This window comes from Porphyrobacter sp. AAP60 (genome assembly GCF_001296025.1).
Taxonomy (GTDB): Bacteria; Pseudomonadota; Alphaproteobacteria; order Sphingomonadales; family Sphingomonadaceae; genus Erythrobacter.
In genome coordinates this window covers 1-56,574 of sequence record NZ_LJHV01000012.1, presented here as the reverse complement: position 1 = coordinate 56,574, position 56,574 = coordinate 1, and the positions used below count along the sequence as shown (strand labels likewise).

The 56,574-nt window shown below is 62.8% G+C and carries 52 protein-coding genes, 2 tRNA genes and 1 other RNA gene (1 of these 55 only partly in view); 28 read left to right on the top strand and 27 right to left on the bottom strand.

Features of this window, described 5'->3' with window-relative positions; genetic code table 11:
* Positions 1-116 carry the end of a DUF1761 domain-containing protein gene (locus tag IP79_RS11635; protein WP_054119481.1) on the top strand. 286 nt of this gene lie to the left of the window's left edge, so the window shows 116 of its 402 coding nt (coding positions 287-402); the start codon falls outside the window, past its left edge; its stop codon occupies positions 114-116.
* A 9-nt stretch (positions 117-125) separates the two neighbouring features.
* Here IP79_RS11635 and IP79_RS11630 read toward each other — a convergent pair whose 3' ends face one another.
* From IP79_RS11630 to IP79_RS11615, 4 genes are all read right to left on the bottom strand, one after another.
* Positions 126-1,199 carry a potassium channel family protein gene (locus IP79_RS11630; RefSeq protein ID WP_054119480.1) on the bottom strand — a complete coding sequence of 358 codons (1,074 nt, stop codon included), beginning with the start codon at positions 1,197-1,199 and terminating at the stop codon, positions 126-128.
* A gap of 9 nt (positions 1,200-1,208) precedes the next feature.
* Positions 1,209-1,973 (bottom strand): 5'/3'-nucleotidase SurE, encoded by a 765-nt coding sequence (gene surE / locus IP79_RS11625; protein WP_054119479.1) that lies wholly within the window; start codon positions 1,971-1,973, stop codon positions 1,209-1,211.
* The gene (gene serS, locus IP79_RS11620) at positions 1,973-3,256 is read right to left on the bottom strand and encodes a serine--tRNA ligase (protein ID WP_054119478.1); all 1,284 of its coding nucleotides are present in this window, start codon (positions 3,254-3,256) and stop codon (positions 1,973-1,975) included. Before serS ends, surE begins: the two co-directional genes overlap by 1 nt.
* A gap of 97 nt (positions 3,257-3,353) precedes the next feature.
* The gene (locus tag IP79_RS11615; protein ID WP_054119477.1) at positions 3,354-5,678 is read right to left on the bottom strand and encodes a TonB-dependent receptor; all 2,325 of its coding nucleotides are present in this window, start codon (positions 5,676-5,678) and stop codon (positions 3,354-3,356) included.
* A 179-nt stretch (positions 5,679-5,857) separates the two neighbouring features.
* Between IP79_RS11615 and IP79_RS11610 the strand changes: the two genes are divergently transcribed.
* Together IP79_RS11610 and IP79_RS11605 are read left to right on the top strand one after the other, a co-directional pair.
* Positions 5,858-6,457: a TetR/AcrR family transcriptional regulator gene (locus IP79_RS11610; RefSeq protein ID WP_233994185.1), complete on the top strand. Its 600-nt coding sequence runs from the start codon at positions 5,858-5,860 to the stop codon at positions 6,455-6,457.
* Positions 6,458-6,604: 147 nt separating this feature from the next.
* Positions 6,605-7,282 carry a Fe2+-dependent dioxygenase gene (locus tag IP79_RS11605; RefSeq protein ID WP_054119476.1) on the top strand — a complete coding sequence of 226 codons (678 nt, stop codon included), beginning with the start codon at positions 6,605-6,607 and terminating at the stop codon, positions 7,280-7,282.
* Here IP79_RS11605 and IP79_RS11600 read toward each other — a convergent pair.
* The 4 genes from IP79_RS11600 to sppA all read right to left on the bottom strand — a co-directional run bounded on the left by IP79_RS11600 (position 7,256) and on the right by sppA (position 12,951).
* On the bottom strand, positions 7,256-7,990 hold the full coding sequence (locus IP79_RS11600) for a SemiSWEET family transporter (protein ID WP_054119475.1): 735 nt from the start codon (positions 7,988-7,990) through the stop codon (positions 7,256-7,258). The genes IP79_RS11605 and IP79_RS11600 overlap by 27 nt on opposite strands.
* A gap of 43 nt (positions 7,991-8,033) precedes the next feature.
* Positions 8,034-10,646 carry a M14 family metallopeptidase gene (locus IP79_RS11595; RefSeq protein WP_082337186.1) on the bottom strand — a complete coding sequence of 871 codons (2,613 nt, stop codon included), beginning with the start codon at positions 10,644-10,646 and terminating at the stop codon, positions 8,034-8,036.
* A gap of 231 nt (positions 10,647-10,877) precedes the next feature.
* Positions 10,878-10,952, bottom strand: a tRNA-Val gene (locus IP79_RS11590).
* Between the two features lie 100 nt (positions 10,953-11,052).
* Positions 11,053-12,951 carry a signal peptide peptidase SppA gene (gene sppA, locus IP79_RS11585; RefSeq protein WP_054119473.1) on the bottom strand — a complete coding sequence of 633 codons (1,899 nt, stop codon included), beginning with the start codon at positions 12,949-12,951 and terminating at the stop codon, positions 11,053-11,055.
* A gap of 117 nt (positions 12,952-13,068) precedes the next feature.
* Between sppA and IP79_RS11580 the strand changes: the two genes are divergently transcribed.
* Both IP79_RS11580 and IP79_RS11575 read left to right on the top strand, forming a co-directional pair.
* The gene (locus IP79_RS11580; RefSeq protein WP_054119472.1) at positions 13,069-14,088 is read left to right on the top strand and encodes an aspartate carbamoyltransferase catalytic subunit; all 1,020 of its coding nucleotides are present in this window, start codon (positions 13,069-13,071) and stop codon (positions 14,086-14,088) included.
* The gene (locus IP79_RS11575; protein WP_054119471.1) at positions 14,085-15,320 is read left to right on the top strand and encodes a dihydroorotase; all 1,236 of its coding nucleotides are present in this window, start codon (positions 14,085-14,087) and stop codon (positions 15,318-15,320) included. Before IP79_RS11580 ends, IP79_RS11575 begins: the two co-directional genes overlap by 4 nt.
* Positions 15,321-15,379: 59 nt before the next feature.
* Here the strand turns inward: IP79_RS11575 and IP79_RS11570 are convergent, their stop codons facing one another.
* The 3 genes from IP79_RS11570 to IP79_RS11560 all read right to left on the bottom strand — a co-directional run bounded on the left by IP79_RS11570 (position 15,380) and on the right by IP79_RS11560 (position 18,154).
* A complete protein-coding gene (locus IP79_RS11570; RefSeq protein ID WP_054119470.1) occupies positions 15,380-16,711 on the bottom strand; it encodes a tetratricopeptide repeat protein in 1,332 nt (443 codons plus the stop codon).
* Between the two features lie 64 nt (positions 16,712-16,775).
* Entirely contained in the window at positions 16,776-17,414 is a 639-nt protein-coding gene (locus IP79_RS11565) for a hypothetical protein (protein ID WP_054119469.1), read from the bottom strand.
* Between the two features lie 17 nt (positions 17,415-17,431).
* Positions 17,432-18,154 (bottom strand): ParA family protein, encoded by a 723-nt coding sequence (locus IP79_RS11560; RefSeq protein WP_054119468.1) that lies wholly within the window; start codon positions 18,152-18,154, stop codon positions 17,432-17,434.
* 272 nt (positions 18,155-18,426) lie between these two features.
* Here IP79_RS11560 and IP79_RS11555 point away from each other — a divergent pair, with 272 nt between their 5' ends.
* The 4 genes from IP79_RS11555 (at position 18,427) to bfr (ending at position 21,820) form a co-directional block, all read left to right on the top strand.
* Positions 18,427-19,443, top strand: a complete 1,017-nt coding sequence (locus tag IP79_RS11555) for an SPOR domain-containing protein (protein WP_054119467.1) — start codon at positions 18,427-18,429, stop codon at positions 19,441-19,443.
* Between the two features lie 103 nt (positions 19,444-19,546).
* Complete coding sequence (locus IP79_RS11550; RefSeq protein WP_054119466.1) at positions 19,547-20,812, top strand: DUF418 domain-containing protein; 1,266 nt, start codon at positions 19,547-19,549, stop codon at positions 20,810-20,812.
* Positions 20,813-20,998: 186 nt separating this feature from the next.
* Positions 20,999-21,199 (top strand): (2Fe-2S)-binding protein, encoded by a 201-nt coding sequence (locus tag IP79_RS11545; RefSeq protein ID WP_054119465.1) that lies wholly within the window; start codon positions 20,999-21,001, stop codon positions 21,197-21,199.
* A 138-nt stretch (positions 21,200-21,337) separates the two neighbouring features.
* The gene (gene bfr / locus IP79_RS11540; RefSeq protein WP_054119464.1) at positions 21,338-21,820 is read left to right on the top strand and encodes a bacterioferritin; all 483 of its coding nucleotides are present in this window, start codon (positions 21,338-21,340) and stop codon (positions 21,818-21,820) included.
* 73 nt (positions 21,821-21,893) lie between these two features.
* Here bfr and IP79_RS11535 read toward each other — a convergent pair whose 3' ends face one another.
* From IP79_RS11535 to IP79_RS11525, 3 genes are read right to left on the bottom strand one after another with little or no spacing between them, the layout of a single operon-like run.
* Positions 21,894-22,385, bottom strand: a complete 492-nt coding sequence (locus IP79_RS11535) for a DUF2721 domain-containing protein (RefSeq protein ID WP_054119463.1) — start codon at positions 22,383-22,385, stop codon at positions 21,894-21,896.
* A gap of 5 nt (positions 22,386-22,390) precedes the next feature.
* Positions 22,391-23,803, bottom strand: coding sequence for a ribosome biogenesis GTPase Der (der, locus tag IP79_RS11530; protein WP_054119462.1), 1,413 nt, complete (start codon positions 23,801-23,803; stop codon positions 22,391-22,393).
* A 52-nt stretch (positions 23,804-23,855) separates the two neighbouring features.
* Positions 23,856-24,167 (bottom strand): DUF3297 family protein, encoded by a 312-nt coding sequence (locus IP79_RS11525; RefSeq protein WP_054119461.1) that lies wholly within the window; start codon positions 24,165-24,167, stop codon positions 23,856-23,858.
* Positions 24,168-24,302: 135 nt separating this feature from the next.
* Here IP79_RS11525 and IP79_RS11520 point away from each other — a divergent pair.
* Positions 24,303-24,387, top strand: a tRNA-Leu gene (locus IP79_RS11520).
* A 61-nt stretch (positions 24,388-24,448) separates the two neighbouring features.
* Positions 24,449-26,032, top strand: a complete 1,584-nt coding sequence (tig, locus tag IP79_RS11515; RefSeq protein ID WP_054119460.1) for a trigger factor — start codon at positions 24,449-24,451, stop codon at positions 26,030-26,032.
* 18 nt (positions 26,033-26,050) lie between these two features.
* Here the strand turns inward: tig and IP79_RS11510 are convergent, their stop codons facing one another.
* Positions 26,051-27,598: an amidase gene (locus IP79_RS11510; protein WP_054119459.1), complete on the bottom strand. Its 1,548-nt coding sequence runs from the start codon at positions 27,596-27,598 to the stop codon at positions 26,051-26,053.
* Positions 27,599-27,772: 174 nt separating this feature from the next.
* Here IP79_RS11510 and IP79_RS11505 point away from each other — a divergent pair, with 174 nt between their 5' ends.
* Complete coding sequence (locus IP79_RS11505; RefSeq protein ID WP_054119458.1) at positions 27,773-28,477, top strand: ATP-dependent Clp protease proteolytic subunit; 705 nt, start codon at positions 27,773-27,775, stop codon at positions 28,475-28,477.
* A gap of 197 nt (positions 28,478-28,674) precedes the next feature.
* On the top strand, positions 28,675-29,940 hold the full coding sequence (gene clpX, locus IP79_RS11500; RefSeq protein ID WP_054119457.1) for an ATP-dependent Clp protease ATP-binding subunit ClpX: 1,266 nt from the start codon (positions 28,675-28,677) through the stop codon (positions 29,938-29,940).
* Positions 29,941-30,149: 209 nt separating this feature from the next.
* Here the strand turns inward: clpX and IP79_RS11495 are convergent, their stop codons facing one another.
* The 7 genes from IP79_RS11495 to IP79_RS11465 form a co-directional block, all read right to left on the bottom strand.
* Positions 30,150-30,767: a fasciclin domain-containing protein gene (locus tag IP79_RS11495; RefSeq protein ID WP_082337185.1), complete on the bottom strand. Its 618-nt coding sequence runs from the start codon at positions 30,765-30,767 to the stop codon at positions 30,150-30,152.
* A gap of 113 nt (positions 30,768-30,880) precedes the next feature.
* Positions 30,881-31,660: an anti-sigma factor gene (locus IP79_RS11490; protein ID WP_054119456.1), complete on the bottom strand. Its 780-nt coding sequence runs from the start codon at positions 31,658-31,660 to the stop codon at positions 30,881-30,883.
* A complete protein-coding gene (locus IP79_RS11485; RefSeq protein WP_054119455.1) occupies positions 31,657-32,244 on the bottom strand; it encodes a sigma-70 family RNA polymerase sigma factor in 588 nt (195 codons plus the stop codon). Before IP79_RS11485 ends, IP79_RS11490 begins: the two co-directional genes overlap by 4 nt.
* Positions 32,244-33,212 (bottom strand): cation diffusion facilitator family transporter, encoded by a 969-nt coding sequence (locus IP79_RS11480; RefSeq protein WP_054119454.1) that lies wholly within the window; start codon positions 33,210-33,212, stop codon positions 32,244-32,246. The genes IP79_RS11485 and IP79_RS11480 overlap by 1 nt, the downstream gene beginning before the upstream one ends.
* A gap of 6 nt (positions 33,213-33,218) precedes the next feature.
* Positions 33,219-33,890: a monofunctional biosynthetic peptidoglycan transglycosylase gene (gene mtgA / locus IP79_RS11475; RefSeq protein WP_054119453.1), complete on the bottom strand. Its 672-nt coding sequence runs from the start codon at positions 33,888-33,890 to the stop codon at positions 33,219-33,221.
* 183 nt (positions 33,891-34,073) lie between these two features.
* On the bottom strand, positions 34,074-34,994 hold the full coding sequence (gene rpoH / locus IP79_RS11470; RefSeq protein WP_082337184.1) for an RNA polymerase sigma factor RpoH: 921 nt from the start codon (positions 34,992-34,994) through the stop codon (positions 34,074-34,076).
* Positions 34,995-35,108: 114 nt separating this feature from the next.
* The gene (locus tag IP79_RS11465; RefSeq protein WP_054119452.1) at positions 35,109-36,062 is read right to left on the bottom strand and encodes an RluA family pseudouridine synthase; all 954 of its coding nucleotides are present in this window, start codon (positions 36,060-36,062) and stop codon (positions 35,109-35,111) included.
* On the opposite strand from IP79_RS11465, the gene IP79_RS11460 reads away from it, so the two are divergent.
* From IP79_RS11460 to IP79_RS11445, 5 genes are all read left to right on the top strand, one after another.
* The gene (locus IP79_RS11460) at positions 36,043-36,489 is read left to right on the top strand and encodes a M67 family metallopeptidase (RefSeq protein ID WP_233994184.1); all 447 of its coding nucleotides are present in this window, start codon (positions 36,043-36,045) and stop codon (positions 36,487-36,489) included. The genes IP79_RS11465 and IP79_RS11460 overlap by 20 nt on opposite strands.
* A gap of 9 nt (positions 36,490-36,498) precedes the next feature.
* A complete protein-coding gene (locus tag IP79_RS11455) occupies positions 36,499-37,152 on the top strand; it encodes a histidine phosphotransferase family protein (RefSeq protein ID WP_054119450.1) in 654 nt (217 codons plus the stop codon).
* Between the two features lie 8 nt (positions 37,153-37,160).
* Complete coding sequence (locus IP79_RS11450; protein WP_054119449.1) at positions 37,161-37,883, top strand: N-acetylmuramoyl-L-alanine amidase; 723 nt, start codon at positions 37,161-37,163, stop codon at positions 37,881-37,883.
* A 36-nt stretch (positions 37,884-37,919) separates the two neighbouring features.
* Positions 37,920-38,341: RNase P RNA component class A (gene rnpB / locus IP79_RS11740), an RNA gene on the top strand.
* Positions 38,342-38,397: 56 nt separating this feature from the next.
* Positions 38,398-39,222: a hypothetical protein gene (locus IP79_RS11445; RefSeq protein ID WP_054119448.1), complete on the top strand. Its 825-nt coding sequence runs from the start codon at positions 38,398-38,400 to the stop codon at positions 39,220-39,222.
* Here IP79_RS11445 and IP79_RS11440 read toward each other — a convergent pair.
* The 3 genes from IP79_RS11440 to IP79_RS11430 all read right to left on the bottom strand — a co-directional run bounded on the left by IP79_RS11440 (position 39,198) and on the right by IP79_RS11430 (position 42,313).
* Positions 39,198-40,520 carry a UDP-glucose dehydrogenase family protein gene (locus IP79_RS11440; RefSeq protein ID WP_054119447.1) on the bottom strand — a complete coding sequence of 441 codons (1,323 nt, stop codon included), beginning with the start codon at positions 40,518-40,520 and terminating at the stop codon, positions 39,198-39,200. The two genes, IP79_RS11445 and IP79_RS11440, sit on opposite strands and share 25 nt — an antisense overlap.
* 54 nt (positions 40,521-40,574) lie before the next feature.
* Entirely contained in the window at positions 40,575-41,381 is an 807-nt protein-coding gene (locus IP79_RS11435; RefSeq protein ID WP_054119446.1) for a metallophosphoesterase, read from the bottom strand.
* Positions 41,382-41,560: 179 nt separating this feature from the next.
* Positions 41,561-42,313 carry an SIMPL domain-containing protein gene (locus IP79_RS11430; protein ID WP_082337183.1) on the bottom strand — a complete coding sequence of 251 codons (753 nt, stop codon included), beginning with the start codon at positions 42,311-42,313 and terminating at the stop codon, positions 41,561-41,563.
* A 210-nt stretch (positions 42,314-42,523) separates the two neighbouring features.
* On the opposite strand from IP79_RS11430, the gene IP79_RS11425 reads away from it, so the two are divergent.
* The 6 genes from IP79_RS11425 (at position 42,524) to IP79_RS11400 (ending at position 49,245) form a co-directional block, all read left to right on the top strand.
* The gene (locus tag IP79_RS11425) at positions 42,524-42,961 is read left to right on the top strand and encodes a VOC family protein (RefSeq protein WP_054119445.1); all 438 of its coding nucleotides are present in this window, start codon (positions 42,524-42,526) and stop codon (positions 42,959-42,961) included.
* Positions 42,962-43,082: 121 nt separating this feature from the next.
* Complete coding sequence (locus IP79_RS11420) at positions 43,083-44,504, top strand: glycosyl transferase family protein (protein ID WP_054119444.1); 1,422 nt, start codon at positions 43,083-43,085, stop codon at positions 44,502-44,504.
* A complete protein-coding gene (locus IP79_RS11415; protein ID WP_054119443.1) occupies positions 44,501-45,649 on the top strand; it encodes a hypothetical protein in 1,149 nt (382 codons plus the stop codon). Before IP79_RS11420 ends, IP79_RS11415 begins: the two co-directional genes overlap by 4 nt.
* 120 nt (positions 45,650-45,769) lie before the next feature.
* The gene (locus IP79_RS11410; protein WP_054119442.1) at positions 45,770-46,687 is read left to right on the top strand and encodes a sulfite exporter TauE/SafE family protein; all 918 of its coding nucleotides are present in this window, start codon (positions 45,770-45,772) and stop codon (positions 46,685-46,687) included.
* 10 nt (positions 46,688-46,697) lie between these two features.
* Positions 46,698-47,462: a TIGR02186 family protein gene (locus IP79_RS11405; protein WP_054119441.1), complete on the top strand. Its 765-nt coding sequence runs from the start codon at positions 46,698-46,700 to the stop codon at positions 47,460-47,462.
* Between the two features lie 88 nt (positions 47,463-47,550).
* Positions 47,551-49,245: an ATP-binding protein gene (locus IP79_RS11400; RefSeq protein ID WP_054119440.1), complete on the top strand. Its 1,695-nt coding sequence runs from the start codon at positions 47,551-47,553 to the stop codon at positions 49,243-49,245.
* Between the two features lie 112 nt (positions 49,246-49,357).
* On the opposite strand, the gene IP79_RS11395 is transcribed toward IP79_RS11400, so the two are convergent.
* Together IP79_RS11395 and IP79_RS11390 are read right to left on the bottom strand one after the other, a co-directional pair.
* Positions 49,358-50,092, bottom strand: coding sequence for a 7-carboxy-7-deazaguanine synthase QueE (locus IP79_RS11395; protein ID WP_054119439.1), 735 nt, complete (start codon positions 50,090-50,092; stop codon positions 49,358-49,360).
* A gap of 1 nt (position 50,093) precedes the next feature.
* Positions 50,094-52,904 carry a valine--tRNA ligase gene (locus IP79_RS11390; RefSeq protein ID WP_054119438.1) on the bottom strand — a complete coding sequence of 937 codons (2,811 nt, stop codon included), beginning with the start codon at positions 52,902-52,904 and terminating at the stop codon, positions 50,094-50,096.
* Between the two features lie 110 nt (positions 52,905-53,014).
* Here IP79_RS11390 and IP79_RS11385 point away from each other — a divergent pair, with 110 nt between their 5' ends.
* From IP79_RS11385 to IP79_RS11370, 4 genes are read left to right on the top strand one after another with little or no spacing between them, the layout of a single operon-like run.
* On the top strand, positions 53,015-54,139 hold the full coding sequence (locus IP79_RS11385) for an ABC transporter permease (protein WP_054119437.1): 1,125 nt from the start codon (positions 53,015-53,017) through the stop codon (positions 54,137-54,139).
* Between the two features lie 3 nt (positions 54,140-54,142).
* On the top strand, positions 54,143-54,949 hold the full coding sequence (locus IP79_RS11380; RefSeq protein WP_054119436.1) for an ABC transporter ATP-binding protein: 807 nt from the start codon (positions 54,143-54,145) through the stop codon (positions 54,947-54,949).
* Between the two features lie 50 nt (positions 54,950-54,999).
* Positions 55,000-55,950, top strand: a complete 951-nt coding sequence (locus tag IP79_RS11375) for an MlaD family protein (protein ID WP_054119435.1) — start codon at positions 55,000-55,002, stop codon at positions 55,948-55,950.
* A gap of 12 nt (positions 55,951-55,962) precedes the next feature.
* A complete protein-coding gene (locus IP79_RS11370; RefSeq protein ID WP_054119434.1) occupies positions 55,963-56,562 on the top strand; it encodes an ABC-type transport auxiliary lipoprotein family protein in 600 nt (199 codons plus the stop codon).
* Positions 56,563-56,574 lie beyond the last annotated feature (12 nt).

Genomic DNA, 56,574 nt, shown 5'->3' with positions numbered 1-56,574 from the left:
TCGGGATCAATTATCTACACCTCAGGAAGCCGCTAGCATTGTTCGTGATTGATGCCGGACATTTTGTGGTCGGCATGGCGGCCATGGGGGGTGTGTTCGTGTGGTTTCGGGGTTGATTTGCGCCCCTATTCTTCCTCGCTGCCTGATGTCGGCACGATTTCTACGACGATGTCACCGGGCTGAAGCGTCTGGCAATCGTCTTCCCAGAACCCGATCGCTCGGCCATTGCGGTAGACGCGCAGCCCCTGGCCGCCGCTTTTCAGATCGGTGATTGATTGGCCACATTCGGCCTCGGTTACGACCCGCTCCACCAATTGCACTCTGCCGCCCACGCTGGCCAGATCGGCAAGGTAATCGGCGATATGCGCGCCCTTTACGCTGCCCGCCAGCAGCAATCCGGTAAAGCGCACCGGATTGATGACATTGTCGGCGCCTGCCTGACGGGCGAGCAATTCGTTGTCGTCGGCCCGCACCACCACGCTGATTGGCACCTTGGGCGCAAGATGGCGCACGGTCAGCACAATCAGGATCGAGGTATCGTCGCGCCCGGCTGACACCAGCACGCTTTGGGCTTCGGCGATCCTTACGGATTTGAGCGTCTCGTCGCGCGTGGCATCGGCGGCCATCACGTTGACCCCCAGCTTTTCGGCATCGGCCAGCCGTTCCTCCGAAGGATCGATCACCACGATGCAGCGCGGATCGACCCCGCGCTCGATCAGCTCGCCCACGCTCTGCGAGCCGGATACGCCGTAACCCAGCACCACAACGTGATCGGTCAGCTGTTCCTGTATGCGGGCCATGCGCCATTTCTCCCAGCTGCGTTTGATAACGAAATCGTAGGCGGCGCCCACGAAGATGAACAAGACGGCGATGCGGACCGGCGTGACCAGCACGGCCTCGAATAGACGTGCCCGGTCCGTTACCGGGGCAATATCGCCGAAGCCCGTGGTGGTGACGCTGATCATCGTGAAATAGACCACGTCAAGAAAACTGATGTGGCCATCGACATTATCGACCAGCCCGTCGCGGTCCCACCAGTGGATCGCGATGACAAGACCCAACAGGCCAAACGCGATGCCGAGGCGAATGCCGATATCGCCCCATACCGGCAGCTTGACCTGACGCCTGAGCGGGCGGAACTTATCGGTTTGCCTGACCTTGCGTCTGGACGGCTTGCCAGGCCTTGTGGTCACCGCCATCCGTCCGCCTCAGTCGCTGAACCGGTCGGCAAGGATGCCGATGGTTGAATAGTGGGTGAGATCGAGCTGCAACGGGGTCACCGCGACATAGCCATCGTCAATTGCTTCCAGATCGGTGCCGTGGTCGAGCGTATGTTCGATCGGATCGAGCCCGAACCAGAAATAACGATAGCCGCGCGGGTCGCGTCCTTCGACAATGCTGCCGCGCGAATAATCGTGGAATCCCTGCCGCACGACACGGATGCCTTTGACCTGTTCGGGGGGCAGAGCGGGAAAGTTGATGTTGATCAGCGTGCGCTCTGCCATCGGCGGGTAGATCAGCTTTTCGAGCACCTTCGGGCCCCATTCCCGCGCTGCGCCGAAGGGTACATCATCGCCCATCCCCTCGCGGGCGTAGACTTGGCTGAAGGCGATCGAACGGATACCCGCCAGCGCGCCTTCGATCGCGGCGGAAACAGTGCCCGAATAGGTGATGTCATCGCCAAGGTTGGCCCCGCGATTGACGCCGGACAGGATGATGTCGGGAGCGTCGGGCATCACTGTGCGCAGCGCCATCATTACAGAGTCGGTCGGTGTTCCGGTGACCGAAAAGCGCCGCTCGTCCAGTTTGTTGAGCCGCACGGGGCGCGTCAGCGTGAGCGAATGGCCCGCGCCTGACTGTTCTTCGGAAGGCGCGCAGATCCAGATATCGTCGGAAAACTGGCGCGCGATTTCTTCCAGCACCTTGAGGCCGGGGGCGTGGATGCCGTCGTCATTGGTCAGGAGGATGCGCATTATGTGGCTGGCTCCAGTTTCGTGAGACCGCCCATGTAAGGCAGCAATGCGTCGGGCACGGTCACGGTGCCATCGGCGTTCTGGTAATTCTCGATCACCGCCACCAGCGTGCGTCCGACCGCGAGGCCGGATCCGTTGAGGGTGTGGACGAATTCGGTCTTTTTCTGCTCGCCTGCGACACGGTAGCGGGTGTTCATGCGGCGCGCCTGGAAGTCTCCGGTGTTCGAACAGGAACTGATTTCGCGGAAAGCGCCTTGGCCCGGCAGCCACACCTCAAGATCATAGGTTTTCCGTGCACCAAAACCCATGTCGCCGGTGCACAGCAGCAGCTTGCGATATGGCAGGTTCAGCCGTTCGAGGATCGTCTCTGCGGCGCGGACCATGCGCTGGTGCTCAGCCTCGGAGTCTTCGGGCAGCACGATGCTGACGAGTTCGCATTTCTCGAACTGGTGCTGCCGGATGAACCCCCGCGTATCGCGCCCCGCAGCGCCCGCTTCGGAGCGGAAGCACAGGGTCAGCGCGGTGAGGCGCATCGGCAGCGCGCTCTCGTCGAGCAATTCGCCCATCACGCTGGCGGTGAGACTGACTTCGCTGGTGGGGATGAGCCAGCGGCCATTGGTGGTGCTAAAGCTATCCTCGGCAAACTTGGGCAACTTATCCGTGCCATACATGGCGTCATCGCCAACCAGAACCGGCGGATTGCATTCCTCGTAGCCATGCTCGCGGGTCTGAACGTCGAGCATGAACTGCCCCAGCGCACGATGCAGCCGCGCCATGTCGCCGCGCAGGAAAGTGAAGCGCGCACCCGAAAGCCGCGCGCCGGTTTCGAAATCCATGCCCAGCGCCGGGGCCAGATCCGCATGTTCTTTCGCAGTGAAGTCGAACTCCCGCGGCGTTCCCCATCGCGAAACCTCGACATTCTCCTCCTCGCCCGCGCCCTGCGGCACATCGTCGGCGGGGAGGTTGGGGATGATTTCGAGCATGCCTTTCAACTTCGCCGCCAGTTCATCGGCGCGGGCTTCAAGCGCGGGCATTTCGTTTTTGAGCGCCGCAACCTCGGCCTTGATCGCCTCGGCGGTATCGCGCTCGCCCTTGGCCATCGCTGCGCCGATCAGCTTTGACGCCTCGTTGCGGCGGCTCTGTGCCACCTGCACCTGCGTGGTGACGGCGCGGCGTTCTTCGTCGAGCGCAATCAGCGCCTTGGCCAGCGGATCGAGCAAGCGGCGGGCCAGTGCGGCATCGAAGTTTTCGGGGTTTTCGCGGATCGAGCGGATATCGTGCATGGCGTGGCGCTATGCCCGCTTGGGCTTCCCAAGGGAAGAGGGAGGAAGGGGCGGCGGCGACATTCGAGAGGCCGCCGCCCGATCCGGGGAGAGTGCTTTAGAAATTGACCTGCGCGGTCACGTAGATCCGGCGCGGATCGCCGTAGAAGCCGGTCAGTGTGCCTTCGCGGCCCAGAGTCGGGATGAAGGGCGTGCCCGGAGGGTTGCCGCCCGCGACGAAGTTGTAGCCTGCAACAATGTATTCCTTGTTGAACAGGTTCTTGCCGTGGACGCCGATCGAAAACAGCCCGCTATCGACCGTGTAGACCGCGCTGGCATCGACCAGCACGAAGCCATCCTGATCGAGGAACGGGTTGGGCACTTCAAACTGGCTTGCGTCGGAACGCAGCGATGCAAGGCCGATGAAGTCCATCATCCCGCTGGCCACCGGCACGCCGAGGTTGAAGCCCATGTGCGCGGTGATATCGGGCGTGTTCTGGAATGCCCGCTCATTAGCCACGTCGCGGCCGAAATTGTCGATGAAGGTGTTGAACTTGGCATCAAGCACACCCAGAGACCAGTTGACGCTGAAGCGGCTGCCGTCGCCGGCGAAATCCCTGCCGACCAGCGCATTGCCTTCAAACTCGATCCCGTTGACATCGGCCGACGCGGCGTTGGACGTGATCCCGATGAAGCTGTCATTGGTGCCATCGCCATTGCTGTCAAACCCGACCGAACCGGGGATCTGGACATTGTCATACTGGCCGAGGAATGCGGCAAGGCTGATGTTCAGACGGTTGTCGAGCAGCGATGCCTTCCAGCCCAGTTCGAAGCTGTCGACCGTTTCCGGTTCGAAGCTCATGAAATCGAACACTTCGTCTGCCGTGCAGGCCCCGCCGGTGGCGTTGCGGCACGCGGTGGTCTGGCCGCGCGGATCGAACCCGCCGCCCTTGAAGCCCTGCGAATAGGTGAAATAGAGGTTGTGATCGCGGTTGGGCTGCCAGCTGATCGAGGCGCGCGGGTTGAAATCCTTGAACGTCGCGCTGCCGTTGAAATTGCTGGTTACCGCGATCGGCGCGCCCGCTCCGCCGAACAGGTTGGAGAACCCGCCGAGGAAGGTCGTGCGCAGCACCTGGCTGGTGCGCTCGTCATTGGTGTAACGCCCACCCACCGAAACGCTGACGGTGTCGGTGAGATCATAGGTGAAATCGCCGAAGACCGACCAGGTCTTGGTATCGACATCGCCCAGTGTCTGCGCGGTCAGGCCGTTGAGCGTGGTGAACAGCGCCACGTCGAAGGCGGTGAAGGCGTTGGCATCAAGATAGTAGAAGCCCAGCACCCCCGAAAGCCTGTCGCCTTCATAGAGAAGCTGCAGTTCCTGGCTGAACTGCTGGTTTTCGTAGATCGCGGGAACATCCAGATCGACCGCAGCAAGGCTGTCGAAATCGATCGGGGTGGTCGAAGCATCTTCGCGGTAGCCGGTGATTGACTTCAGCGTAATCGTATCGCTGACTTGCAGCGCGATGTTGAGCGCGCCGCCATAGGCTTCGACCTCCTGATCGACGATGTTGAGGCCCGCACGGGTATCGAACACGCTGTCGAGCACGGGTTGGGCGGTGACGAGGCTGGGAATCAGGCGATGGCCCTGACGGGCTTCGCTGTTATCCTTCACGTAATCGCCAGACAGGCGGACGAACAGCGGCCCGCTGTCGAATTCGATGGTGCCGCGCGCTGCCCAAACGTCCTTGTTATAGTTTTCGGTGCCGAGGGTGAGGTTGTCACCAAACCCGCCACGCGAAAGGCGTGCGCCGCTGGCGCCAATCCGCAGGCTGTCGGAAATCGGGGTGGAAGCACTGACGATAAGGTCAGCCTGATCATATGAGCCATAGGTGCCGCGCACCATCAGGCTGGTATCTTCGGGCAATCTGGCGGTCACATACTTGATCGCCCCGCCGATGGTGTTGCGGCCATACAGAGTGCCCTGCGGCCCGCGCAGCACTTCGATGCGTTCGACATCATAGACATCAAGCACGGCGGCCTGCGGCCGGTTGAGATAAACATCGTCGATGTAAAGGCCGACGCCCGCCTCGAAGCCGGCGACCGGATCCTGCTGGCCCACGCCACGGATGAATGCGGTGAGCGTGGTGTTGGTGCCGCGGCTGACTTCCAGCGTGATGTTGGGCACCTGCTGGCCGATCTGGGTGAGATCCTGAATACCCTGTTTCGCCAGCGTTTCGCCCGTCAGCGCAGTTACCGAAAGCGGCACATCGATAAGGCGTTCTTCGCGGCGGCGGGCGGTGACGATGATGCCACCTTCATCCTCGGACGCTTCGCTCACGCTCGCGTCTTCGGTCATGTCCTGCGCATAGGCGGGTGCGGCAAATGTGGCGATTCCGGCGCAACCGGCAAGCAACAGCGCGCGGCTGCAAAATGTCTTGGTCATGGGGTTTTCCTCTCCTGGCCCTCTGTGCTTCGGGTGATATTGAAAGTTGAACCATCTTTCAAGTTTGGACTTGTGCCCTTCGGCATGCCAGCGTAGCGAATGGGGCGAGGGAGTAGCCGATGCGCAACAGTCACGGGAGCACGACCAAGGTCGTAGATGCCGCTATGTCCGGTGTATCAATGGCTTCCGACGCCAAAACTCCGCGCACAGAGCGTGGGCGGCGCACGCTGCGCAAGCTGCTCGATGCAGCCGCAGAGGAGTTTGGCGAGAAGGGTTTCCACGAAGCCTCGGTCAGTTCGATCACCCGGCGCGCTGGCGTGGCGCTGGGCAGTTTTTACACCTATTTCGACAGCAAGGATGCGCTTTTCCGGGCGCTGGTGGGCGACATGAGCGAGAAAGTGCGCACTAGTGCACGGTCAGCCCTGTCCGATGGCATGGGCGCGCTCGAAATCGAGCGTGCCGCACTGGCGGCCTTCCTGCGGTTCGCGTCCGAACACAAAGAGATTTATCGCATCATCGATGAAGCTGAATTCGTCGATCCGGCAAGCTACCGTCAGCACTATGAAACCATCGCCAAGCGCATTGCCGAGCGGTTGCGGGCCGGCGGGGCTGCGGGCGAGTTCCGCGACGGGCTTGGCGAGCTGGAGGCATGGGCGGTGATGGGAATGAACGTATTCGTCGGTCTGAGATACATCGTTTGGGGCGGCGCCGAAATGGCGCCGGACGATGTGGCGGCTGGTGTCAACGATCTGCTCGCCAAGGGAATCCTTAAGCGCTGACAGGCTGCAAATCTGCAAGTCGACAAGCAGCGGGTCTCCCGTTGAACGCAGGCTACAAATCGTTGTTTTGGAGCCAGGCGGCTGCCTCCGCTGGCCTCTGTACGCACCGCCTTCCCTCAGACCGCGCGCGGCGCTAGACCTTGGTCTATGATCCTTGTCATTAATGCCCTCGACGATGCCGAACACCTGTCCGCGTTGCGCACACGCATCGATATGCTGGAATGGCGGGACGGGCGCGAAACTGCCGGTTCGGTCGCGCGGGCGGTGAAACGCAATCTGCAAGGCAGCATGAATTCGCCTGCCGGACGCCGCCTGCAGGAAGAGCTGCTGCCGATTGTTGCCGATCACGCTGTGGTGAAAGCGGCAGCCCAGCCGCGGCGTTTTTCTCCGCTGATCGTCAGCAAGACCGGCGTAGACGGAAAGTATGGCGCGCATGTCGATAATGCGCTGATGGGCAAAGGCGGCCAGCGATTGCGCACCGACCTTTCCTTCACCCTGTTCCTCAATCCGCCCGGCGAATACGACGGCGGCGAACTTGTGATCCATGCAGCCGGCATGGCACAGGAAATCAAGGGTGAGGCGGGCTATCTCGTCCTGTATCCTTCAGGAAGCATCCACGAAGTAAAGCCGGTCACCCGCGGGGAACGGATTGTGTGTGTCGGCTGGATCGAGAGCATGATCGCCGATGGCGCACAGCGGGAACTGCTTTTCGATCTGGAAAACATGCGGGTTGCACTGCGCCAGAAGATACCCGCTCAGTCGGCCGAGTTGCTGACGCTCGACAAAAGCATCGCCAACCTATTGCGGATGTGGGCGCACCCCTGACGGAGTTCGGGACGCCGTCCGTTTCCGCTTCAGCGTAAAATAAATGATAAGGCCGACCCCCACCACGCTCGGCCCGGCCCAGATTGCAGGATTGAAAACGTGTTCGGGAACTAGCCGGATCAGGCCGACCGACATGAATGCCGTGTAGGCCGAAATCCCCATCCCGATCAAAGCGCGGAAATGCTCGCCGATATGGGTACCGCGCGGCGGATCGGACTGGCGCCAGATATAGGCCTGCTGGATTGCCATTGCCACGATCCCGATGAAGGCAACCAGCACCATCAGTGGATGGCCGACTTCGAAGCCGTAGTAGCCGCACCATGCTCCCGAGATCATCACCGCCGCGATTACCGCCTGATAACGCACCGAACGCATTGCCCGGCGCTCACGCGCATGGCGCACCACGGCAAGACCATAGTCGACAAAGCCGATGGTAAGGATGCCAAGATAAAGCATCATCCAACCGAACAGCCCATCAAACAGCGCACGATCAGTAATCTCGGGGTGCCGCTGCTCTGGCCCGTAAAGAGAAAGCAGTGCCATCACGATCGCCAGGCCGCCCGCGCCAATGAAGCCGTATGCTGCCGCCTTGCCCCACTTGCGGTGATTGGCCGCGCCCTTGCGGGTCACGATGGGCCCCCAGAACGCGATCAGGCCGAGAGCGCCGGTGGCGACATGGGCTATGACAAGGGCTTCGAACAGCGCCATGCCTTTCAGAATGGCACAATCGCCGCCTGACGCCTAGAGCCCGTCACCGCACCCGGGATGGCGCCACCAGCACCGCGTTGGCGATCATCAGATCGAGCCCTTCGAGATAGGCGCGGGTCGATGGATCATGCGCGAAGCCGATCACCAGCCCGCGGCCTTGCGGCTGGGCCATCAGATAGGGCTTGTAAGCGAGTTGCCGCCGGTTTTCCTCCCACACATAGCCGCTCTGGATCAGATTGCCCGAGGCGGCGAAGCGGAACACATTGACGCCATTGGCGCGGTCCAGCGGAGTGAAGATCTGCGTGCCGGTTGCCAGCACCACCGCCCCGTTATCATATCCGGCGGAAAGAAAGTGGTTCGGCTCTGACACCACGTTTAGCAGAGCGCCGGGAAGTGTATCCGGCAGCGCTTGCTGATCTTTGGTCGCCTCGCGATATTCGGCATCACTGGCGATTTCGATCGCTTCGGCAAGGCTCGCCGTGTCGTTCTCACTATTTGCCGGTTCACGCCCCAGCGCGGCCTCGCGCTTCACTGCCAAGAGAGGGTTTTCACCATTGCTGAAGGCCCCCATGCTCTCGCCAATGGCCACAAGCACACCGCCCTTGCGCACGAAATCGCGTATCGCACGCAAGCCGGCATCACCCAGCACATTGGCCGGATCGCCTTCGGGCATGAGCACGACGTCATAATCCGACAGGTCGGCGCGGGCGAGGCGACTGGTACGGATCGGCACGACCGGAAGGCCCAGCCTTTGTTCGAGCACATAGCGCATTGCGCCTGCACTCAGCGGCGAGGTACCGTCGTCCCAGGCAACCGCGATGCGGGGCAGGGTAAGCCGCACGAAATGCTCGCTTCCAAGGTTCGGTCCGCTATCGACCCAGCCACTTTCCAGCGCAACTGTGTGAGCGCCCACTTCGGCCGCGATGGCGGCGAGCCGTGCCATATTCTCCGCACTGTTGGCACCGGCAGGAAACACCACCGTGCCGCGCGGAAAATCCGTTCCTTGGGTAGAAAATGCCTTGTCGGTTGTCCGCCCTTCTATCCCTTCGCGCAAGGCGAGCGCGACCAGCCGCGCTTGCCCGCTATCGGTCCACGGCACAGCGACAGCAAATTCACCGCTGCCATCCTGCCTGGCCCCAATCGGTGCATCGGTGTTGAGAGGCTGGCCCGGCGCGGCAGTGCTGCACAAAGCCACCTCCACGCCTGCCATCGGACCAACCGACCACGCCGTCACATCATACAATTCATGCGGCAGGTCCTGCGACCGGCGGCGTTCCTGTTCAGCCAGGAAATCGGGCGGCAGCGGCGTATCGCGGTCAAGCAGGCTGCGTACCAGCCGCGCTGCGGGCTGGGCTTGCGGCACGGCAAGATAGCCTGCGGGATAGGACTTCCCGCATACGCTCGCCGCACCTTCGCGGCGCAGGACGGTGATGCCCTGTTCCGCCAGACGTCGTCCCAGCCGTTCGGCATTCCAGCGCCGCTTGCCGAGATCGATCACATAGCTTCCGCGCCCCGCCGCACCGGTGGCATTGCCGCTGCGGTAGGCAGCGAAGTCGGATAGGAAGCGTGCCGGATTGTCGGCAACAGCCGCAGCTGTGGCAAGGCTGGCGGTAAAGTGATTGCGCACTCCATCTGCGTAAGTCAGTTCGGTTCCGTCACGCCGCGCAAACACCAGGCCGCGCGCCGATCCCTGTTCATAGGTGCTGCCGATTGCCCCCTGATGCGCGTTCCAGGTATCGCCATAGCCAGGGTAAAACAGGTCATAGACCTCGCGCGTGAAGTAGGGCTCTCCGCGGGCATCAAAAGCTGCCGCGTTATACCGGCCGATCAGATCATAAGCACGCATCTGCGCAGCGGAGAGGTTGGGGTTGAAGGGCTGGGCTGCAGGGCTGAAGAAATAGGTCTGGTCCCCGCCCATTTCGTGCAGGTCGACAACAACGACAGGGTTCCATTCCCGAATTGCGGCCACCTTGCCGCGGGTCTCGGGCTGCGACAGTGTAAACCAGTCACGGTTGAGATCGAACATGTAGTGATTGACGCGCCCGCTCGGCCAGGGCTCGTCATGTTCCGCAGCCTGCCGGTCTGCCGCAGGCGTGATCCCGGTCGAGGCAAGGAAGTTGTTCACGAAACGCGCGCGTCCATCGGGGTTCTGCATCGGATCGATCACCACAATTGTATTGGCCATGATCCTGGCTGCGCGGTCATCGGCTTGTGCGGCAAGCAGGTGGTAGGCGCTCATCAAGGCTGCATCGCTTGATGAAATCTCGTTGCCGTGGACGCCGTAAGCCAGCCATGTCACCGGCAGCGCCGAACCATTACTGGAACGACCCGCGGCAACCGCGGCCATATCGGCCCGGATCGCTTCGATGCGCGCCATGTTCTGCGGGGCCGTAAGGACAAGGTAGTAGAGCGGCCTGCCTTCCCAGCTTGTGGCATACTGCACCAGACGGGTGCGATCAGGAGCCGCCTCGGCAAGCGCCTTGAGGTAAGCATAGGCCTGTTCAGGGGCAGTAATGCGGGTGCCCGGAGCGTGACCGACCGTCGCAGTCAAAGTAGGAATGGCGGGATCGAACGTGCTGTCGATAAATGATTGCGCATGCAAAGGCTGCGCAGCCGCCCACACCGCTGCCAGACCCACGAGCCAGCGGCTCAACATTCCTTTGCGCATTGTGATTCCCCGTCTGGTCTTGATGGCAGGCCAGTCCCTGCCTTGCCGCGAAGTCGCGAAGCCGGTCAAGCGGGGATGGGCAATTGACTTATGCGGGAGAGCGCCCTGCAAAAAGACCCGCGATGGAATGAAAAGTGCGGGCAGCGTTGGACGAGAGGCGGCTGTAACGGCAAATCTTTCAGAAAGGTCGGCACCATCTCTTCCAAGTCATTGAAAAGATGGTGGGCGCGACAGGGATTGAACCTGTGACCCCACCCGTGTGAAGGGTGTGCTCTACCGCTGAGCTACGCGCCCGTCTTAGTGGCCGTGGGGCCGAGACAGGGGCGCGCCATTACTGTGCGCCTGCGCTCTTGGCAAGAGCGCCAGTCCCGGCCCTGTGCAATTTCTTGCCTCGTCAGAAGGCTGCCAAGGACGTGAGCCACACCAGAATCCCGTCCGAGGCTTCGAGCCGCGGGGCTTTTGCGACGATCGGTGCCGTTGCCGGACATTCGATGCAATAAGCCTGAATGCCGCGGGTGCCCATTAACCGAGCGGCATCCCGCGCCACGCGATTCAGCACGTCGCCATTGTTGCGTCCTGCAAGTGCAAAGATATCGCCGCCATTTGAGACCGGAGCCGGGCCTGCGCTGCTGGTGAGAAGCTGCCGGATCAACGAATCGTAGCTCTCGACACTCTCTCCCAAGTACACAGCGTGCCATTTTCCGTCCTTGGCTTCTGCCTTGCCCGCCACCCACGCGATGGCATCTTCCAGACTGCCAAATTCGTCGACGAGACCAAGCTGACGGGCCGTGCCGCCATCCCACACGCGTCCGCCAGCAATCGCGTCAATCTTTTCGACCGGCTGCTTGCGGCCCTTGGAAACCAGATCGAGGAAATCGGTGTAGGTACCGCTGATCGAGGCCTGCATGATCGCTTCGAACTCGGGCGAAAAGCCACCGATGAAATCGGGCTGGCCCGAAAGCGGAGTGGTACGGAAGCCATCGGCGTTCACGCCAATACGGTCAGCGGCATTTTCGAAAGTCGGCACTACCGCGAAGACGCCGATCGAGCCCGTAACGGTTTCCGGCTGGGCAAAGATCCGCTCGCCCGGCATTGATACCCAGTAACCGCCGCTCGCCGCGATATTGGCGAATGAGACCGCGACCGGGATCTTGCGGTCGCGATAGCGCTGGATCGCGCGGCGGATTTCCTCCGATGCTGTCACCGAACCACCCGGAGAATCGACTCGCACAACCAGTCCGGCGAGATCATCATCCAGTGCTTCGTCGAGCGCATCGGCGATGCGCTTGCCCCCGGCAGTGCCCGGCCCTGCCTCGCCATCGACGATTTCGCCGGCGATGGTGATGATGCCGATGGCCTTGCCGCTGCGGTCTTTCCCGGCCGAAGCAAGAAAAGCCTTAAGATCGCTGGAGGCAAATGCGCCGGGCTTTTTGTCCCAGCTATCCGTTCCGGCAATTTCGGCCACGCGCGCACCAAACTGGACGCGGTCTCCCAGCTTGTCGACCAGTCCGCCCGCAATTGCGGCCTTGGCCAGATCGCCTCCGGCCGAGTTGATCCAGCCGACCGGGTCACTGGTGACGCGCGCCAGCGCAAGCTTGGGACGCGCCTTTTTCACATTGGCCTGCCACTCTTCCCACAGCGCGCCGTAAAGACCACCGATATTCTGGCGAGCTTCATCTGACATTGTCGAGCGCGAGTAAGGCTCGACTGCCGATTTGAATTCGCCCGCGCGGTAGATGTGTGCATTCACGCTGAGTTTATCGAGCAGTCCCGCGTAATAGAGGTTGCTCCCGCCAGGCCCGGATATGATCGCCAGTCCTTGCGGGTCGAGCCAAACTTCGCTGGCGTGGGCGGCGAGCAGCATGTGGTCATCGGCGTAGCCCACAGCATAGGTCAATACCGGCTTTTTCGCCTTGCGCACGCGATCCATCGCATCACCGATTTCTCTTAGATGCACCTGACCGCCGCCGAGGAAAGTGGTCAGATCGAAGACCACTGCCTTGATCCGGTTATCGGAGGCCGCGGCGTCGAGCGCGCGGATGATGTCGCGGGCCTGATATTCTTCGATCGGGACGGTGCCTGAAAGCAGCGCGGAGAAGGGATCGATGGGCGATTTTTCTTCGACCACCACGCCGCTAAGCTCAATCAGCAGGGCACCATCGCGCACCTGGCCGGGGTTGGGGCGGGCCGAGAGGATGCCGAACAATCCAATGAAGAACAGGAGCATGAACAGCAGGACAAGGCCGTCCTTGATGCCGACGAGGACTTTCCAAACCTTGCCCACGAAACTCATTCAATCGCCCCTTTTGATTTGCCGGACTGATCTAGGGGGTTTGCATGGCAACTTCCATGCAAAACCTTTAGCCATGGGTTGAGCGTCGGATGAGGCTCGACTAGGGGCTTTGTTTTGATGGATCCGCACGCAACCTCTCACACCGATGGCCGCTTTCCGGCGGGGCGTCTGGCGTTTCCGCACCGTGATCTGACAGGGATCGGCCATCTCCAGCGGCACGAGATTCTCTATCTGCTGGATCAGGCCGAACAATGGGTCGCCCTGAACCGGCAAAGCGCCAAGCACACTGATCTGCTGGCAGGCCTGACCATCATCAACGCCTTTTTCGAAAACTCCACCCGCACACTGCTGAGCTTCGAGATCGCGGGCAAGCGGCTGGGGGCGGACGTGGTCAATATGCACGCCGCCACGTCCAGCGTAAAAAAGGGCGAAACCCTGATCGATACCGCCATCACGTTGAACGCCATGCGCGCCGATGCGATTGTGATCCGGCATGGGTCCTCCGGCGCGACCGGGCTGATTGCGGACAAAGTGGATTGTCCGGTGCTTAACGCGGGCGATGGCAGCCATGAGCATCCCACGCAGGCGCTGCTGGACGCGCTGACATTGCGCAACGCCTTGGCTGAACGGGGTGAGGGCGGAGAGGACTTCACCGGCCTGAATGTGGCGATCTGCGGCGATATCCTCCACAGCCGGGTCGCCCGATCCAATATCCTTTGCCTCACGGCGCTGGGGGCCAATGTCCGTGTCTGCGCGCCGCCTGCGCTGATGCCAGCCGGGGTCGAGGCGATGGGAGTAAAGGCATTTCATCATTTCGACGACGCGCTGGACGGCGCGGAAGTCGTGATGATGCTGCGCCTGCAATCGGAACGGATGAGCGGGCAGTTCATCCCCTCTGCGCGCGAATACCGCCATCTGTACGGGTTAACGGCCAAGCGACTCGCAAGCGCTGCGCCCGGCGCGCTGGTAATGCACCCGGGGCCCATGAACCGGGGCGTGGAGATCGATAGTGAGGTCGCCGATCTGGCAGGGCGTTCGCTGATAACCCGCCAGGTCGAAATGGGCGTGGCCATCCGCATGGCCTGTCTCGATATCCTGACGCGCAGCGCGCGCGGTGTGGAAGGGTGGGCGGTATGAGGCAGGATCGGCCCTTCACCATCGCGAACGGGCAATTGGTTTTGCCCGGCGGTGTCGTGTCTGGCGCGTTGCGTTGTGCGGACGGGATGATCCTTGCGCTGGGCGCGGATGTCGCCGCGCAGCAAGGCGACGAGGTGATCGACGCGCGGGGCAAGCTGGTGGCCCCCGGCCTGATCGATCTTGGGGTCTTCGCGGTCGACAAGCCCGCGTTCCATTTCGGAGGAATCACCCGCGCCGCGCTGATGCCCGATCAGTCCCCTCCGCTTGACCTCCCGAGCCGGGTCAACTTCATCGCCAAAAGCGGCAAGCCCGATCTGTGGGTTCACCCGCTTGCTGCAGCCACGCGCGGTCTGGAAGGGCGTGAACTGGCAGAGGTCGCGCTGATGCAGTATGCGGGCGCGCGCGGGATTGCAACGGGGCGGCGCTGGATCGCCGATAGCGGCGTAATGCTGCGACTGCTGCAATATGCCGCGATGCTGGATCTGGTAGTCTTCACGCATGCCGAAGATGGCGGCTTGACGGGAGAAGCTGCCGCTACCGCAGGCGAGATCGCCACACGGCTGGGCCTGCCAGCCGCACCGGCCGAGGCCGAGGCGCTCGCCATTGCACGCGACATCACGCTGGCCGAACTGGCCGGGGCCCGGCTGCACATCCGGCAGGTGACAACGAAGCGTGGTTTTGCGCTGGTGCGAGAAGCGAAGGCGCGCGGCCTTGCTGTCACTTGCGGGATTACGCCTGCGCATTTCATGCTGTCCGATCTGGCGACCGCCGATTTTCGGACCTTCACGCGCCTATCGCCGCCGCTGCGTACCGAGGCTGACCGGCAAGCTGCTATTGCCGCCATCGGTGACGGCACGGTGGACGTCATCGCCAGTGGCCACGACCCGCGCGGGCCCGAAGACAAGCGCCTGCCATTTGCGGATGCCGCGCCGGGCATGGCAGGAGCCGAGACATTGCTTTCTATGACACTTACGCTGGTGCGTGACGGTGTCATCGACATGGCCCGCGCCTTCGATCTCACCGCCCGCAACCCGGCCCGCCTGCTGGGCGTGGCAGCAGGGGAACTGGCTGCGGGGCTCGAGGCCGACCTTGCCCTGATCGATCCCGAAGCGCCCTGGATAATTGATCGCCGCAAGATGGAGGCGACCGCTGATAACACCCCGTTTGACCGACAGGGCGCCCAAGGGCGGGTGCTTGGTTTATGGAAGGGCGGAGTTAGGCTAGAGAACTAGGAAAACCCCCGGAAAGCAATGGCTTTCCGGGGGTAAAGTTTTGACTGAAATCCGCAGTTCTATCGCGTCCGCGCAGCCATCTGCACATCGCGTTTTACTGCGCCTGCGGGCGGGCTGGAGGCTGCATATGCAAAGCAACCGCGGCCCGACGACTTGACCGTTCCGCAAAGGCTGCGTGCGCTCTTGGGGCCGAAACCGTCGGCAGCAACACGCCAGAACGTGCGACCGCCCACGACCGCTTCGGTAATCACGACCTTGTGATCCTTGAGCTCCGGATATTTGCCCTTGAGCATTGTCCAGCCGCGTTGGGCTTCGATCTTGCTGTCATATGAGCCAAGCTGGACGAGATGGGATGCCTCACTCTTGTCACTGGCAATCGGCGCGGCAACCGCGGCAGGTGCCATCCGGCGCTGGGGAGCGGCGGATGCCATACGGGGGGCGGGACGTTCGGCGCGGGCGGGAAGTTGCTGCACGACCGGATTCGACACGAAGCGCACGCCTGCTTGCGCGGGTTCGACCGACTGGATCGAGGGAGCGGGAGCCGTGAAGGCCTGCTCGAAGGTCGGCGGCGAATAGGGCTCCATCACCGGCGCGGGGCTCGCCGCAGCCAGTGCCACGGGAGCCTGTTCGGCTGCTTCGGCAAACATCACGTCCTGGCTCGGGAAGTTGCCGAGCGCGAGTTGCTGCGGCTGGCCGCCATCGCTGCGCGGGCTGACATCCAGCAGCGCGGCAACGCGCTGCTGGAATTGTTCCGGGGCCGACATCGCCGCCCACTGGGTCAGTCGCTGATCAACCTGATCGGCTGGCACATCTTCTGCGGCCATCACCCGTGCCGCGCGCCAGTTGCCAGCAAGCGCATAGGCATAGGCAAGGTTCTGGCGCAGTTTGGGCGTCACTGCTTCTTCACTACCACGCACAGCGTTGATCAACACATGCACGCCGCGTTCGGGCTCGCCCGAAAGCGCCAGCGCAAGACCAAGGTCAGCCGGGTCGATCAAGGTGTTATATTCGTCGAGCACCGCCGCAGCCGCGCGGCCTTCGCCGAGCGCGATTTTGGCGAGTGCGAAGCTCAGCACCGTGCGCGGGTTTTCGTCGCCCAGATCCAGCGCGTCGCCAAAGCTGGTGGCAGCAGACTGGAAGCGCCCGGCCTCCATGTAAGCGGCGCCCAGCAGCGCCCGGAAGCCGGGGTTGCGCGGCTCGGCCAGCACGGCCGATTCGGCATGGCTGATGGCCTTGTCGACCTGTCCCTTGGCAAGCGCCGTCTGCGCGCTGGCAAAGGATGTGTCGGCGCGCGGTGCAGCGGAAGTCATGCACCCCGTCAGCGCCAACCCTGCGAGCGCGGTCGAGACGGCGAGCGCGAGGCGCGGCGCGTTTGCGAAACTGCGGTCCATATTCATTTCCCCCATTGATCCTGATGGTTCACGTTGTGGTGGTCGGGTGGTCGGTTTTCGCCGGTCAATGGCGTTTGAGATGGCTTGCAATGACATCAAGCTCATCGAACTCGGCAAGCAGCCGGTCGAGCGCTTCGGTCACCAGAATTTGCGCGCTGACACCCTGCATGGTTGCAGCAAGGCGCAGCTTGAGATGGCGGTCGGTATCAAGCCGCAGCGTGAAGGCAGCTCGGCGGCCTGAAGCGGCAGCGCTCGATCGCGGCTTCGCTGCGGTGCGGACGACCGGTTGGGCAACGACGGGCTCGACCGGGGACGGGGCGTAAATATCCTGACCGGCGAATTCTTCGCCGTAATCTTCTTCATCCTCGGCGTCATATTCTGGTTCGCGGTCGTCGGGGCCCGTCATCACGGCATCGGCAAGCACACGTTCTTCAAGGCGCTTTTGCTGACGGTGCACCACAGGCCCATGGCCGTGTGCGATCTGGTCGGCCGAAAGGTCGGCATTGATCGGGACGATGTTGGCCCCGCCTTCGTGATCGCCCATGTCGTTCCAGCCGAGATCCTCAAGCTGTTCATCGGCAAGCGCTGCCAGTTCCGTCTCGTCCTGAACGAGCGGAGCGACCTGCGGGCGCATGGCAGGCTTGGCGCCGCCCTTGCGGGCCAGCAAGGTCGGGCCGAGCGAAGCAAAGCCGGATTCTGACATCGCTCTTGTCCCTTCGCTTACTGCGCCACACGGCGGCCGAAGCCACCGGCGGGACGCGGCACACCGCCAAGCTGCTGGGCCTGGCCGTTGGGGGCCGGGGCAAACACAGTGCGACGGAAATTCTTTTCGAGCCGGTCGGCGATATAGCGCCAAAGGGCAGTGATTTCGGCAGCCGAGCGGCTTTCGGGATCGACTTCCATCACGGTGCGCCCGTCGATCATCGAAGCGGCGAAATCGGTACGGTGGTGGAGCGTAATCGGCGCAACAGTGCCATGCTGCGAAAGCGCAACGGCAGCCTCCGAGGTAATCTTGGCCTTGGGTGTGGCGCCGTTGACCACGAACACCAGCGGCTTGCCAGCGCGTTCGCAAAGGTCGACTGTCGCACCGACAGCGCGCAGATCGTGCGGGGAAGGTCGGGTGGGGACTACGATAAGTTCGGCGACGCTGATGACCGACTGGATCGCCATGGTAATGGCGGGCGGCGTATCAATCACTGCCAGCTTGAAGCCCTGCTGACGCAGCACTGCAAGGTCATTGGCCAGACGCGATACGGTGGTTTGCGCAAAGGCGGGATATTCCGCCTCCCGTTCGTTCCACCAATCGGCGAGCGAACCCTGCGGGTCGATGTCGATCAACACCACCGGACCAGCGCCTGCGCGCTGAGCCTGAACGGCGAGATGTCCGGACAGGGTGGTCTTGCCCGATCCACCTTTCTGCGATGCCAAAGCGAGTACACGCAACGCCTGGGTCCCCCTGAATTAGCCCGCTGTGCGCTGCCCTATTGCAACGCCATTCAACGAGTGGTCGGCCATGGGATCGCAGGATACCCCTAATTTAGGGTTAACATCGGCTGTCTTCATGTAACTCTTGCAGGCCACTTCGGTGCGGGTGGTTCTGCCACGCAGAAGGGCGCAGCGCGTGGCAACCGTTTGCTAACCTTGTTTCTGCTATGCCTGTGGCCACCAATTAAGCAGCATCGCATGAGGCGAAGACAATGGCAGGCATGAAATCTATGAGCACGGCCGCGGCCTCGGCCAGCGCAAGACTGGGTGCAGCAGCACTTGCAGCATCACTGGTTCTGATCGCCACACCGGCACTGGCTGACGTCAAGGCCGGGGTCGACGCCTGGACAGCGGGTGACTACACCCGCGCTGTCGTGGAATGGCAGGGCCCGGCAGCAGCCGGAGACCCTGATGCCCTGTTCAACCTCGCGCAGGCCTATCGCCTTGGCCGCGGGGTTGATGTCGACAACGCCCGCGCACGCAAGCTCTATGAAGAGGCAGCCAGCTTTGGCCATGTAAAGGCTGCCGACAATTACGGGTTGATGCTGTTTCAGGAAGGCGAGCAGGAAAAGGCGATGCCTATGATCCGTGCCGCATCCGAACGGGGCGATCCGCGCGCACAGTATGTGCTCGGCCTTTCGCACTTCAACGCGGATTATGCGCCGCGCGATTGGGTGCGGGCCTATGCCTTGATGACGCTGGCAAACGGATCGGGTCTGCCGCAAGCGCGCGATGCATTGGCGCAGATGGACAAATTTGTGCCCACCGCCCAGCGTAGTCAGGCGCAATCGCTCGCGCGGCAACTGGAGGCAGGAGCCAAATCGCTGCGCGCGTCCGAACTGGCCGCAGTCGAACTGGGCACGGCGGCGTCATCGTCGCCTGCATCTCCCGTTATGACCCCTGTCAGCCAGTCTGCGCCCCGGCCGCCCGTAATGACGCAGACCGCTGCGGCAGCGCCAGCGGTCCTCGCCGCCCCGCGCCCGCAACCGGCACCTGTCCCGGCTGCACCAAAGCAGGGCAAGTGGCGCGTGCAGCTTGGCGCATTCGGTGTGGCAGGCAACGCCGACAGGCTCTGGAACCAGCTTTCAGGCAACCCCGCCTTGGCGGGTACCAGCAAGACTTTGGTGCCAAGCGGCAATGTGACCCGTCTGTTGGCAACCGGCTTTGCCAATGAAGCCGAAGCCAATCGCGCCTGCGCCGCGCTGAAGAAGCAGGGGCAAGCCTGCCTTGTCGCAGGTCAGAGATAGATCGCCCGAATCAGTGTTCTGATCGACCAACGCGGCCAACTCGGTCTTTCCTTGCCTGTGTGAAGTGCTAGGCTACGCTCCGCGCAGGGCAGGGGGATCGGCCATGAATGATACAGTTAGCGTGGCCGAAGTCGCACCGGTCAGCATTGCCGAACGGATTGACTCGCTCGATTTCATCCGCGGGCTGGCGGTGATGGGCATTCTTGCCGCGAACATCGTCGCCTTCGGACAACCGTTCGACGCCTATATGTACCCAACTGCTTTCAAGGTTGATCCGGGCGATCCGGGCGGGTGGATGTGGATTGGGCAATTCATTCTGATCGATGGCAAGATGCGCGGCCTGTTCACGCTGCTGTTTGGCGCGGGGCTATACCTGTTCATGGAGAAGGCCTGGGCGCGGGGCGCCACGCGCCGTTTGCAGGCGTGGCGGCTGGCGATTCTGATGGGGTTCGGCCTCATCCATTTCTTCTTCATCTGGCCGGGCGACATTCTGTTCTATTACGCATTGTTCGGCCTGATTGCGCTGACCTGCCTCCGGTGGAGCGTGAAGACGCAGCTGTTCGTCGGGCTGGGCGGCTACATGCTGGGTGTGCTCCTCTATGCGGGCATGTTCACAATGACATGGGCGATTGCTGATACGCCGTTCGGCGAATCGGCCCCGGAGCTGGCCGAACAGCGCACTGCTATGATCGCAGCGATCGATGAAACGCTGGCGCGCAGCGAGGTGCCCAATGCCGCGATTGCATCGGGCGATTATGCCGCTCTGGTGGCCCACCGTCTTACCGAACAGTGGAGCGAGCCCCTGCTCAACGCGCTGTTGTTCGGGCTGGAGACGTTCCCTTTGATGCTGATCGGCATCGCGCTTTATCGGTTGGGCTTTTTCAGCGGCGGATTTGACCGGACCAAGATGGTGCGCTGGGGCTGGGTCGGACTGGTCTTGGGGGCTGCGGTGCATCTTCTGATCGGGCTGACGATTAAGGGGGGCGGCTTCACCTATTACGGCACGCTCGCCGCATTCGTCGGGTGGAGCCCGCTACCACGGCTGTGGATGGTGCTGGGTATGGCGGCGCTGCTGGTGGTCTATTCGCCATCGGCAACCGGATGGCTGGCGCAGCGGGTGCGGGCGGCCGGGCGGGCGGCTTTCACCAATTACCTCGGCACCTCGGTATTGATGATGCTGGTTTTCCACGGCTGGGCGCTGGGACTGTTCGGGCAATTGAACCGCCCGCAACTTTACATTGTGGTCATTCTGGCTTGGGCGGTGATGGTGGCCTGGTCGAAGCCATGGCTCGATCACTATCGTTTCGGCCCGCTCGAATGGCTCTGGCGCTGCCTGACTTACCGGACGATGTTCCCGTTGAAGAAATAGCGCCAGACGCAACATTCCCGAAGAGCGTTGTTCCGGCCTCCCGAAGGACAGGCCGCAAGGCCGAGCGCAACGCCGGAGGCGCGAGGAAACCGCATCGCGGAGGCGATGCGAAAAAAGAGTTGTTATTAAGAATGGTTCGCATACATTGCTTCCTGCAAACGCTTCGCAGGAAAGATTCGCGCCCCAATGTATATCTGCATCTGCAACGCCATCCGTGAGACTGATTTGCGGAAAGCCGCGCTGACCTGCGACGGCGACGCTGAAGCGACCTATGCCTGCCTCGGCAAGCGCCCCAATTGCGGTCAATGCCTTGATGAGGCGCAGGAAATCATTGATGCAGAGCGTGCGGCAGCAAGATGCGATGTATTCGCAGTAGAAGCTGCCTGAAACGCGATTGCGAACGGATCGCAAGCGACTGATTCGCAAAGATATTTCTTCGCCCACCTCTTGCGGACAAGCCCCGGCAGGGTCTACATTGTAGGCAATGCCGCAACCCGGCTTTGACATTTCGCAAAGGACAATCCCATGAAGGGCGACCCTAAGGTCATCGACTATCTCAATCAGGCGCTCACCAATGAGCTCACGGCAATCAACCAGTACTGGTTGCATTACCGCGTGCTCGACAACTGGGGCATGAAGAAGCTGGCGGCTTACGAACGCCATGAATCGATCGAGGAAATGGAGCACGCCGACAAGCTGGCAGAGCGCATCCTGTTCCTCGAAGCGCTCCCCAACTTCCAGGCGATCCACAAGCTGAAGGTGGGCGAAACGGTCGAAGAGGTGCTCAAGGCCGATCTGGCGCTTGAACACGAAGCAATCCCGCTGCTGAAGGACGCGGCGGAATATGCCCGCAGCGTCAAGGATCACACCTCGGCCGGCCTATTCGAGGATATCCTCAAGAACGAGGAAGAGCATGTCGATTTCCTTGAAACGCAGTTCGAGATGATCGAGCGGATGGGCCTGCACAATTACTGCCAGCTGCAAAGCCAGCCCGCTGGCGAAAGCTGAGCGCTGGTCGCATCGTCGCATGAAAGGGGGCAGGGCCGGTAAAACGACTCTGCCCTTTTTGCATTTTCGCCGACTAGTCCTTTGGCGCCTGCGCTCCGATTGCCGCCAACCGCGTTTCCAGCAGGAAGAATCCGAGGCCGATTACCAGAAGCGCCATCGTCAGCACCCACAAGGCCGCGATGACCGTTCCGATTTGCGCGACGATATAGGCCGAGATGAACAGCATCATGATAACGGCGCTGATCATGACGGCCGATGCGGTGGAAAACATGATCGCGCCTTGCGCCAGTTTGCGCCGGCGCATGAGCCAGCCCAGTTCGCGCGCCTGACGGGAAGTGCGCTGTTCTTCCATCTTGTCCTCGATCTTGTCGATTCGCTGTGCGATCCAGATCATGCGGCTCATGATGACATTCATGACCGCGCCGATCCCTGAAAGAAGGAATGCGGGCGCGAGGCTCAGTTGCACCACTTGCTGCACCCTCGGGGTCGAAGCGGTGCGCTCGAAGATTTCCAGTGCGAAGGGCAGGCGTGCATCTGCGGCGGCGGCGAGGAGGTCGAATACCATCCCGGCTAGTCCTTGGCGTAAGGGTTCTTGTTGGTCTTCAGCGTCACGCGCACTGGCACGGCGTCAAAGCCCAGCTTGGCACGGATCCCGTTCACGAGATAACGTTCGTAGCTGGTCGGCAGCAGATCGAGCCGGGTGCCGAAGATCACGAAGCGCGGCGGGCGGGTGCCAGCCTGCGTGATGTAGCGCAGCTTGATTCGCTTACCGCCAGGCGCGGGCGGCGGGTTGGCTTCCAGCGCATCGTCGAACCAGCGATTGAGGGCGGCGGTGGAAACGCGTTTCGACCACGCCTCGCGCAGGTCGAATGCGCCTGCGAGCATCTGGTCCAGCCCCTTGCCAGTTTTGGCGCTGACCGCGAAAAGCGGCAACCCGCGCACCTGCGCCAACCCGTCATCCAAAGCGCCGCGGATGCCGTTGAACAGCTTGCTCGCGTCCTCGGCCACGTCCCACTTGTTGATCGCGATCATCAGCGCGCGGCCTTCTTCCAGCACGTGGCTGGCGATCTTCAGATCCTGATGTTCAAGCCCTTGGGTGGCATCAAGCAGCAGCACCACGACCTCGGCAAAATCCACCGCCCGGCGCGCATCGGCGACCGACAGCTTTTCGAGCTTTTCGGTGACGTTCTTCTTCTTGCGCATCCCGGCGGTGTCGATCAGCCGGATTTCGCGCTTTTCGCCGGTTCTGGGATCGGTCCAGTCCCAGTCGATCGCAATCGAATCGCGGGTGATCCCGGCTTCCGGACCAGTCAGCAGGCGGTCTTCGCCAAGCAGGCGGTTGATCAGCGTTGATTTGCCCGCGTTCGGTCGTCCGACAATGGCAAGCTTCAGCGGACCGGCGGGACGATCTTCCTCAGCCATCGCTGCTGCTTCCAGCTTTGCGATTTCCTCGGCCTCTTCCCATTCGTCGCAAGCCGCGCCGATGATCGGCCACAGCCCGCCGAACAGATCGGCGATCCCTTCGCCATGCTCGGCCGACATGGCCAGCGGTTCGCCAAGTCCGAGCGCATAGGCCTCCATCGCGCCACTTTCGCCGCCTTTGCCCTCGGCCTTGTTGGCCACAAGCACCACGGGGACGGATTGTTCGCGCAGGTACCGGGCGATTTCCTCGTCCATAGGGGTGAGGCCCGCGCGCGCATCGACCACGAACATCGCTGCGTCCGCGCCAGCAAGGCTGGCTTCGGTCTGTTTGCGCATCCGGCCTGGAAGACTGAGGTCGTCCTCGTCCTCCCACCCGGCGGTGTCGACCACGGTGAACTTCAGCCCCGCAATCTCGGCATCACCCATCCGGCGGTCACGCGTGACGCCGGGCTGATCGTCGACGAGGGCGAGCTTCTTGCCCACCAGCCGGTTGAACAGCGTGGACTTGCCGACATTGGGACGGCCAATGATAACGACTTCGGGCTTTTTGAGGAGGGACATAATGCGTGCCAAGTGGGCTCAAACGCCCATTTTGGCAAGCGCTGCCCTCTACTCAGCCCTTTCTGGCAACTGGAGCTTCTTCGCCGAGGTCTTCAAACCATGCTTCGACCTCGCCGCTGATCTTGATCGTCAGCGGTTGGCCCTTACGGTCGACGGCCTTGCCGGCCTGCACCCGCACCCATCCTTCGGAGATCGAATATTCTTCGATGTCCGTGCGCACACGACCCTTGAACCGGATGCCGACTCCGCGCTGGAGCTTTTCGGCATCGAAGAACGGGCTCTTCGGGTTCACCGAAAGGTGATCGGGCGGTACGTCGGCGCCAGAATTTGCTGGAACGGCGTTTTCGGTGTTTTCGTCGGTCATGGCGGCGCCTTAATCGGCAATCATGCAGCCTTCAAGCGTGTTGCGCTTGCCCTTTTGGCTTGGGGGGGATAAGGGCGCTCGCTAATACGCGCGGGGTGCCTTAGCCGGTTTCCCCGCGCGGCTTCGTTCGGGCATGCGGGCGTGGCGAAATTGGTAGACGCGCCAGATTTAGGTTCTGGTATCGCAAGATGTGGGGGTTCGAGTCCCTTCGCCCGCACCAAATTCGCCCCGAACCAGCCCGGCTTACCGGATTTTTGGCAAGAAGGCTTCAACCAGTCACCATGCAAACCAAGCAGACCGTAAACGAAGGGCTCAAGCGCGCCTACCTCATCACGATCCCCGCCGCCGATCTCACCGCGAAGATCGACGCCGAGATCAAGAAAGTTGCGCCGCAGGTGCGGATGCCCGGCTTCCGTCCGGGCAAGGTGCCCGCCAACCTCGTCAAGAAGATGCATGGCGAAGCCCTGCACGGTCAGGTTGTGAACGACACGATTCGCGAATCGGTCGACAAGCTGCTGCGTGACGAAGCGCTGCGCCCGGCGATGCAGCCGGAAATCGGTCTCAATGAGGATTACGAGCAGGGCAAGGACGCCGCGATCACCGTAAGCCTCGAAGTGCTGCCGACGATCGACACGCCCAGTGTTGACGGCCTGAAGCTTGAAAAGCTGGTGGTTCCGGTCACCGATGCGCAGATCGACGATGCGCTCGGCAACATTGCATCGCAGAACAAGAGCTACAAGGACGCGGCCAAAACCAAGAAGGCGGCGGACGGCGATCAGCTGATCATCGATTTCGTCGGCAAGCTGGACGGGGTCGAGTTCGAAGGCGGCAAGGCTGAAGACGCTGCGCTGGTGCTGGGTTCGGGCACCTTCATTCCCGGCTTTGAAGACCAATTGGTGGGCGTGAAGACCGGTCAGGAAAAGACCATCACCGTCACCTTCCCGGCCGACTATCAGGCTGCGCACCTTGCGGGGCAGGAAGCCACTTTCGACATCACTGTGAAGGCGGTGAAGACCGAAACCGAAACCACGCTGGACGAAGAATTCGCCAAGAGCCTTGGCCTCGACAGCCTCGACAAGCTGCGCGAAATCATGAAGGCGCAGCTGGAGCAGCAGACCGCCGGTCTGACCCGCACCCAGATGAAGCGCGCGCTGCTCGATCAGCTGGCCGCCGGCCACAGCTTTGAAGTACCTGCGACCATGGTTGAGGCCGAATTCCAGCAGATCTGGGCGCAGCTCCAGCAGGAAGCCGCCAATGACGAAGATCCTGCGGCCGCACTGAAGCAGATCGACGAAGAAAAGGACGAGTACAAGGCGATTGCCGAACGCCGCGTGCGCCTGGGCCTGCTCCTTTCGGAGATTGGCCAGGCCAATGGCGTCGAAGTGACCCAGCAGGAAATGGGCATGCTGGTGCAGCAGGCGGCCGCACAATATCGCGCCGAAGACCGCCAGCGTTTCGTCGAGTACATCCAGTCCGAACCGATGGCCGCTGCCCAGCTGCGTGCGCCGCTTTATGAAGACAAGGTTGTCGACTTCCTGTTCGACAAGGCCGATGTGACCGAGCGTGAAGTGACCGTCGAGGAGCTTCAGGCTGCGATCGAAGCGGATGAAACCGCTGAAGCCGCGCCCGCGCCGAAGAAGGCTGCCGCCAAGAAGAAGGCTCCGGGCGAGAAGGCTGACGCTGCCGAGGAAGCACCGGCTGCCGAAGAAAAGCCCGCCAAGAAGGCTGCCCCCAAGAAGAAGGCTGAGGCGACTGAAGCCAAGCCTGCTGCCAAGAAGGCGCCGGCGAAGAAGACCGAAGCTGCGGCTGAAGAAAAGCCCGCCGCCAAGAAAGCCCCGGCCAAGAAGGCTGCGGCGAAGAAGTAATCCGGCGCGGGCGGGGGACTATTCCCCTGCCGGCCGCCACGGACGGAACGAAGGCGCGGGCAGCTTGGCTGTCCGCGCTTTTTCGTAGGCAGCGCCCGCCTTCAGCACCGCGTGATCATCCCACTTTGCGCCCATGATGCTGAGGCCGACCGGCAGGCCTTCGATTGCGCCCATCGGTACGGTGAGGTGCGGGTAGCCAGCAATCGCCGAAGGACTGCCGAACCCGACCGAACCGTTGAAATTGTCACCGTTCACCAGATCGCTGACCCATGCCGGACCGCGGGTGGGTGCGACCAGAAACTGCACCTTGTTGTCGGCCAGCAATTTGTCGAGCGTTTCCGGCCCGGCGATCCGCAGCGCATTGGCGCGTGCGGTTTCGTATGCAGCCCGGTCGGTAGTGGTTTCGGCCAGTTCGAATAGATCCTGCCCAAACCAGCGCATTTCGGTGCTGGCATTGGCATTGTTGAACGCAATCAGATCGGAAAGGCTGCGCGGGGTCTCGCCCTCTTCGAAGGCCGGGATCGAAACGAGATATTTGCCGATTTCCTCACGCAGCTCGAACATCAGCACGGTGAAGCTGTCACCATACATTTGCCGGTCGGGCTCGAAGTCTATGTCAACCAGCACCGCGCCCGCCCGCTCCAGATCGGTGAGGGCCGCGGTGAACACGGCCTTCAGATCATCGCGGTTGCCGATCTGCTTGCGCATTACCCCGATCCGCACGCCTTGCAGCGAATAGGTGTACAGCCCGGCGGTGTAACCGGCGACACGCTTGGCCTCCAGCGTTACCGGATCAGCCCTATCCTCCCCAGCGATGGCGGTCAGCAGCAGCGCCGCATCGTAGACCGTCCTGGTCATTGGCCCGGCGGTGTCCTGCGTGCTGGAAATCGGCACCACATGGGTGCGGCTGACGATGCCGACGCTCGGTTTGAACCCGACGATGCCGTTAATGCTGGCAGGACAGGTGATTGATCCGTTGGTTTCCGTCCCAATGGCGCCCCAGGCGAACCCTGCCGCAATCGCCGCTCCGCTGCCCGAAGACGATCCGCAGGTGTTGCGGTCAATGGCAAAGGGGTTGCGGGTCAGCCCGCCCACCGCGCTCCACCCGCTGGTGGAATCGTTGGATCGGATGTTGGCCCATTCGCTGAGGTTAGTCTTGCCCAGCACCACCCCGCCTGCGGCTTCGAGATTGGCGATCAGCGGTGCATCGCGTCCGGTACGGTTGTCTTTCAGCGCAAGGCTGCCTGCGGTGGTGGCAAAGCCTTTGGTCTCGATATTATCCTTCACCAGAACGGTGCGACCGTTGAGGGGGCCGATGCCCAAGCGCTGGCGCGCTGTCACCGGGGCCGTGGGATCATAATCTATTAACGCGTTCAACCGCGGACCGTTGTCATCGAGCGCCTGAATGCGCAGGATGTATTCGTTCACGGCCAGAAGCTCGTTCATCGCCGCACGTTCTTGCGTTGCGTTCGGCTCCGGCGAACTGCCTGATTGCGCAAGGGCTGCCGTGGCAGAGGTTGCAAGAAGCAGGGCGAGGCTCGAACGGGTCATGGCGGTTTTGATCATGGTGTCAGAACTTGCCACGTGGGAAGACTGCGGCAAGGGCAAAATTGCGCATCGGCAGCACGATTCTTGCAGCCAATTCGCAGGCAATTCACAGGGACAAGGTAAACGCCCTTGAAATTGCCCCCCTGCGTCCGACATAGCCGTATCGACACTTACGAAGGACACGCACCTCTCATGATCGATCTGTTCGGCAATTCCGGTGATACCTATGGCACGCAAGGCCAGTTCACGCGTGACCCCTATACGGGCGCGCTGGTGCCGGTGGTGGTCGAACAGACGAGCCGCGGCGAACGCAGTTTCGACATTTTCAGCCGCTTGCTGCGCGAACGAATCGTGTTCGTGACAGGTCAGATCGAAGACGGCATGGCATCGCTGGTGACCGCGCAGCTGCTGTTTCTTGAAAGCGAAAATCCGTCCAAGCCGATCAGCATGTACATCAACTCGCCCGGCGGCGTGGTGACGGCCGGTCTGCAGATCTACGACACGATGCAGTACATCAAGCCGCGCGTGTCGACTGTGTGTATGGGTCAGGCTGCCAGCATGGGCAGCTTCCTGCTGGCCGCAGGCGAGCCGGGGATGCGGATTGCGCTGCCCAACGCGCGGATCATGGTGCACCAGCCTTCGGGCGGGGCACGCGGGATGGCATCGGACATCGAAATTCAGGCGCGCGAGATTCTGCGTATCCGTTCGCGCATGAACGATCTTTACGTGAAGTTCACGGGCCGTAGTCTGGAAGAGATCGAAAAGGCGATGGATCGTGACACGTTCCTTGAAGCCGAAGAAGCCAAGGCTTTCGGTATCGTCGACAAGGTGTTCGAAACCCGGCCTGAAAACGAGGTTGGCGGCGGCGAAGAAGGTTCGGGCGGCGCGCCCGAATAAGCCTTTTCCATCGACCTGCGCCGGTGCGGGACAGTGGCTCTGCCGAGCCATTTTTCCCGTTCATTCGGCAGCAGCGCCGTTATGGTAACAACACGAATTATTGCGCCACGTGTTGATTCATCTGGTGCCTTGGATACATTTGACGAATCTGTCTTGCACAACGCGCCGCGTGCACAGCCGGATTCGAGGACACAGGAATGACCAAATTGAGCGGATCCGATAGCAAGAGCACCCTGTACTGCAGCTTCTGCGGGAAGTCGCAGCACGAAGTGCGCAAGCTGATTGCCGGCCCCACCGTGTTCATCTGCGATGAATGCGTGGAGCTGTGCAACGATATCATCCGCGAAGAGACCAAGGCAGGGATCGCCGGCAAAAAAGACGGCGAAATCCCTACGCCGATGGATATTTTCACGACGCTGAATGATTATGTCATCGGACAGGATCGCGCCAAGCGCGTGCTCTCGGTTGCCGTGCATAACCATTACAAGCGGTTGAAGCACTCCAGCAAGGCAGGCGATGTCGAACTGGCGAAGTCGAACATCCTGCTGGTTGGCCCCACCGGCTCGGGCAAGACCCTGCTGGCGCAGACGCTGGCGCGCACTTTCGATGTGCCCTTCACCATGGCCGACGCCACGACGCTGACCGAAGCCGGTTATGTGGGCGAGGACGTGGAGAACATCATCCTCAAGCTGCTTCAGGCTTCCGACTATAATGTCGAAAAGGCCCAGCACGGGATCGTCTATATCGACGAGATCGACAAGATCACCCGCAAGGCGGAAAACCCCTCGATCACCCGCGATGTTTCGGGTGAGGGCGTGCAGCAGGCACTTCTGAAGCTGATGGAAGGCACCACCGCCTCCGTTCCGCCGCAGGGCGGGCGCAAGCATCCGCAGCAGGAATTCCTGCAGGTCGATACCACCAATATCCTGTTCATCTGCGGCGGAGCCTTTGCCGGCCTCGACAAGATCATCGCTGACCGCTTGCAAAAGCGCAGCATCGGCTTCGGCGCGCATGTCGCCGATCCGGACAAGCGCCGCGTGGGCGAATTGCTGGAAAAGTCCGAGCCCGAGGATCTCCTCAAGTTCGGCCTGATCCCTGAATTCGTCGGCCGTCTGCCGGTGATCGCGACGCTGCACGATCTCGATGTGCCTGCGCTGGTGACGATCCTGAACGAACCGAAGAACGCGCTGGTGAAGCAGTATCGCAAGCTGTTCGAGCTTGAAGATGTGGAACTGACCTTCACGCCGGATGCGTTGCAGGCAATTGCCGAGCGCGCGATAAAGCGGAAGACCGGCGCCCGCGGGCTTCGCTCGATCGTGGAAGGCCTGCTGCTCGACACGATGTTCGATCTGCCCGACATGGAAGGCGTGACCGAAATCGTGATCGACAAGGAAGTGGTCGAAGGCAAGAAAGAACCCGTCCGCGTCATCGGCGGCGAGAGCAAGAAGGAAGAGGCGGCTTAGCCTTCCCTTCGGACGGGGATCATCCGGCCCTTCCTGCAAAGCAACAAAAAGGCCCCTCCCGCAAGGAAGGGGCCTTTTTGTTGCCCGGAACACGCAAATAGAAACCCCGCCCGGCCCATGGAGGAGAGGCCGGACGGGGTCGGGGAAAGCGCTGCTCCGGGGTAGGAGGGGATGGCGTGTGAAGCAGCGCTAACTGGTTCTGTCTAAGGTCAGCCCGGCAGCGAGACAGTGTCGGTGACGTGGATAACGCCGTTCGACTGGAACACGTCGGCCTGCGTCACAGTGGCTTTGCCGCCAGCGGCGTCGGTCAGCACAACCATTCCGCCCTCGACCGCAGCGGTCAGCGTGCCGCCGTTCAGCGTGGTCAGTTCAGCCTTGCCGCCATTCGCTTCGATCATGCCGATCAGCTCGCTCGCCGAAACGCGGCCCGATACAACGTGATAGGTCAGAATGCCGGCGAGAGTTTCCTTGTTTTCCGGCTTCACCAGCGTTTCCACGGTGCCGGCGGGCAGCTTGGCGAAGGCCGCGTTGGTCGGCGCGAAGACGGTGAACGGGCCGGGGCCGGACAGCGCTTCAACCAGACCAGCTGCCTGCACGGCGGCGACCAGCGTGGTGTGATCCTGCGAGTTCACGGCGTTTTCGACGATGGTCTTGGTCGGGTACATCGGCGCACCGCCCACGGTGGGGACGTTCTCGCTGGCCATCGCCGTCTTGTGATGATCGGCGAAGGCCGGGGCTGCCACGAGGCTGGACGTGGCGGCGAGCGCGGCAGCGATAATGGTAAGGTTGCGGGTCACAGTAGGGATCTCCTTCAGGGGGAATTTCATGTCGGCAAGCCTTTCCGCTTGCCCCGAAGCTACGCCGGGGTGATGCGGGCGGATGCGCGCCTGAAGGGAGAGACGGGTGAGTTGCCGCGTGGTTGCGGCGAAGCGAAACCGGCCTAGACGGGGGCGAAGGCGCCCTCGGCCACGACCGGGCCGGCGTCGACGCCTTCGGGCTTGCCGCCAATCGGCTCGCGGGTCAGGACCAGGCCCGCTCCGTCGCCAAGGTTGGCCGTAATCGCGGCGGGCAGCACCATGCTGCGCACTTGTCCCGGAGCGACCACACCCAGCGATTGCGGGGTGCCGCCGTTTTGCGGCACCAGCCACAATTCGTGATCATGCACCCCGTCGGCAGTAAGGCCGATCGCGGCGACCAGCATCTTTTCGCTTTCGGGAATATAGGTCACATCAAGCCGCAGCCCGGTCTCGCCAATCGGCACCGTGGCGACCAGCGGTGCAGCGGCGGCGATTTGCGCAGGTGGATCGCCGGGGGTCTGGTCCGGAGCAAAGGCGAACAGCGCAAGCGCAACGGCGGCTGCGGCCGAGGACAGTCCGGCCACCCATTGCCAGCGCCGCACCCGCGCTTCGAGATCGATCACGTTACCCGATGCCTCCGGCTCGCCTGGCGCAGAAGCGGCAACCGCCTGCTGCGAGGCAATGCGCGCGGCGATACCATCCCACACCGCACCGCCCGGTTCTGCGCCCGGCATCGCATCGGTCAGAGGGGCAAACCAGTTGTCCCACCAATCCTTGCGCCAGGCGAAATCCGCATCGGTCGCAAACTTCCCGCGCGCGGCGAGCAGCTCTTCGCCTTCGAGCAGGCCGAGTGCCCACTCCGCAGCGATCATCGGATCGTCGCGCTGCACGATGTTTTCGGGGCCTTCGCCGGTGCTGCTCATGCCGCTTCGCTCGCTTCGAGACAGGCGCGCAGGCGTTGCAGCCCGCGGCGGATCCAGCTTTTCATCGTGCCCAGCGGCACATCGGCCGCCTCGGCCAGTTGCGCGTAGGTCTGGCCTTCGAAAAAGGCAGCGCGGATGTGGCCCTGCGTGCGGTCATCCAGCGCGCCCAGGCACTTGTGAATCTGCGCTGCCTGTTCCGCATCGACCAGCAGCATATCGGCCAGCGGCGTTTCATCGGCGAGCGGTGCAGCCTCTTCAACCGGCACCGCGCCGCCGCGGACCTTGCCGGTGCGCAGCCGGTCAATGGCGCGGTTGCGCGCAAACGCCGCCAGCCATGCGATGGGGCTCGCACGGGTCGGGTCATAGCGGTCGGCCCGCTGCCACAGATTGACATAGACGTCTTGCAAGGCGTCCTCGGCTTCCTTTCGATCACCCAAGATACGCAGGGTTATTCCGAATAGCTTCACCCGCGTGGCGCGGTAAATTTCTTCGAGCGCAGCCTCGTCGCCCGCCGCCAGCCGGGCCATGGCATCGCGCAATGCCTCGCGCGCTTCGGCTGTGGAGGGGCGGGGGAGAGCGGCCATCAGCAACCACCGCTACAAGGGTTCTCGCCGCTTTCGACCTGCAAGGTCGAATGGCCGACCCCGAAGCGGGCCTGAAGCGTATCCGCGATATCGCGCAGGAAGCTGTCGGACGCAGGCTTGCCAGGCATCACCAGATGCGCGGTCAGCGCGGTTTCGGTAGTCGACATCGGCCAGACGTGCAGATCGTGCACTGCGGTGACGCCGTCAAAGCTGGCAAGGTGGGCTTTTACCTCGGCCAGATCGATCCGGGCCGGGGCCGCCAGCAGCCCCATGGTCAGGCTGTCCCGCGCTAGGCCCCAGGTGCCCCATGCGATCACGCCGACGATCATTATGGTGACCAGCGGATCAATCCACCAAAGGCCGGAGAAGATGATCGCGACCCCGGCCACAACCACGCCCAGCGAAACCAGCGCATCCGCGGCCATGTGGAGATAGGCTCCGCGAATGTTGATATCCTCCTGACCGCGCATGAACAGCATGGCCGTCAACGCGTTGATCGCAACTCCGATCCCGGCGACGATCACCATCACCATGCCTTCGGGCTGCTGCGGGGTCATCGCCCGGTGGAATGTCTCGATCAGGATCGCCCCGATCGTGACAGCCAGCAGCAGCGCATTGGCCAAAGCGGCCAGAATGGTCGAGCTCTTGAAGCCATAGGTGAAGCGGCCCGAAGGCGGCCGCCGTGCAGCGATGCTGGCGACCCAGGCGAGCACCAGGGCCAGAACGTCGGACAGGTTGTGACCCGCATCCGCCACCAGCGCCATCGAATTATACAGCAGCCCTGCGGTCGCCTCGATCGCTACAAAGGCGATGTTCAGACCGATTGCGAAGGCAAATGCCCGGCCGAAATCCGTGGGCGCGTGGTGATGACCATGGGCATCGTGCAGCCCGTGGCAATCGGAGCTGCCCCCATGAGAATGCCCATGAGAAAGGTCGTGCGAATGGCTATGATCGGCGTGGGCGTGCATCTGCGGCTAGTTGTAGACGCAAGCATCAAGCCCGTCACGCCTGACAATGCCGATCCGCCGTTCGATGCTGTTGCCGTGGCGTGCCAGCCACCCGCCGGGGTTTTTGACGCTGCGTTTCTTGGGGCTGGGCAGGGCGGCGGCCATTCGGCTGGCCTCGTCAGGCGAAAGGCGCGCGGCGGAATGGCCGAAATAGCGCTGCGATCCGGCCTCTGCGCCGTAGGTTCCGATGCCGGTTTCCGCAACGTTTAGATAGACTTCCATGATCCGCTGCTTGCCCCACACCAGTTCGATCCAGAAGGTGAACCACGCTTCCAGCCCCTTGCGGAAAAACCCGCCACCCTGCCACAGAAACACGTTCTTGGCGGTCTGCTGGCTGATCGTGGAACCACCCCGCTCGCGCTGCCCGGCGAGGCGTTCCTCGATCGCCTGCTCGATCGCTTCGGCGTCGAAACCGAAATGTTCGCAGAAGCGCGAATCTTCTGCCGCGATCACTGCCGAGACCAGATTCCGGTCAATATTATCAAGGCTTTCCCAGTCCTTGGTGATCCCGTTCGCGTCCATCAGCATGGTCGCGGTGACGGGCACTGGCAGCCATTTGAAAGCCACCACCAGCACCACTGTCAGCACGATGAACCCGGCGATGGTTTTGGCGAGGAAGCGCGCGATAGTGGCAATCATGCGCCAGCCTTAGCCGAGTGAATCGCAGCGGGAAAGCATCGCCGGTGTTCGCCCAATGTTTCACGTGAAACATTGCGGCCACACACGAAAAAGGGCGCTGCAATCACTCGCAGCGCCCTTTCAAGAACAGGCAAGAGGGGGTCTAGACGAGCCTAGGGCGCACCTAGGCGAGCCTAACCCGCATCAGGCGACGCCTGGAAGCAGCCGTTCGCCCGCGATCCGCTGCATTGCCTTTTGCAGCTTTTCGAATGCGCGCACTTCGATCTGGCGAATGCGTTCGCGGCTGACGTCGTAGGACTGCGACAATTCTTCCAGCGTCTGCGGCTTTTCGGTCAGGCGGCGTTCGGTCAGGATGTGGCGTTCGCGCTCGTTCAGGCTGCCCATTGCTTCGGACAGCATCGCCTTGCGCATCTGCGATTCCTCGGCCTCGGCAACGGTTTCGTCCTGCAGGGGGCGATCATCGGTCAGCCAGTCCTGCCATTCGCCGCCGCCTTCTTCATCCCCGCGCAAGCTGACGTTGAGCGAAGCATCGCCGCCCATCATCATGCGCCGGTTCATGTTGACGACTTCCTGTTCCGGCACGCCCAGATCGGTGGCGATCTTGGTCAGGTCGGCAGGCGAAAGATCGCTGTCCTCATAGGCCTCAAGCTGCTTTTTCATGCGGCGCAGGTTGAAGAACAGCTTCTTCTGCGCAGCAGTGGTGCCCATTTTCACAAGGCTCCACGAACGCAGGATAAATTCCTGCATCGAAGCCTTGATCCACCACATCGCGTAGGTCGCGAGGCGGAAGCCGCGATCGGGTTCGAATTTCTTGACGCCCTGCATCAACCCGACATTCCCTTCGGAAATCAGATCGGCCACGGGCAGGCCATAGCCCCGATACCCCATCGCGATTTTCGCGACGAGCCGCAGGTGGCTGGAGACGAGCTGGGCTGCAGCTTCGGGGTCTTCGTGTTCCTGATACCGCTTGGCGAGCATATATTCCTGCTCTGCCGTCAAAACCGGGTACTTGCGGATTTCGGAGAGATAGCGGTTGAGGCTCTGCTCACCGCTCAGCGCCGGGACCGAAGTGGTCTTCTTGCGCGTCGTGGGGGACTTGGTCACGTTTTACCTAACCTTTCTAGCGTCGACCGCTTGCACGGGACCCCTGATGGGCATCCCGTGATCTGGGCCACGGGTTCTATATATACGCGAAAACGCGGCGGATGTATGCGCATTTCATCGATTAGAACTTCGCAGTTGGTCGATCAGTTCCATCATGTCGGGCGGCAGATCGCTGCGCAGAAGAATTGTTTCGCCGGTCACCGGATGCTGGAACCCCAGTTCTGCGGCATGCAGCGCCTGCCGCCGGAAGCCGAGATGATCCAGCAGGGCGCGCAAGGGTTGCGGTGTTCGTCCATAGGCAGGGTCTCCCAATAGAGCATGACCGATTGACGCGCAGTGAACGCGCACCTGGTGGGTTCTGCCCGTTTCCAGCCGGCATTCGATCATGGCCGCATGATCCAGCCGCTCCAGCACCTTGTAATGGGTTATCGCGGTTTTCCCGCGCGAGGAATTGTTGGGCAGCACCGTCATTTTCTTTCGGTCAGCATCCGACCGGCCAACCCGGGCATTGATTGTGCCCTCGGCAGGCGAGGGATGCCCGCCGCACACCGCGATATAGCGGCGGTGGACGGTGTGCGCGGCAAACTGCACGGCCAGCCCTTCATGCGCGGCATCGGATTTGGCAACCACCAGCAGGCCCGATGTGTCCTTGTCGATCCGGTGGACAATACCGGGCCGCGCCACGCCGTTGATGCCTGACAAGTTCCCCCGGCAATGATGCAGCAGCGCGTTGACCAGTGTGCCGGTGATATTGCCCACCGCCGGGTGCACCACCATGCCTGCCGGCTTGTCGACGATTATCAGATGATCGTCCTCAAAGGCGATGGTCAGCGGAATATCTTCGGGCGCGGCTTCGGCGGGCATGGCGGCGGCGATGATGATGCGGAAGGGCACATCTGCGCCTACCTTCATCGAAGCTGATGAAGCAGTCTTGCCCGCCACATCGACCCGGCCCTGATCGATCAACCCCTGCACCCGCGCGCGGGAAAGTCCCGTGGCCTCGGCCAGCGCCTTGTCCAGCCGGGCGGGGGAGAGGATGGTGCCGGTGATGATTTCGTGTCCAGACATGGTATGGCCATGCGTGATGGAACTGGAAGTGACAAGAGAAGCCCTCACCGCGATGCGCGCCGCTTCCGCTGCGGCGCATCCGCAAGAGGCGTGCGGGTTGTTGCTGGGGACAGGCCGCCGCATCATCGAAGTTCGCGAAACGCGCAATATCCATCCGGCCCCGGCCACCCATTTCGAAATCGATCCGCAGGCGCTGATCGACGCGTACCGGGCAGCACGCAGCGGGGCCGGGGCGCAGGTGCTGGGCTATTTCCATTCGCATCCGACCGGCGATCCCGCCCCTTCCGCCACCGACAGCGCAATGGCCGCGCATGACGGGCGGGTGTGGGCCATTATTGCCGGGGGCACCGCGGGGGGCGACGTAAGGTTCTGGCAGGACGATATTGCGGGGTTTGCCGCTCTTCCCTTTACCATCATCGAAAGCTAGGACAGCGGCATGATTTCCCAGACCGATCTCGCCGCGATGCTGTGTTCGCGCCTGTGCCACGATATGCTGTCCCCCGTCGGCGCGCTCGCTAACGGGCTGGAACTGCTGGCCGACGAACAAGACCCCGAAATGCGCGCGCGCTGCATGGAACTGCTCGAACAATCGGCAAAGATCAGCACTGATAAGCTGAAGTTCTTCCGTCTCGCATTTGGCGCGGCGGGCGGGTTTGGCGAGGCGATCCCGATCGACGAGGCCAAAGCCGTGATCGATGCGCTGGCGCCTGAAGGCAAGCGGGTGGAAATCCACTGGGCCATTGCCGACCACAGCCTGCCCAAACCGGCGGTCAAGGTGCTGCTCAACCTTGCGCAGATCGCGCTTGATTCGCTGGTGCGCGGCGGCACGCTGGATATCGGCGCGGAACGGCGCGACGGCGCGGTGGAAATCGTGGCGCGGGCGCGGGGTGACAGGATCGCCTTTGACGAGACGATCGGCCGCGCGCTGCAGGGCGACCTGGCCGAAAGCGAAATCACCAGCCGCACCGCTGCCGCCCACATGATCGCGGTGCTCGCCGAAGAGATGGACGGCGGGCTGCAATACAAGCTGGGTGACGGGGCGCTGGTCTTGGGCGCGGTCTTGCCCGAGCCCGAAGGCATGATCGGCTAGCTGCGCTGATGTCGGGGGGCATCGAGGGCGACGAGTTGGTTCACCGCGAGGTGCCATCGCCCAATTACGGGCCGCGCACGCTGCCGATTTCGATGGTCGTGTTGCACTACACCGAAATGAAGCCGGTCGAAGCCGCGATTGCGCGGATGTGCGATCCCGCGGCTTCGGTTAGCGCACATTACTGCATTACCGAAGAAGGCGAGGTCATCCGGCTGGTGGCCGAAAACCGCCGCGCCTGGCACGCGGGCGCTTCGTTCTGGCGCGGAATTCCGGATGTGAACTCGGCCAGCATCGGGATCGAGCTTGATCATCCCGGCCATGGGCTGGGCTATCGTCCTTTTGCGGAAGCGCAGATCGACGCGCTGATCCCGCTGCTGGCGCGGATCGTGAGGCGGTATGACATTCCGCGCGCCAATGTGGTGGGCCATTCCGATGTCGCGCCGATGCGCAAGGTTGATCCGGGCGAGCTATTCCCGTGGGACCGTATCGCCGAATACAATCTGTGCCTGCCGCGTCCGGCCAGCCTTGCTGCGGGCAATCCGTTCCACAATGACGGGTCGTTCTTCATGGCGCTCGAACGGTTCGGCTATGACATCACCGATCAGGCCAAGGCCGTCGAAGCCTTCGAGCGGCGCTGGCGCCCGCACCGCATCACCGGCGTGCCCGATGGCGAAATTGCCGCGATCCTGTGGCAATTGCTGATTGACCGGGATGAAGGGCGCACCCGCTAGCAATCCTTATCGTGCCAGCCTATAGGCGCATCCGTCAGGGGGCCTGAGGCAGCCGCGTGCTTGCAAAAGCGCGAGGAAAGTCCGGGCTCCACGAAACAAGGGTGGCGGGTAACGCCCGCCGGTTCTCCGCAAGGAGAGCAAGGGAAAGTGCCACAGAGAGCAAACCGCCGATGGCCCGGTTTTCCGGGGACAGGCAAGGGTGAAAGGGTGCGGTAAGAGCGCACCGGGGGGCTGGCAACAGCCACCGCATGGCAAACCCCACCCGGAGCAAGGCCGAATAGGGGCCGCGCGCCCGTCAGCAATGGCAGGGTAGGGGTGTTTCGCCCCGAGCGGCCCGGGTTGGCTGCTAGAGCGCCGGAGCAATCCGGCGACCAGATGAATGGCTGCCACCGCAGGCCCGTCCCGCAAGGGATACAGCCTGGCGGAGACAGAACCCGGCTTATGATGGCCCCCTGACGCATCATCGAACCCGCCGGACGGGAACAATCCCCATGGCGCTCCGGTTGAAGCTACCATGTTCGATTATATCCCGCCGCATCGACCGCCGATCCATCGTTCGCTGGTCCAGCGCCTCGCCATCATCGTGGCGGTGGTGGTGCAGATCGGTGCGGGCTTCCTGCCGCGCTTCGGCATTGGCGAGTTCATCGGCGACCGGTCAGACGCGGTGCGCACGCTGATTACACCTGCTGGCTGGGCCTTTGCGATCTGGGGGCCGCTGTTCGTGCTTTCGGCGCTGTTTGCCCTGTGGCAGGCCCTGCCAGCCCAGCGCAACAATCCGCTGCTGGCGCGGATCGGCTGGCCCGCCGCGATTGCACTGGCAGCGCAGGGGGTGTGGTCGGCCTACACCCAGATCGATAACCTGACAGCCGTTTCGGTGATCATCATCCTGGTATCGCTGGCAGGGCTGCTGATCGTGTTGCGAGCGGTGGTCGAAGAGCAGTCCCTGACCCGCAGCGAGCGCTGGCTGGTTGTACCGGCCTTCGCCGCTCTGGCCGCGTGGCTGACAGCGGCGAGCATCGTCAACATTGCCGCCACGCTGAAGTTTTACGGCATCGGCGGGGCCGATCCGGCGCCGCTGGCTGCCACCGCCATGATCGGCATCGGCGCTGCGATCGCCGCGCTGGCGGTGGCCCGATCACGCGGCGCGCCGCTTTACGCGCTGGTGTTCAGCTATGCCCTCGTCGGCATCAATGCGAGCGCCGGGCAACGCTTCCCGAGCATCGGCTGGGCCTGCTTTGCCGGAATTGCAGCGGTGCTGGCAGTGGCCGCGTGGCAGCTTTCACGCAGCCGGAACCGCACCCACTGGTTCGGTGGTCAGGCCCGCCCCACGCTCACATAGGTGAACCCTGCCGCGGCCATTTCGGCCGGATTGTAGATGTTGCGCAGATCGACCAGCACGGGCGCATTGGCGAGTTCCTTGACGCGCCGGAAGTCGAGCGCGCGGAAAGCATCCCATTCGGTCACGATCACCACGACATCGGCGCCGGCGATGGCGGCATAGGGATCCTCGCACATGGTGACTTCGGGAAGCAGCGGGCGCGCCTGTTCCATGCCTTCGGGATCGTAAGCAGCCACGGCAACGCCTGCATCCATCAGCGTCTGCGCCACAGCGATCGCCGGGCTGTCGCGCATGTCATCGGTGTTGGGCTTGAACGTCAGGCCCAGCAGCGCCGCCTTCTTGCCGCGCGCCTCTTCAAACCCGCCGAGCGCATCGACCACCTTGCGGCCCATCGCCCGTTTGCGGCTGTCGTTGACCTTGACCACCGCTTCCACGATCCGCGTCGGGCTGTCGTAATCCTCGGCGGTCTTGAGCAGGGCGAGCGTATCCTTGGGGAAGCAGCTGCCGCCATAACCTGGCCCGGCGTGCAGGAACTTGGCACCGATGCGGTTGTCCATCCCGATCCCGCGGCTGACATCCTGCACATTTGCGCCGACTTTCTCGCACAGGTCGGCCATTTCGTTGATGAAGGTGATCTTGGTCGCAAGGAAGGCGTTGGCGGCATATTTGATCAGCTCGCTGGTGCGGCGGCTGGTGAACAGGATCGGGCTTTCGTTGAGGAACAGCGGGCGATAGACCTGGCGCATCACCTCGCGGCCGAACTCGTCTTCCGCGCCGATTACGATCCGGTCAGGCCGCTTGAAATCGCCGATCGCCGCGCCTTCGCGCAGGAATTCGGGGTTGGAGACGACGGCGAATTTGTGCCCCCTCTCGCTCGACGCACCGGTCTCGGCGATGATCCGCTCCACCTCGTCGCCGGTCCCGACCGGCACGGTCGATTTGGTCACGATTACCGCATCATTGGCGAGATGTTCGCCCACTTCGCGCGCGACGTCGTACACGAAGGTCAGATCGGCATGGCCATCGCCCCGGCGGCTGGGCGTGCCGACCGCGATGAAGATGGCGCTCGCATCCCTGATCCCTTCGGCCAGCGAAGTCGTGAAGGTCAGCCGTCCGGATTTGACGTTGGTATCCACCAGCGCATCAAGACCGGGCTCGTAAATCGGCATGATCCCGGCATGAAGCCGGTCGATCTTGCTCTGATCCTTGTCGATGCAGACCACATCATGGCCGAAATCGGCAAAGCAGGCCCCCGATACGAGCCCGACATAGCCCGAACCCACCATCGCAATTTTCATGAATACCTGCCCTTGACCGAAATCTGCCAACCGCTTGTGCGGCGCACAGCGTGGCTAGTCTGCCCGCTCGCCCTGGAAGATTTCCACCGGCCCGCCATCACTTGTGCGGGCCTGAAGAATCCGCCGCTGATCGCCTTCAAGCACCAGCGCTGTAAGCACACCCGAACGGAACGCGCCAGTGTCAATCCCGATCCGGTTGCCGCAGTCCATGACCCGGTCAAAGATCGTGTGGCCGTGCACCACCACCTTTTCCAGCGGGCCATCATGGTTGAGAAACCGGTCGCGGATCCACAGCAGATCGCTGCGTTTCTGGTCATCGAAAGGGCGTTCCGGATCGACGCCTGCGTGAACGAAGGCATAATCGCCCGCGATGATCATCGCTTCGAAGCTGGAAAGATAATCGCGCACCGCTTGCGGCACCAGTTCGGGCAGGAGTTCGAACAGGCCTTCAAGGTCGAGCGTGGCAAAGCGCTTCTTGGAAATGCCATAGCTCATGATCGTCTCGCGCCCGCCATGCTTGACGAAATGTCGCAGCGCTTCGGGCTTTTCGAAGGCGGCAAGGAACATCTCTTCGTGATTGCCGGCCAGCACGCGGACATGGCGCTGCTGCTGCCATTGGCGCGTGCGTTCTATCACGCCGGCACTGTCCGGCCCGCGATCAACCAGATCGCCCAGCAGGATAATCCGGCTTTCCATGCCGGTTTCAGCACTGATTTCACGCTCGATCTCGGTGATCATGGCTGCGTAGAGATCAAGCCGCCCGTGGATATCACCGATCACGTAGTACCGCGTGCCCGGCGGCACTGTTGGCAGCCGGGGCGGCGGTGGAGACCGGAAAAAGTCACGCAATTTCTGAAACATGACGAAGTTTTTTATCCGTTCAGGCGACCCGGAGAAATGATCGGGACGGGGCGATGCTGTCTCGCCCCATCCCTATAGGGAGCGTCCGCATACTGGTCGGGGCGGTCAACAGCAATATAGCCTCTGCGCGGCACGACCAACGGTGCGGAATTGTCGTCCAGATGCGACGACCGCCAGTCTTACTCCAGCGAGAAGCTGACCGTGGTGACCACCCGCACTTTCTTGAACGGACTGTCGGACATGCCCCAGCTTCCGGTTTCGCCATCGCGTGCTTCGATGGTGAAATAACCTTGTGTCGCATCCCTGATCTTGCCCACGCCCGATCCGGAATCCTCGGCAAACTGCTGCGCCGATGCGCGGGCATCCTTGGTCGCTTCGGCTACCATTTCGGGCTTGATGTCGTTCAGCCTGGTGAAGGTATAGGCCATGCCTGATCCCTCTTCCAGAAACACCCCGCGCCCGACGAGATCGAACTGGCGGGCAACGGCTTTCTGCGCGCGAGCGATATCTTCGGTGCGCAGGGCAAGGCGCTGGCGCACGGTATAGGTGGTCAGCCCGTCATTGGTGTAGCTTGATACGTTCGCGCCGGTCGGCTGCAAGGCATCGGCGGGAAAGCCCAGTTCCTTGAAGAAGGCTTCGATACTCTGCGTATCGCGTCGCACCTTGCCCTGTGCTTCGGACAGATCGGTTGACGATGCGGAATAGGAAATCGTCCAGGTTGCCAGATCGGCCTTGACGTCGCGCTCGGCCAGACCGCGCACGGTCACGGCGCGCTCGGCATCCTTGGCGCGCAGCAATCCGTTGCCCAGCAGGTATCCGCCCGCGATCATGCCGATCGCAAGGATCGTAGCGGTGCCGAACCAAAGCTGGCTGGAAGGCTGACGCAAGACACTGGTTGTCGCAGTCACCGGTTGCACTTCATCGCTGGCCATACCATGTTCCCCCATATGAGTTGATGCGACGAAATGTGCATCATCGTCGATGAATGGAGTTTGAATGGGGTTTCGTTTTTGTGTTCCGCAGCCCCTCCGGGCTGCGAAATCCTCGCTCATGCGACCTGAAGGTCGCGTCGCTGCGGGCGGGCAGTCGCCCTTGCGGTCGCCAGGGCGACCGACTAGCTCTGTGCCGCAAAGGAACTTGATATGACGAAATACCTCCACACCATGATCCGCGTGACCGATCCGGTCGCTACGGTCGATTTCTTCAAGCTGATCGGGCTGGAAGAAGTGCGCCGTTTCGATGTCGAGGCGGGGCGGTTCACGCTGATCTTCCTTGCCGCGCCGGGGCAGGCAGGCGTGGCCGAAGTCGAACTCACCTATAACTGGCCACCCCAAGATGGCAGCCCGGGCGAGGATTACAGCGGCGGTCGCAATTTCGGGCACCTCGCCTACCGGGTGGAAAATATCTACGATACCTGCGCGGCGCTGGCCGCTGCGGGCCACATCATCCACCGCCCCCCGCGTGACGGGCACATGGCCTTCGTGAAATCGCCCGACGGGATATCGGTCGAATTGTTGCAGGAAGGCCATCTGGAACCCGCCGAACCCTGGGCCAGCATGCCCAATACCGGCAGCTGGTAAATCCGGTCTGATCCCCTGGCCGCGAAAGTAAATCGGGCCTAAACTACTAAAAATACGGCAGCAGTTGCGTGTCGTTCGAATGCAATATACCTTGACGACTTCACCGGGGTAGGGGGTCGCCTTGTCTATCTGGGGGCTGGATTTGTGGCAGTGCCTGGCATTGCTGCAGCACGAATTGCTGTTGTTCGCAGGGGTGTTCTTCCTGATCGGCGCGCTTGACGATATCGCGGTCGATGCAGTGTGGCTGTGGCTCAGGATGCGCGGGCGGGCGATGACGGCGCAGCGCCCGCGTTCTGCCCTGCGCGGGCGCGACCTGCATGGCGCTGCTGCGGTGCTGATCCCCGCCTGGCGTGAAGCGGCGGTGATCGGCCCTACCATCCGCCACCTGCTCGATAGCTGGCCGCAGACCGATCTGCGCCTTTATGTCGGCTGCTATCGCAATGATCCTGCCACGCTGGCCGCCGGGGTTGCCGCAGCCTGCGGCGATCCGCGGTTGCGGCTGGTGATCCATGATCGCGACGGGCCGAGCACCAAGGCCGATTGCCTCAACCGCCTTTACGCCGCGATGAAGACTGACGAGGCGCGGGCGGGTACACGTTTTGCCAGCGTGGTGTTTCACGATGCCGAAGATATGGTCGATGCAGGCGCGCTGGGCCTGCTGGATGAAACCATCGCTGCCGGCGCCGATTTCGTGCAATTGCCGGTCGAGCCGCTGGCGCCGCGCCACAGCGGCGGTTTCGCGCGGCAGATCGGCAGCCATTACTGCGAGGAATTCGCCGAAGCCCATGGCAAGGCGATGGTGGTGCGCAGTGCGCTGGGGGCGAGCCTGCCGGGCGCAGGGGTGGGCTGCGCCGCATCCCGCGGGGCGCTTGAAGGGTTGGCAGCGCAGCGCGCCGATGGCCTGCCCTTCGCCAGCGATTCCCTCACCGAAGATTACGAACTTGGCCTTGCGATTGCGGCCGGCGGCGGGCGCTGCCGGTTCGTGCGGGTGCGCGGCGATGATGGCCGCCTGATCGCCACCCGTGCCTTTTTCCCGAACCGGTTCGAGACTGTCGTGCGCCAGAAAACCCGTTGGGTGCTGGGGATCGCCTTGCAGGGCTGGGACCGGGTGGGCTGGTCGGGCGGAGTGATCGAACGCTGGATGCGCGCGCGCGACCGGCGCGGCCCACTCACCGCGCTGGTGCTGCTGACAGGCTATGCGCTGGTGGTGCTGACCGGATTGATGGGAATTGCCATTGTCGCAGGCGTGGCGCAGCCTGTGCCGCTCACCCCCCTGCTGAAAAGCCTGCTGGTGGCCAATACGGTTGCCTTCGGGTGGCGGGTGGTGATGCGGTTTGCCTTCACCGCCCGCGAATACGGCTTGGCCGAAGGCGGCTTGGCGGTGCTGCGCATTCCGCTCGCCAATGTCATCGCGATCATCGCCGGACGGCGCGCGGTGTTCAGTTACATCCGCTCGCTGGGCGGCCGCGCAGCGGCGTGGGACAAGACCGAACACGATGTACACCCTGCGCAACTGGGATTTGCCGGAGCCGCCCTGTCATGAGAGCCACCGCCGCTGCCACCCGGTCACGCGGCGGCCCATTGCTGATGCTGGTGCTGCTGTTGGCCGCGTGGACAGGCGCGCGCGCCGTATGGTGGGAAAATCCCTTTGCAGTGATCGGTGATGCGCTGGGCCAGACACTGGCGGCGGCTGCCCCGGTTGCGCTGTCAGCCAGCGATGCTTTGCCCGAAACCTTGGCAGCCATCTCGCCCGGTGCCGCAGGGCCGTTGGCCGTTCCTGCGATGACGATGGGACTTTACGAAGCGGGCCTTGCAGGCGCCGAGGCTGGTACCGGGCTGGCTGCGCCAACCGCACCGCAGCTTGCCGCTGCCCACCATCTGCTGTGGTATGCCGCTATGCGCGATCCGGCAGCGCGCGGCGATTTGGCAGGCCGGGACATTTTGGACCTATCCGGGCCCGCACCCCGCGCTTCTGCGCCTTTCCTTCCCGCGGCCGCGACCGCTGCTCCGCGCTCGGCGGGGCGCTGGTCACTGGATGCCTGGGCGTTCTGGCGACAGGGCTCCAATGCCGCGCCGATATCGCAGGGGCGGGTGCCGATCTATGGCGCGAGCCAGGCGGGTGCGGTGCTGCAATATCGCCTCGCGCCGGATTCGCCGCGCGATCCGCGCCTCTATGCGCGGGCATACAGGGCGCTGGTGCGGCGCGGGGAAAGCGAGCTGGCGCTGGGCGCATCGGCCCGCCCCGTGGCACGGGTGCCGGTGCGGCTGGCGGGCGAGATGCGCTATACCGATGGTGCCTTTACCGATGCGGTGCGGCCATCGGCCTATGCCGTGACCGAGATTGCGCCTCTGCCCCTGCCGCTGGACACGCAGCTGGAGGTTTACGGGCAGGCAGGCTGGGTTGGCGGGCCGGGCGCAACCGGCTTTGCCGACGGGCAGGCCAGCCTTACCGGCGAGGTGCGGCAGTTGGCCGCGCTGACCGATAACACCGCCCGGCTCAGCGTGGGCGCGGCAGCATGGGGCGGGGCGCAGCGCGATGCGCAGCGGATCGACATCGGCCCGACCATGCGGATCGATCTGACCGTGGGCGAAGTGCCTGCGCGCTTCTCGATCGACTGGCGCGAACGGGTGGGGGGCGATGCCGGGCCGGATTCGGGGCTGGCTGCGACAATTTCGACCCGTTTCTGACAATTTCAGCCCGTTTCAGCCAGGCGCAGGCGCGCTGTCTGCGCCACACTTGCTGCTTGCAAACAGGAACAGGCCTGCGGCGGCTTTTATCCCCTGCTGCGCTGGTCTAGGCAAAGCGGCATGGACGTTTATCTGCCCATCGCGAATCTTTCGGTCAACGGCCTCGTCATCGTGCTGTTGGGCGGGCTGACGGGCATTCTTTCCGGCCTGTTCGGCGTTGGCGGCGGGTTTCTCACCACGCCGCTGCTGATTTTCTACGGCATCCCCCCCACAGTGGCCGCCGCCTCTGCCGCAACGCAGGTGACAGGCGCGAGCGTTTCGGGCGTGATCGCCCATTCGCGGCGCAAGGGTGTGGATTACCGCATGGGCGCGGTAATGGTTGGCGGCGGGGTGATCGGCGCGCTGATCGGTGCGCTTTTGTTCCGGGCGCTGCAATCGCTGGGCCAGATCGATGTCGTGATTTCGATCCTCTATGTGCTGATGCTGGGATCGATCGGCACCTTGATGATGCGCGAGGGGTTGAGCGCGCTGCGGCCGGAAATGATTAAAAAGGGCGGGGCGCCCGTGCGCAAACGCCGCCACCACCCGCTGGTGGCCAGCCTGCCTTATCGCTGGCGGTTCTATGCCTCGGGGCTGTACATTTCGCCGATTGCTCCGGCGCTGCTGGGGCTGCTGGTGGGCATCCTGACCATGCTGATGGGCGTGGGCGGCGGGTTTCTGCTGGTGCCCGCGATGCTGTATATTCTGGGGATGAGCGGCAATGTCGTTGTCGGCACATCACTGTTCCAGATCCTGTTCGTGACGATGGTGACAACCATGACCCACGCGCTGACGACCAAGGCGGTCGATCTGGTGCTGGCGGCATTGCTGCTGCTGGGATCGGTGCTGGGCGCGCAGTTCGGGACGCAGATCGCCCTGAAGGCCAAGCCCGAATACCTGCGGCTTGCGCTGGCTGCGCTGGTTTTGGTGATTGCGCTGCGGATGCTTTACGGCCTGGGCGTGCAGCCCGACGAAATCTACACCGTGGTGCCGCTGTGAGGGTGCTGCGATGAACCGTGCCGCACGGGTAGCCGTGCTGCTTGGCGTGTGGCTCGCACTCTCCGCCCAGCGCGAGCCGGTGCTGGTGCCTGCTGTCAGCCAGTCGCTGATCGAGGTGCGGCAGGGTTTCACCGGAGCGCGGCTGCTGCTGTACGGCGCGGTGATCGATCCGGCGGGGGCAGGCCGTGCGGAAGATTACGATATTGTCGTGGTGCTGAAAGGCCCGGCCGATTCGGTGCGTATCCGCGAAAAGGAACGGCTTGCCGGTATCTGGGCCAACGCCGGGTCGAGCGATTTCCGATCCGCCCCTTCGTTTTTCGCGGTCGCCTCCTCGCGCCCGATCGAAGAGATCGTCGATCAGCGCACCGCCGCGATTTACGAACTCGGCACCGACTTCATCCAGCTCAGCCCGTCAGGCCAGATCGAGCCGGAGGAACAGGCGCGATTTGCCCAGGGGCTGGTCGCCTTGCGCAAACGGCAGGGGCTGTATCAGGAAAACCCCGGCGGTGTGCGGATCAGCGAAAAGGTGCTGTATCAGGCGCGCATCAACCTGCCGTCGACTGTGACCACCGGGCGCTATACCGCGGAAACCTTCGCCATCGCGCGCGGGCGGGTGCTGGCCAGCGCCACGGCACGGATCGAGGTGGTGAAGGCCGGGCTTGAAGGACAGGTCGTGACCGCAGCGCAGCGCTGGTCGTTCCTTTACGGCCTTGGCGCGATTGCGCTTTCGCTCGGCATGGGCTGGCTTGCCGGAAGGCTGTTCGCGCGGCCCTGAGCAGCGGTGATCAGCGCTGTTGACCCGATCTTAACCTAAATCTCCCTATCCCGTGTGCCAAAGCAATCCGGCGCAGGGAAAGGCGCAAATGACCGATCAACCGAGGCAGGATTTCCAACGCTTCACCGGCCCCAATCCGGCAGGCGAGGAAGAATTCGCCGCAGCCGTGGCGGGCGGCCAGGATAATGCGCGGTTGCCGATCGGTGTGGTGCTGGAGATTTCCGGTTCCGGATCGCAAATCGCGCTGGATCTGCAGCGCATCAACGAATGCATGGCTGATGCCGATCCCTCGGTCGCAATGGCCGGGCAGGTTGGCAGCCAGATCAAGATTCGCGTCGGCGATGCCTGGCTGCTCGCCAACGTGCGTGATCAGCGCAAGGATCGCCGCACCGATGGCGGGATCATTGCCCACATCGACTTCCTTGGCGAAGGGGCCGAAGAAAAGCTGACCGGCCGCATCCACGGGTTCAAGCGCGGGGTGACGCGCTATCCCGTCCCCGGTGCGATGATCTATCCTTCCACCACCCGCGATCTGGAACAGATTTACGCCAGCGATGGCCGCGCCAGCATCACCATCGGCAAAGTCTTCCCTACCAAGGATATCCGCGCCGGCCTGTATATCGATGCGATGCTGGGCAAGCACTTTGCGCTGCTGGGATCGACCGGCACCGGCAAATCGACCAGCGCCGCGCTGATCCTGCACCGCATCTGTGAAGCCGCGCCCAAGGGTCACATCGTGATGATCGATCCGCACGGCGAATATTCTGCGGCCTTCCGCACCACCGGGCAGATCCTCGACGTTTCCAACCTGCAGATGCCCTATTGGCTGATGAACTTCGAGGAGCACTGCGAAGTCCTGCTGTCGAGCAGCGGCAACGAACGGCAGGTCGATGCCGATATTCTCGCCAAGTGCCTGCTGGGCGCGCGGTCGAAGAACCGGCTGGCGCAGACGATGGGCAAGATCACGGTGGATTCGCCGATCCCCTATCTGCTGTCCGATTTCGGCAACATCCTGCAGGATGAAATGGGCAAGCTCGACAAGGCGACCTCGTCTGCGCCGTTTATGCGGATCAAGGGCAAGCTGGACGAGATCAAGGCCGATCCGCGTTACCAGTTCATGTTCTCCGGCATGCTGGTGGGCGACACCATGGCCGACTTCATCGGCAAGGTGTTCCGCATGCCCGGCAACGGCAAACCGATCTCGATCATCGACGTGTCGGGCGTGCCATCGGACATCACCTCCACCGTGGTGGCGGTGCTTTCGCGCCTGGTGTTCGATTTTGCCATCTGGGGGCGCGAGGAAAAGAACCGCCCGGTGCTGCTGGTATGCGAAGAAGCGCACCGCTACGTGCCGAACGAGAAGAACGCCGATGGATCATCGGTCGGCAAGATCCTGTCGCGCATCGCCAAGGAAGGCCGCAAATACGGCATCAGCCTCGGCCTGATCACCCAGCGCCCGTCCGATCTTGCCGAAGGCGTGCTGTCGCAGTGCGGCACGATCATCTCGATGCGTTTGAACAACGACCGCGACCAGGCCTTCGTGAAAGCCGCCATGCCCGAAGGCGCGCGCGGGTTCCTCGATTCGATCCCGGCGCTGCGCAACCGCGAATGCATCATCTGCGGCGAGGGTGTGGCAATCCCGATCCGCGTGACCTTCGACGCGCTGGAAGAACACAAGCGTCCGGCCTCGGAAGATCCGAGCTTTGCCGAATTGTGGAACCAGGACGGCGGCGAGGAAGAACTGGTCGACCGCGTGATCATGCGCTGGAGATCGCAAGGTTAAATAACTTCGTCATTGCGAGCCGTAAGGCGAAGCAATCCATGAACGAAGCGTGTGGCATGGGCCAAAGGTCCATGGATTGCCGCGTCGCTTCGCTCCTCGCAATGACGAACGACTATGTTCCTCTGGTATCCCCATACAGATGGATATGCAGCCGGTCGCTCATGCGGAAACCATGCTGCAGGCACAGGTCTGATAGCCACGCCTGCCGTTCGCGCTGGGCTGCTGTGCTGGTGCCTTCAGCCATCAGAAAAACGCGCTCGGGCCGGAAGCGATAACGGCGCTGGAGTTCCAGCACCTCCGCCACATCTTCGGGCGCGGCGATCACGAATTTGAGGAACGCGCGCGGATCTGTTGCCCATGCGTCCAGCCGTTCCGGGATCAGCGCCAGATCGGCCGGGTTGCCCGAATGCGCCAGCTTGGGGCTGACATTGTACTGATCCACCCGGATATCCAGACGCGCGGGCGGGGCGACCGTGCCATTGGTTTCGATCTCGACCGACATATCGGGCAGATGCGCCAGCATCTCGGCCAGCGCGCCTGCCTGCAACAGCGGCTCGCCCCCGGTGATAACGAGCCGGTTCTGGCCCAGCGCCGCGATCCGTGTCGCGGTTTCGGCAGGCGAGAGCGTCACCTGATTGGCGCGGCGTTCAAAGGTGGTGCCGTCGCGGTGGGGCCGGTTGTCGCCCTCGAAATGCCACGTATAGGCCGTGTCGCACCACACGCAGGCGAGGTTGCAACGCGAAAGCCGCACGAAGGCAACCGGCACGCCCTGGCTCGGCCCTTCGCCCTGCAGGCTGGCAAAGATTTCCGGCCCGCCGGTGTCGTCGGTGGCGAGGGTGAGGTTCACCTCACCCCAGCCGCGCCAGTGCCGCTGTCAACCGCTCTACCTCACCCTGATGGTGCGCCAGATCGGCGCGGGCTTTTTCGACCGCTTCGGGCTTCGCCTTTTCGGCAAAGGCGGGGTTCGACAGGCGACCGCCCAGCGATTTGGCTTCCTTCTCCGAAGCCGCCAGCGCCTTTTCCAGCCGGGTCTTTTCGGCCGCGATGTCGATGATCCCTTCGAGCGGGATCACGAATACATCGCCGCCAGCGATCACCTGCATCGCCGGGCCAGCGGGCGCTTCGCCGATGGTGACAGGGGTCAGGCGCGCAAGGCGTTCGATCGCGGCGCTGCTGCGTTCGATGGTGCGGGTCGCCACGTCCGAGGGCGCAGCAAGGTAAGCCGCCAGCTTGGCACCCGGCGGAATGCCGAGTTCATTCTTGGCGCTGCGGGTGTTGGTGGTCAGCTCGATCACCCAGTCGATGGCGTCGGTCGCTTCCTTGGAAACTTCCGCTTCGGGCGCGGGCCACTGGGCAAGGATCAGCTCGTAGGGTCGCTCACCCAGCTTGTGCCACAGCTCTTCGGTGATGAAGGGCATGAAGGGGTGCAGCATCACGAGAATCTGGTCGAGCGCCCAACCGGCAACCGCGCGGGTTTCGACGGCGGGCGGGCTGTCGGCATCGCCAGCGAAGACCGGCTTGATCAGTTCCAGATACCAGTCGCAGAATTTGCTCCACGTGAACTGGTAAATCGCGTTGGCCGCCGCATCGAAGCGCAGATCGGCCATCGCTTTTTCGATCTCAGCAACGCATTGCTGGACTTCGCCGATGATCCACTGATTGGCGGCGAGGCGCGCCGACGGGGCCTTGATGGTGCTTGAAGCACCAATGCCATTGGACTGGCAGAAGCGCGCCGCGTTCCACAGCTTGGTGGCGAAGTTGCGGTATCCCTCGACCCGCTTCTCATCCATCTTGATGTCGCGGCCCTGGCTTTCCATTGCCGCCATGAAGAAGCGCAGCGCGTCCGCGCCGTACTGGTCGATCAGGCCGAGCGGATCGACGACATTGCCCTTGGACTTCGACATTTTCGCGCCGTCAGCCGCACGCACAAGCCCGTGGAGATAGAGCGTATCCCAGGGCTTTTGCCCCATGTTGTAATATCCCATCATCATCATCCGCGCATCCCAGAAGAACAGGATATCAAAGCCGGAGATGAGCAGGCTGTTGGGGAAGTGTTTGTTCAGCAGGTTCCCGTTCGTGTCGAGCGTAGTCGAGACACCTGTGCCCGGCCTCTCGACTTCGCTAGAGGCGAACGGAGGTTGGGTGTCCGGCCAACCGAGCGTGGCGAAGGGCCAAAGCGCGGAAGAGAACCACGTGTCGAGCACGTCTTCGTCCTGCGTCAGCTTAACGCTCTCACCGGCGAGCGCCTGCGCTGCGGCTTCATCTTCAGCTACAAAGCAACGACCGTCATCGGCAAACCAAGCCGGGATCCGGTGCCCCCACCACAATTGGCGCGACACGCACCACGGCTGGATGTTCTCCATCCAGTTGAAGAAGGTCTTCTCCCACGTCTTGGGCACGATCCCGATTTCGCCGGAACGCACGGCTTCAATCGGCTTCTTCGCCAGTTCCGCTGCGTTCACATACCACTGGTCGGTCAGCCACGGTTCGATCACCACGCCGCCGCGGTCGCCGAAGGGGGTGGCGATCTGGCGGGGTTCGGCGTCGTGCGCCACTTCCTCGCCATCCTTGTTCTTGGTGATGTGGGGGATGAGGAAGCCCTGTTCCTTCATCCGCGCAACCACCAACTCGCGTGCGCCGTCCTCCCCGTCACGCTTGAAGCGGTGCAGGCCGAGGAATTCCTCCGGCACCAGCCCGTCCGCCGTCTGGCAGACGTTCGCCTCGGCATCGAGCATGTTGAGCATTTCGCCCGCAGCAAAGCCGGCGCGTTTGCCCACTTCGAAGTCGTTGAAATCGTGCCCCGGCGTGATCTTCACGCAGCCAGAACCCAGTTCGGGATCGGCGTGTTCGTCCGCGATCACCGGAATGCGGCGGCCGGTCAGCGGCAGGATCACGTGCTTGCCGATGACGCTGGCATAGCGTTCGTCCGCCGGGTTCACCGCCACGGCCATATCGGCCAGCATCGTTTCGGGGCGGGTGGTGGCGACCTCGAGATAGTCGCGGCCATCGGGCAGGGTCGCGCCGTCCGCCAACGGGTAGCGCAGGTGCCAGAAACTGCCCGCAATCGTCTGCGTTTCCACCTCGAGATCGGAAATCGCGGTCTTCAGCTTCGGGTCCCAGTTCACCAGCCGCTTGTCACGATAGATCAACCCGTCGTTGTACAGGTCGACGAAGGTCTTGATCACCGCCTTGGTAAAGTGCGGGTCCATGGTGAACTGTTCGCGGCTCCAGTCCATCGAGCAGCCCAGACGGCGCAGCTGGTTGGTGATGGTGCCGCCGGATTCGGCTTTCCAATCCCACACCTTGGCGACGAAATCCTCGCGCGAATAATTGGTGCGCTTGTCCTGCTGCGCCTCAAGCTGGCGTTCCACCACCATCTGTGTGGCGATCCCGGCGTGATCGGTGCCGACCACCCACAGCGCATCCTTGCCGCGCAGGCGTTCATAACGGACCACCACGTCCTGCAAGGTGTTATCGAGCGCGTGGCCGATATGCAGGCTGCCCGTCACGTTCGGCGGCGGGTTGACGATGGTGAAGGCTTCCGCGTCGGGCCGTTCCGGCCGGAACAGGCCATTGGCCTCCCAGTGCGCATACCAGCGCGCTTCGATTTCGGAGGGGTCGAAAGTGGTGGCCAGAGCGGCGGCGGATGTGTCGGTCATAATGCCTCGCGCCATGCCGCAACCTATGTTGCGATGCAATGATGGACAAGCGCGCAGACTGCCGCGAGGGCCTTGCCCGCTGCCAAAAATCTGCCCATAGCCGGTTCCCTATGCAGGATGCCGTGCAATTCAGGTTGGAAAATGCTGACGGTGACGCGGCGGCGAACGGCAACCGTCTGGTGCTGTCCGGGCAATTGACGCTCGCCGGGATTGCCCCGGTCGAGAAGGAACTGCGGCGGCTGGACGGGCCGATCCGGGTCATCGACCTTGCCGAGGTTGACGATATCGACACGGTCGGCGCGTGGGTGGTGTGCCGCCTGGCGCGCGAACACAATTCCGACATCAGCGGCGCCAATGATGCGGCAGACCGGCTGCTCGATTCCGTGCGCGGGATTGACGGCGGCGGCGATATCCGCCCCCCGCGCCCACCCGCATGGGAACGGGTGCCGATTGCGATCGGCGAGAAAATCTACGGCGCGCGCTCCGGCATTTATGGTGTGGTCGGGTTTTTCGGCCAGATCATTCTCGGCGCGGCCAGCCTGCTGCGCCACCCCACCCGCTTTCCGGTCAAGGCGCTGGTGCACCAGATGGAACTGGTGGGCGTTTCGGCCCTGCCGATCATCGGGTTGATGAGCTTTCTCATCGGGATCGTGATTGCCCAACAGGGATCGGTGCAGCTGGAACAGTTCGGTGCCGAGGCTCTGACAGTGAACCTTGTCGGGCGCATCACCCTGCGCGAACTGGGCGTGCTGATGACTGCGATCATGGTGGCGGGCCGATCCGGCAGCGCCTTTGCCGCGCAGCTCGGCACAATGAAGCTGACCGAGGAAATCGATGCGATGCGCACCATCGGCATCTCCCCGATCGAGGTGCTGGTGATCCCGCGCATCATGGCGGCCACCTTCATGATGCTGCTGCTGGGCTTCTATGCCTCGATCGTGGCGATTGTCGGCGGCGCGGTGGTGGGCGATCTTACGCTGGGCATCCCGTTCTGGACATTCCTCGATCGCATCCACGATGTGGTGCCGCAACACGATCTGTGGGTCGGATTGATCAAGGCGCCGGTGTTCGGCCTGATCGTGGGGCTGGCGGGCTGCTATCACGGTCTGCAGGTGCGCGACAATTCCGAAGAAGTCGGCCGCCGCACGACGATGGCGGTGGTTTCGGCGATCTTTGCGGTGATCGTGCTCGATGCCTTCTTCGCTGTGTTCTTCACCGAAATCGGATGGGGTTGAGCGATGCGGGTCAATAACCACCGGGATGATGAAGCGCGGCCGATTGTGGTGGAAGGGCTGGTCAACCGCTTTGGCGATTTCGCGGTGCATGAGGGGCTGGATCTGACGGTCAACCGCGGCGAGATTTTGGGTGTTGTCGGCGGATCGGGCAGCGGAAAATCGGTGCTGATGCGCTCGATCATCGGGCTTCAGCAGCCCGCGGCTGGAAAGATCGATGTGCTGGGCAAGACCCTGACCGATGCCGATCCGGATACCCAATTCGGCGTGCGCAGTCGCTGGGGCGTGATGTTTCAGGGCGGGGCATTGTTTTCGACACTGACCGTGGGCGAAAATGTCGAAGTGCCGCTGCGGAAATTCTATCCCGATCTCGATCCCACGCTGCGGCGCGAAATTGCGCGCTACAAGGTGATCCTGAGCGGCCTGCCTGATAGTGCGGTGGCCAAATACCCTTCCGAACTGTCGGGCGGGATGAAGAAACGTGCCGGTCTTGCCCGCGCATTGGCGCTGGACCCTGAATTGCTGTTTCTGGATGAACCCACCGCCGGGCTCGATCCCATCGGCGCGGCGAAGTTCGACCGGCTGACGCGCGAATTGAAGGAAACGCTGGGCCTTACCGTGTTCCTGATCACCCACGATCTCGATACGCTGTACGAAATATGCGACCGGGTGGCGGTGATCGCCGAGAAGAAGATCATCGCGGTCGGCACGATCCCCGAACTGATCGATACCGGGCATCCGTGGATCGAGGAATATTTCAACGGCCCGCGCGGGCGCGCCGCCCAGGCATCGCATCTGAGGGCAGCAGAATGATCAATAGAATGTTGGACACGCACGCCCGGCAGGCGGCATAGGGAACGCACATGGAAACCAGAGCCAATCATCTGTGGGTCGGTGCGGTAACGCTGGTGTTGCTGGCTGCGCTGGCGGCATTTATCGTGTGGATCGCCCGGCTGGGCGAAGGCCGGCAGGATGAATTCGACATCTTCTACGGCCAGTCCGTATCGGGTCTTGCCAATGGCAGCCAGGTCAGCTTTGCCGGGGTGCCGGTGGGGCAGGTGACCGAAATCGCGCTGGCCGATGGCAACCCGGAATTCGTGCGGGTGCGGATCAAGGTGAAAAGCGATGTGCCGATCCTCGTCGGCACGCAGGCGACCATTCAGGCCAGCTTTACCGGCGTTTCCACCATCCTGCTGGACGGCGCGCGCAAGGATGCGCCCGCGATCACCTGCGAAACCACCGCCTGCCCCGAAGGGCGCCCGGTGATACCGCCGGGGCGCGGCGGCTTTGGCGAAATCGTTGCCAACGCGCCGTTGCTGCTGGAACGGCTGGCAACGCTGACCGAACAGCTCAACACCATTCTCGGCCCCGAAAATCAGGGCGAGATCGCCGGCATTCTGCGCAACACCAACCGCCTGACCGGCGGGTTGGCCGATGCTGCGCCTGAACTGACCGCCAATCTCAAGGAATTCCGCACCACCATGACGGAATTCAACCAGACACTGGATGCTTTCGAAAAGCTGGCACTGACCACCGACAATGTGCTCACCAAGGAAGGCGAGCCGCTGGCCAAGGAACTGCGCGAAACACTGAAATCGGCCAATTCCGCGCTGTCTTCGCTGGCGGCCACGCTGGAAGATACCCGTCCTGCAGCGCGGCAATTGCGCACCACCACGCTGCCCAATGCCGAGGCCACCTTGCAGGATCTGCGCGCTACCAGCCGGGCGCTGCGTTCGATCACCGAAAAGCTCGAAAGCGAAGGCGCGGGCGCTCTGGTCGGCGGCACGTCGCTGCCCGATTACAAGCCAAATTAAGGGACTGATCGCATGAACATTCTGAACCGGTCGATCCTGTTTGCCCTGCCGCTGTCACTGGTGCTGACGGGCTGCATCAGTCTCGGCGGCAAGCCGCCCGAAAGCCTGCTGACGCTCAGCCCTGATGCGCGCGCGCCTGCGGGGGCGGGGGCCTCTGCCGGAGCCAACCAGCCGGTGATCGCGGTGCAGATGCTCGATACGCCTGCCAAACTGGATGTGCTGCGCGTGCCGGTGGCTGTCAGCGACACTGAACTGGCCTATCTCCAGGAAGCGTTCTGGGTGGAAAAGCCAGCGCGGCTGTTCCGGCAGCTGCTGGGCGAAACCATCCGCGCGCGTGGGCAGGCGATGGTGGTTGATGGCGACGAAACCGTGACTCTGGCAACGGTAACGTTGCAGGGCACGCTGCTGGATATGGGCTATATCGCCCCGGAATCGGCGGCGATCGTGCGGTTCGATGCGGTGCGGATCGATGATGCGGGCAGGGTGACCACCCGCCGTTTCGAAGCGCGCGAAACCGGCGTGGTGGCAGAACCGCGCGCGGTGGGCGATGCGCTCAACCGCGCAGCCAATACCGTGGCGGGCGAAGTGGCGGATTGGGTCGCGGGGGGTTAACCCCGCGCAAGC

Coding starts and splice junctions, on each gene's coding strand:
- IP79_RS11630 (WP_054119480.1), bottom strand. CDS start 1,199: ATGGCGGTGACCACAAGGCCTGGCAAGCCGTCCAGACGCAAGGTCAGG.
- surE (WP_054119479.1), bottom strand. CDS start 1,973: ATGCGCATCCTCCTGACCAATGACGACGGCATCCACGCCCCCGGCCTC.
- serS (WP_054119478.1), bottom strand. CDS start 3,256: ATGCACGATATCCGCTCGATCCGCGAAAACCCCGAAAACTTCGATGCC.
- IP79_RS11615 (WP_054119477.1), bottom strand. CDS start 5,678: ATGACCAAGACATTTTGCAGCCGCGCGCTGTTGCTTGCCGGTTGCGCC.
- IP79_RS11610 (WP_233994185.1), top strand. CDS start 5,858: ATGGCTTCCGACGCCAAAACTCCGCGCACAGAGCGTGGGCGGCGCACG.
- IP79_RS11605 (WP_054119476.1), top strand. CDS start 6,605: ATGATCCTTGTCATTAATGCCCTCGACGATGCCGAACACCTGTCCGCG.
- IP79_RS11600 (WP_054119475.1), bottom strand. CDS start 7,990: ATGGCGCTGTTCGAAGCCCTTGTCATAGCCCATGTCGCCACCGGCGCT.
- IP79_RS11595 (WP_082337186.1), bottom strand. CDS start 10,646: ATGTTGAGCCGCTGGCTCGTGGGTCTGGCAGCGGTGTGGGCGGCTGCG.
- sppA (WP_054119473.1), bottom strand. CDS start 12,951: ATGAGTTTCGTGGGCAAGGTTTGGAAAGTCCTCGTCGGCATCAAGGAC.
- IP79_RS11580 (WP_054119472.1), top strand. CDS start 13,069: ATGGATCCGCACGCAACCTCTCACACCGATGGCCGCTTTCCGGCGGGG.
- IP79_RS11575 (WP_054119471.1), top strand. CDS start 14,085: ATGAGGCAGGATCGGCCCTTCACCATCGCGAACGGGCAATTGGTTTTG.
- IP79_RS11570 (WP_054119470.1), bottom strand. CDS start 16,711: ATGGACCGCAGTTTCGCAAACGCGCCGCGCCTCGCGCTCGCCGTCTCG.
- IP79_RS11565 (WP_054119469.1), bottom strand. CDS start 17,414: ATGTCAGAATCCGGCTTTGCTTCGCTCGGCCCGACCTTGCTGGCCCGC.
- IP79_RS11555 (WP_054119467.1), top strand. CDS start 18,427: ATGAGCACGGCCGCGGCCTCGGCCAGCGCAAGACTGGGTGCAGCAGCA.
- IP79_RS11550 (WP_054119466.1), top strand. CDS start 19,547: ATGAATGATACAGTTAGCGTGGCCGAAGTCGCACCGGTCAGCATTGCC.
- IP79_RS11545 (WP_054119465.1), top strand. CDS start 20,999: ATGTATATCTGCATCTGCAACGCCATCCGTGAGACTGATTTGCGGAAA.
- bfr (WP_054119464.1), top strand. CDS start 21,338: ATGAAGGGCGACCCTAAGGTCATCGACTATCTCAATCAGGCGCTCACC.
- IP79_RS11535 (WP_054119463.1), bottom strand. CDS start 22,385: ATGGTATTCGACCTCCTCGCCGCCGCCGCAGATGCACGCCTGCCCTTC.
- der (WP_054119462.1), bottom strand. CDS start 23,803: ATGTCCCTCCTCAAAAAGCCCGAAGTCGTTATCATTGGCCGTCCCAAT.
- IP79_RS11525 (WP_054119461.1), bottom strand. CDS start 24,167: ATGACCGACGAAAACACCGAAAACGCCGTTCCAGCAAATTCTGGCGCC.
- tig (WP_054119460.1), top strand. CDS start 24,449: ATGCAAACCAAGCAGACCGTAAACGAAGGGCTCAAGCGCGCCTACCTC.
- IP79_RS11510 (WP_054119459.1), bottom strand. CDS start 27,598: ATGATCAAAACCGCCATGACCCGTTCGAGCCTCGCCCTGCTTCTTGCA.
- IP79_RS11505 (WP_054119458.1), top strand. CDS start 27,773: ATGATCGATCTGTTCGGCAATTCCGGTGATACCTATGGCACGCAAGGC.
- clpX (WP_054119457.1), top strand. CDS start 28,675: ATGACCAAATTGAGCGGATCCGATAGCAAGAGCACCCTGTACTGCAGC.
- IP79_RS11495 (WP_082337185.1), bottom strand. CDS start 30,767: ATGAAATTCCCCCTGAAGGAGATCCCTACTGTGACCCGCAACCTTACC.
- IP79_RS11490 (WP_054119456.1), bottom strand. CDS start 31,660: ATGAGCAGCACCGGCGAAGGCCCCGAAAACATCGTGCAGCGCGACGAT.
- IP79_RS11485 (WP_054119455.1), bottom strand. CDS start 32,244: ATGGCCGCTCTCCCCCGCCCCTCCACAGCCGAAGCGCGCGAGGCATTG.
- IP79_RS11480 (WP_054119454.1), bottom strand. CDS start 33,212: ATGCACGCCCACGCCGATCATAGCCATTCGCACGACCTTTCTCATGGG.
- mtgA (WP_054119453.1), bottom strand. CDS start 33,890: ATGATTGCCACTATCGCGCGCTTCCTCGCCAAAACCATCGCCGGGTTC.
- IP79_RS11460 (WP_233994184.1), top strand. CDS start 36,043: ATGATTTCGTGTCCAGACATGGTATGGCCATGCGTGATGGAACTGGAA.
- IP79_RS11465 (WP_054119452.1), bottom strand. CDS start 36,062: ATGTCTGGACACGAAATCATCACCGGCACCATCCTCTCCCCCGCCCGG.
- IP79_RS11455 (WP_054119450.1), top strand. CDS start 36,499: ATGATTTCCCAGACCGATCTCGCCGCGATGCTGTGTTCGCGCCTGTGC.
- IP79_RS11450 (WP_054119449.1), top strand. CDS start 37,161: ATGTCGGGGGGCATCGAGGGCGACGAGTTGGTTCACCGCGAGGTGCCA.
- IP79_RS11445 (WP_054119448.1), top strand. CDS start 38,398: ATGTTCGATTATATCCCGCCGCATCGACCGCCGATCCATCGTTCGCTG.
- IP79_RS11440 (WP_054119447.1), bottom strand. CDS start 40,520: ATGAAAATTGCGATGGTGGGTTCGGGCTATGTCGGGCTCGTATCGGGG.
- IP79_RS11435 (WP_054119446.1), bottom strand. CDS start 41,381: ATGTTTCAGAAATTGCGTGACTTTTTCCGGTCTCCACCGCCGCCCCGG.
- IP79_RS11430 (WP_082337183.1), bottom strand. CDS start 42,313: ATGGCCAGCGATGAAGTGCAACCGGTGACTGCGACAACCAGTGTCTTG.
- IP79_RS11425 (WP_054119445.1), top strand. CDS start 42,524: ATGACGAAATACCTCCACACCATGATCCGCGTGACCGATCCGGTCGCT.
- IP79_RS11415 (WP_054119443.1), top strand. CDS start 44,501: ATGAGAGCCACCGCCGCTGCCACCCGGTCACGCGGCGGCCCATTGCTG.
- IP79_RS11410 (WP_054119442.1), top strand. CDS start 45,770: ATGGACGTTTATCTGCCCATCGCGAATCTTTCGGTCAACGGCCTCGTC.
- IP79_RS11405 (WP_054119441.1), top strand. CDS start 46,698: ATGAACCGTGCCGCACGGGTAGCCGTGCTGCTTGGCGTGTGGCTCGCA.
- IP79_RS11400 (WP_054119440.1), top strand. CDS start 47,551: ATGACCGATCAACCGAGGCAGGATTTCCAACGCTTCACCGGCCCCAAT.
- IP79_RS11390 (WP_054119438.1), bottom strand. CDS start 52,904: ATGACCGACACATCCGCCGCCGCTCTGGCCACCACTTTCGACCCCTCC.
- IP79_RS11385 (WP_054119437.1), top strand. CDS start 53,015: ATGCAGGATGCCGTGCAATTCAGGTTGGAAAATGCTGACGGTGACGCG.
- IP79_RS11380 (WP_054119436.1), top strand. CDS start 54,143: ATGCGGGTCAATAACCACCGGGATGATGAAGCGCGGCCGATTGTGGTG.
- IP79_RS11375 (WP_054119435.1), top strand. CDS start 55,000: ATGGAAACCAGAGCCAATCATCTGTGGGTCGGTGCGGTAACGCTGGTG.
- IP79_RS11370 (WP_054119434.1), top strand. CDS start 55,963: ATGAACATTCTGAACCGGTCGATCCTGTTTGCCCTGCCGCTGTCACTG.